Source organism: Rossellomorea aquimaris TF-12, from assembly GCF_001648555.1.
GTDB classification, from domain to species: domain Bacteria; phylum Bacillota; class Bacilli; order Bacillales; family Bacillaceae_B; genus Rossellomorea; species Rossellomorea aquimaris.
In genome coordinates, this window is record NZ_LQXM01000030.1 from 517,483 (window position 1) to 575,153 (window position 57,671).

Annotated in this window: 58 protein-coding genes and 1 riboswitch; of the genes, 21 read left to right on the plus strand and 37 right to left on the minus strand. The window is 37.8% G+C overall.

Translation table 11 applies throughout. The features are described from left to right. Nucleotides 1–201: 201 nt before the first annotated feature. Nucleotides 202–1,254, minus strand: a complete 1,053-nt coding sequence (locus IQI_RS19645) for an ATP synthase beta subunit C-terminal domain-containing protein (RefSeq protein ID WP_064094351.1) — start codon at nucleotides 1,252–1,254, stop codon at nucleotides 202–204. 210 nt (nucleotides 1,255–1,464) lie between these two features. On the opposite strand from IQI_RS19645, the gene IQI_RS19650 reads away from it, so the two are divergent. The 3 genes from IQI_RS19650 to IQI_RS19660 all read left to right on the plus strand — a co-directional run bounded on the left by IQI_RS19650 (nucleotide 1,465) and on the right by IQI_RS19660 (nucleotide 4,034). Beyond that, nucleotides 1,465–2,397 carry a glycerophosphodiester phosphodiesterase gene (locus IQI_RS19650; RefSeq protein ID WP_064094352.1) on the plus strand — a complete coding sequence of 311 codons (933 nt, stop codon included), beginning with the start codon at nucleotides 1,465–1,467 and terminating at the stop codon, nucleotides 2,395–2,397. A gap of 107 nt (nucleotides 2,398–2,504) precedes the next feature. After that, nucleotides 2,505–2,831, plus strand: coding sequence for a cyclic-phosphate processing receiver domain-containing protein (locus IQI_RS19655; RefSeq protein WP_064094353.1), 327 nt, complete (start codon nucleotides 2,505–2,507; stop codon nucleotides 2,829–2,831). Between the two features lie 129 nt (nucleotides 2,832–2,960). Continuing rightward, nucleotides 2,961–4,034, plus strand: coding sequence for an aromatic acid exporter family protein (locus IQI_RS19660; protein WP_064094354.1), 1,074 nt, complete (start codon nucleotides 2,961–2,963; stop codon nucleotides 4,032–4,034). 177 nt (nucleotides 4,035–4,211) lie between these two features. Here the strand turns inward: IQI_RS19660 and IQI_RS19665 are convergent, their stop codons facing one another. Beyond that, nucleotides 4,212–5,378 (minus strand): acyl-CoA dehydrogenase family protein, encoded by a 1,167-nt coding sequence (locus IQI_RS19665; protein ID WP_064094355.1) that lies wholly within the window; start codon nucleotides 5,376–5,378, stop codon nucleotides 4,212–4,214. Between the two features lie 181 nt (nucleotides 5,379–5,559). On the opposite strand from IQI_RS19665, the gene IQI_RS19670 reads away from it, so the two are divergent. Continuing rightward, nucleotides 5,560–6,060, plus strand: a complete 501-nt coding sequence (locus IQI_RS19670; protein WP_064094356.1) for a hypothetical protein — start codon at nucleotides 5,560–5,562, stop codon at nucleotides 6,058–6,060. Nucleotides 6,061–6,073: 13 nt separating this feature from the next. On the opposite strand, the gene IQI_RS19675 is transcribed toward IQI_RS19670, so the two are convergent. Continuing rightward, nucleotides 6,074–7,480, minus strand: coding sequence for an alanine/glycine:cation symporter family protein (locus IQI_RS19675; protein ID WP_408007954.1), 1,407 nt, complete (start codon nucleotides 7,478–7,480; stop codon nucleotides 6,074–6,076). 224 nt (nucleotides 7,481–7,704) lie between these two features. Here IQI_RS19675 and IQI_RS19680 point away from each other — a divergent pair, with 224 nt between their 5' ends. Further along, nucleotides 7,705–7,953 carry an alpha/beta-type small acid-soluble spore protein gene (locus tag IQI_RS19680; protein WP_064094358.1) on the plus strand — a complete coding sequence of 83 codons (249 nt, stop codon included), beginning with the start codon at nucleotides 7,705–7,707 and terminating at the stop codon, nucleotides 7,951–7,953. A 264-nt stretch (nucleotides 7,954–8,217) separates the two neighbouring features. On the opposite strand, the gene IQI_RS19685 is transcribed toward IQI_RS19680, so the two are convergent. Both IQI_RS19685 and IQI_RS19690 read right to left on the minus strand, forming a co-directional pair. Beyond that, nucleotides 8,218–8,727 (minus strand): DUF421 domain-containing protein, encoded by a 510-nt coding sequence (locus IQI_RS19685; RefSeq protein ID WP_082892807.1) that lies wholly within the window; start codon nucleotides 8,725–8,727, stop codon nucleotides 8,218–8,220. 60 nt (nucleotides 8,728–8,787) lie between these two features. Further along, the gene (locus IQI_RS19690) at nucleotides 8,788–9,429 is read right to left on the minus strand and encodes a uracil-DNA glycosylase (RefSeq protein WP_064094360.1); all 642 of its coding nucleotides are present in this window, start codon (nucleotides 9,427–9,429) and stop codon (nucleotides 8,788–8,790) included. A gap of 85 nt (nucleotides 9,430–9,514) precedes the next feature. Here IQI_RS19690 and IQI_RS19695 point away from each other — a divergent pair, with 85 nt between their 5' ends. Continuing rightward, the gene (locus IQI_RS19695) at nucleotides 9,515–9,937 is read left to right on the plus strand and encodes a pyridoxamine 5'-phosphate oxidase family protein (RefSeq protein ID WP_064094361.1); all 423 of its coding nucleotides are present in this window, start codon (nucleotides 9,515–9,517) and stop codon (nucleotides 9,935–9,937) included. A 378-nt stretch (nucleotides 9,938–10,315) separates the two neighbouring features. Here the strand turns inward: IQI_RS19695 and IQI_RS19700 are convergent, their stop codons facing one another. The 12 genes from IQI_RS19700 to IQI_RS19755 all read right to left on the minus strand — a co-directional run bounded on the left by IQI_RS19700 (nucleotide 10,316) and on the right by IQI_RS19755 (nucleotide 23,925). Further along, nucleotides 10,316–12,097 carry an ABC transporter ATP-binding protein gene (locus tag IQI_RS19700; protein WP_064094362.1) on the minus strand — a complete coding sequence of 594 codons (1,782 nt, stop codon included), beginning with the start codon at nucleotides 12,095–12,097 and terminating at the stop codon, nucleotides 10,316–10,318. Beyond that, nucleotides 12,066–13,778, minus strand: coding sequence for an ABC transporter ATP-binding protein (locus IQI_RS19705; protein ID WP_064094475.1), 1,713 nt, complete (start codon nucleotides 13,776–13,778; stop codon nucleotides 12,066–12,068). The genes IQI_RS19700 and IQI_RS19705 overlap by 32 nt, the downstream gene beginning before the upstream one ends. A 192-nt stretch (nucleotides 13,779–13,970) precedes the next feature. Further along, nucleotides 13,971–15,542, minus strand: a complete 1,572-nt coding sequence (locus IQI_RS19710) for a mechanosensitive ion channel (RefSeq protein ID WP_064094363.1) — start codon at nucleotides 15,540–15,542, stop codon at nucleotides 13,971–13,973. Between the two features lie 497 nt (nucleotides 15,543–16,039). Further along, a complete protein-coding gene (locus IQI_RS19715; RefSeq protein ID WP_064094364.1) occupies nucleotides 16,040–18,220 on the minus strand; it encodes a beta-propeller domain-containing protein in 2,181 nt (726 codons plus the stop codon). A 104-nt stretch (nucleotides 18,221–18,324) separates the two neighbouring features. Then, the gene (locus IQI_RS19720; RefSeq protein ID WP_064094476.1) at nucleotides 18,325–18,993 is read right to left on the minus strand and encodes an HAD family hydrolase; all 669 of its coding nucleotides are present in this window, start codon (nucleotides 18,991–18,993) and stop codon (nucleotides 18,325–18,327) included. A gap of 108 nt (nucleotides 18,994–19,101) precedes the next feature. Further along, entirely contained in the window at nucleotides 19,102–19,557 is a 456-nt protein-coding gene (locus IQI_RS19725; protein ID WP_064094365.1) for a threonine/serine exporter family protein, read from the minus strand. A gap of 20 nt (nucleotides 19,558–19,577) precedes the next feature. After that, complete coding sequence (locus tag IQI_RS19730; RefSeq protein ID WP_064094366.1) at nucleotides 19,578–20,339, minus strand: threonine/serine exporter family protein; 762 nt, start codon at nucleotides 20,337–20,339, stop codon at nucleotides 19,578–19,580. A gap of 314 nt (nucleotides 20,340–20,653) precedes the next feature. After that, on the minus strand, nucleotides 20,654–21,250 hold the full coding sequence (gene thiT / locus IQI_RS19735; protein ID WP_064094367.1) for an energy-coupled thiamine transporter ThiT: 597 nt from the start codon (nucleotides 21,248–21,250) through the stop codon (nucleotides 20,654–20,656). Between the two features lie 65 nt (nucleotides 21,251–21,315). After that, a riboswitch (TPP riboswitch) is annotated at nucleotides 21,316–21,420 on the minus strand. Between the two features lie 101 nt (nucleotides 21,421–21,521). Next, nucleotides 21,522–21,821, minus strand: a complete 300-nt coding sequence (locus IQI_RS19740) for a hypothetical protein (protein ID WP_064094368.1) — start codon at nucleotides 21,819–21,821, stop codon at nucleotides 21,522–21,524. 304 nt (nucleotides 21,822–22,125) lie between these two features. After that, nucleotides 22,126–22,452, minus strand: coding sequence for a thioredoxin family protein (locus IQI_RS19745; protein ID WP_064094369.1), 327 nt, complete (start codon nucleotides 22,450–22,452; stop codon nucleotides 22,126–22,128). Between the two features lie 8 nt (nucleotides 22,453–22,460). Continuing rightward, nucleotides 22,461–23,006, minus strand: a complete 546-nt coding sequence (locus IQI_RS19750; RefSeq protein WP_064094370.1) for a histidine phosphatase family protein — start codon at nucleotides 23,004–23,006, stop codon at nucleotides 22,461–22,463. Between the two features lie 109 nt (nucleotides 23,007–23,115). Continuing rightward, complete coding sequence (locus tag IQI_RS19755) at nucleotides 23,116–23,925, minus strand: ZIP family metal transporter (RefSeq protein ID WP_064094371.1); 810 nt, start codon at nucleotides 23,923–23,925, stop codon at nucleotides 23,116–23,118. A gap of 313 nt (nucleotides 23,926–24,238) precedes the next feature. Between IQI_RS19755 and IQI_RS19760 the strand changes: the two genes are divergently transcribed. The 4 genes from IQI_RS19760 to IQI_RS19775 are packed head-to-tail and all read left to right on the plus strand — an operon-like array spanning nucleotide 24,239 to nucleotide 28,034. Next, complete coding sequence (locus IQI_RS19760; protein ID WP_064094372.1) at nucleotides 24,239–24,634, plus strand: GntR family transcriptional regulator; 396 nt, start codon at nucleotides 24,239–24,241, stop codon at nucleotides 24,632–24,634. Next, nucleotides 24,621–25,520, plus strand: a complete 900-nt coding sequence (locus IQI_RS19765; protein WP_064094373.1) for an ABC transporter ATP-binding protein — start codon at nucleotides 24,621–24,623, stop codon at nucleotides 25,518–25,520. Before IQI_RS19760 ends, IQI_RS19765 begins: the two co-directional genes overlap by 14 nt. Continuing rightward, nucleotides 25,495–27,471: a DUF6449 domain-containing protein gene (locus tag IQI_RS19770; protein WP_064094374.1), complete on the plus strand. Its 1,977-nt coding sequence runs from the start codon at nucleotides 25,495–25,497 to the stop codon at nucleotides 27,469–27,471. Before IQI_RS19765 ends, IQI_RS19770 begins: the two co-directional genes overlap by 26 nt. A 20-nt stretch (nucleotides 27,472–27,491) precedes the next feature. Continuing rightward, the gene (locus IQI_RS19775; protein WP_064094375.1) at nucleotides 27,492–28,034 is read left to right on the plus strand and encodes an RNA polymerase sigma factor; all 543 of its coding nucleotides are present in this window, start codon (nucleotides 27,492–27,494) and stop codon (nucleotides 28,032–28,034) included. A gap of 41 nt (nucleotides 28,035–28,075) precedes the next feature. Here IQI_RS19775 and IQI_RS19780 read toward each other — a convergent pair whose 3' ends face one another. From IQI_RS19780 to IQI_RS19790, 3 genes are all read right to left on the minus strand, one after another. Further along, nucleotides 28,076–28,798, minus strand: a complete 723-nt coding sequence (locus tag IQI_RS19780; protein WP_064094376.1) for an amino acid ABC transporter ATP-binding protein — start codon at nucleotides 28,796–28,798, stop codon at nucleotides 28,076–28,078. Then, nucleotides 28,795–29,454, minus strand: a complete 660-nt coding sequence (locus tag IQI_RS19785; protein WP_064094377.1) for an amino acid ABC transporter permease — start codon at nucleotides 29,452–29,454, stop codon at nucleotides 28,795–28,797. Before IQI_RS19785 ends, IQI_RS19780 begins: the two co-directional genes overlap by 4 nt. A 212-nt stretch (nucleotides 29,455–29,666) precedes the next feature. After that, nucleotides 29,667–30,476 (minus strand): basic amino acid ABC transporter substrate-binding protein, encoded by an 810-nt coding sequence (locus IQI_RS19790; RefSeq protein WP_064094378.1) that lies wholly within the window; start codon nucleotides 30,474–30,476, stop codon nucleotides 29,667–29,669. A gap of 250 nt (nucleotides 30,477–30,726) precedes the next feature. Here IQI_RS19790 and IQI_RS19795 point away from each other — a divergent pair, with 250 nt between their 5' ends. Next, the gene (locus IQI_RS19795) at nucleotides 30,727–31,590 is read left to right on the plus strand and encodes an STAS domain-containing protein (protein WP_064094379.1); all 864 of its coding nucleotides are present in this window, start codon (nucleotides 30,727–30,729) and stop codon (nucleotides 31,588–31,590) included. 114 nt (nucleotides 31,591–31,704) lie between these two features. Here IQI_RS19795 and IQI_RS19800 read toward each other — a convergent pair whose 3' ends face one another. Continuing rightward, entirely contained in the window at nucleotides 31,705–32,349 is a 645-nt protein-coding gene (locus IQI_RS19800) for a hypothetical protein (RefSeq protein WP_064094380.1), read from the minus strand. A gap of 527 nt (nucleotides 32,350–32,876) precedes the next feature. On the opposite strand from IQI_RS19800, the gene IQI_RS19805 reads away from it, so the two are divergent. Further along, nucleotides 32,877–35,285 (plus strand): YheC/YheD family protein, encoded by a 2,409-nt coding sequence (locus IQI_RS19805; RefSeq protein WP_064094381.1) that lies wholly within the window; start codon nucleotides 32,877–32,879, stop codon nucleotides 35,283–35,285. 52 nt (nucleotides 35,286–35,337) lie between these two features. Here the strand turns inward: IQI_RS19805 and IQI_RS19810 are convergent, their stop codons facing one another. Further along, nucleotides 35,338–36,120 (minus strand): muramidase family protein, encoded by a 783-nt coding sequence (locus IQI_RS19810; RefSeq protein WP_064094382.1) that lies wholly within the window; start codon nucleotides 36,118–36,120, stop codon nucleotides 35,338–35,340. A gap of 218 nt (nucleotides 36,121–36,338) precedes the next feature. Between IQI_RS19810 and IQI_RS19815 the strand changes: the two genes are divergently transcribed. Continuing rightward, nucleotides 36,339–36,989, plus strand: a complete 651-nt coding sequence (locus IQI_RS19815) for an MtnX-like HAD-IB family phosphatase (protein WP_064094383.1) — start codon at nucleotides 36,339–36,341, stop codon at nucleotides 36,987–36,989. A gap of 291 nt (nucleotides 36,990–37,280) precedes the next feature. Here IQI_RS19815 and IQI_RS19820 read toward each other — a convergent pair whose 3' ends face one another. Together IQI_RS19820 and IQI_RS19825 are read right to left on the minus strand one after the other, a co-directional pair. Continuing rightward, nucleotides 37,281–40,022 carry a GTPase domain-containing protein gene (locus IQI_RS19820; protein WP_064094384.1) on the minus strand — a complete coding sequence of 914 codons (2,742 nt, stop codon included), beginning with the start codon at nucleotides 40,020–40,022 and terminating at the stop codon, nucleotides 37,281–37,283. Between the two features lie 245 nt (nucleotides 40,023–40,267). Beyond that, nucleotides 40,268–41,458, minus strand: coding sequence for an MFS transporter (locus IQI_RS19825; protein WP_064094385.1), 1,191 nt, complete (start codon nucleotides 41,456–41,458; stop codon nucleotides 40,268–40,270). 388 nt (nucleotides 41,459–41,846) lie between these two features. Between IQI_RS19825 and pxpB the strand changes: the two genes are divergently transcribed. From pxpB to IQI_RS19840, 3 genes are read left to right on the plus strand one after another with little or no spacing between them, the layout of a single operon-like run. Further along, the gene (pxpB, locus tag IQI_RS19830) at nucleotides 41,847–42,551 is read left to right on the plus strand and encodes a 5-oxoprolinase subunit PxpB (RefSeq protein WP_064094386.1); all 705 of its coding nucleotides are present in this window, start codon (nucleotides 41,847–41,849) and stop codon (nucleotides 42,549–42,551) included. Next, nucleotides 42,551–43,555, plus strand: coding sequence for a 5-oxoprolinase subunit C family protein (locus IQI_RS19835; RefSeq protein ID WP_064094387.1), 1,005 nt, complete (start codon nucleotides 42,551–42,553; stop codon nucleotides 43,553–43,555). Before pxpB ends, IQI_RS19835 begins: the two co-directional genes overlap by 1 nt. 41 nt (nucleotides 43,556–43,596) lie before the next feature. Further along, on the plus strand, nucleotides 43,597–44,784 hold the full coding sequence (locus IQI_RS19840; protein WP_064094388.1) for an NRAMP family divalent metal transporter: 1,188 nt from the start codon (nucleotides 43,597–43,599) through the stop codon (nucleotides 44,782–44,784). 436 nt (nucleotides 44,785–45,220) lie between these two features. Here the strand turns inward: IQI_RS19840 and IQI_RS19845 are convergent, their stop codons facing one another. The 3 genes from IQI_RS19845 to rlmD are packed head-to-tail and all read right to left on the minus strand — an operon-like array spanning nucleotide 45,221 to nucleotide 47,087. Beyond that, nucleotides 45,221–45,412 (minus strand): YwbE family protein, encoded by a 192-nt coding sequence (locus IQI_RS19845; protein ID WP_064094389.1) that lies wholly within the window; start codon nucleotides 45,410–45,412, stop codon nucleotides 45,221–45,223. 46 nt (nucleotides 45,413–45,458) lie between these two features. After that, nucleotides 45,459–45,689, minus strand: a complete 231-nt coding sequence (locus IQI_RS19850; RefSeq protein WP_064094390.1) for an excisionase family DNA-binding protein — start codon at nucleotides 45,687–45,689, stop codon at nucleotides 45,459–45,461. A gap of 24 nt (nucleotides 45,690–45,713) precedes the next feature. Beyond that, nucleotides 45,714–47,087, minus strand: coding sequence for a 23S rRNA (uracil(1939)-C(5))-methyltransferase RlmD (rlmD, locus tag IQI_RS19855; RefSeq protein WP_064094391.1), 1,374 nt, complete (start codon nucleotides 47,085–47,087; stop codon nucleotides 45,714–45,716). 173 nt (nucleotides 47,088–47,260) lie between these two features. Between rlmD and IQI_RS19860 the strand changes: the two genes are divergently transcribed. Both IQI_RS19860 and IQI_RS19865 read left to right on the plus strand, forming a co-directional pair. Continuing rightward, a complete protein-coding gene (locus tag IQI_RS19860) occupies nucleotides 47,261–47,704 on the plus strand; it encodes a hypothetical protein (protein WP_064094392.1) in 444 nt (147 codons plus the stop codon). Nucleotides 47,705–47,717: 13 nt separating this feature from the next. Continuing rightward, nucleotides 47,718–47,933 (plus strand): CPBP family intramembrane glutamic endopeptidase, encoded by a 216-nt coding sequence (locus tag IQI_RS19865; protein ID WP_064094393.1) that lies wholly within the window; start codon nucleotides 47,718–47,720, stop codon nucleotides 47,931–47,933. Between the two features lie 60 nt (nucleotides 47,934–47,993). Here the strand turns inward: IQI_RS19865 and IQI_RS19870 are convergent, their stop codons facing one another. Together IQI_RS19870 and IQI_RS19875 are read right to left on the minus strand one after the other, a co-directional pair. Continuing rightward, complete coding sequence (locus tag IQI_RS19870) at nucleotides 47,994–48,350, minus strand: hypothetical protein (protein WP_064094394.1); 357 nt, start codon at nucleotides 48,348–48,350, stop codon at nucleotides 47,994–47,996. Further along, a complete protein-coding gene (locus tag IQI_RS19875; protein ID WP_064094477.1) occupies nucleotides 48,350–48,655 on the minus strand; it encodes an antibiotic biosynthesis monooxygenase family protein in 306 nt (101 codons plus the stop codon). Before IQI_RS19875 ends, IQI_RS19870 begins: the two co-directional genes overlap by 1 nt. Before the next feature lie 196 nt (nucleotides 48,656–48,851). On the opposite strand from IQI_RS19875, the gene IQI_RS19880 reads away from it, so the two are divergent. Beyond that, a complete protein-coding gene (locus IQI_RS19880) occupies nucleotides 48,852–49,202 on the plus strand; it encodes a hypothetical protein (protein WP_064094395.1) in 351 nt (116 codons plus the stop codon). 540 nt (nucleotides 49,203–49,742) lie between these two features. On the opposite strand, the gene IQI_RS19885 is transcribed toward IQI_RS19880, so the two are convergent. Beyond that, the gene (locus IQI_RS19885) at nucleotides 49,743–50,657 is read right to left on the minus strand and encodes a diacylglycerol kinase (RefSeq protein ID WP_064094396.1); all 915 of its coding nucleotides are present in this window, start codon (nucleotides 50,655–50,657) and stop codon (nucleotides 49,743–49,745) included. Nucleotides 50,658–50,958: 301 nt separating this feature from the next. Between IQI_RS19885 and IQI_RS19890 the strand changes: the two genes are divergently transcribed. Continuing rightward, nucleotides 50,959–51,414, plus strand: coding sequence for a DUF2269 family protein (locus IQI_RS19890; RefSeq protein ID WP_064094397.1), 456 nt, complete (start codon nucleotides 50,959–50,961; stop codon nucleotides 51,412–51,414). Nucleotides 51,415–51,488: 74 nt separating this feature from the next. Here IQI_RS19890 and IQI_RS19895 read toward each other — a convergent pair whose 3' ends face one another. The 6 genes from IQI_RS19895 to IQI_RS19920 form a co-directional block, all read right to left on the minus strand. After that, entirely contained in the window at nucleotides 51,489–52,286 is a 798-nt protein-coding gene (locus IQI_RS19895; RefSeq protein ID WP_064094398.1) for an arylamine N-acetyltransferase, read from the minus strand. A gap of 13 nt (nucleotides 52,287–52,299) precedes the next feature. After that, nucleotides 52,300–53,079, minus strand: coding sequence for a class I SAM-dependent methyltransferase (locus IQI_RS19900; RefSeq protein WP_064094399.1), 780 nt, complete (start codon nucleotides 53,077–53,079; stop codon nucleotides 52,300–52,302). A 316-nt stretch (nucleotides 53,080–53,395) separates the two neighbouring features. Beyond that, nucleotides 53,396–53,779, minus strand: a complete 384-nt coding sequence (locus IQI_RS19905) for a helix-turn-helix domain-containing protein (protein ID WP_064094400.1) — start codon at nucleotides 53,777–53,779, stop codon at nucleotides 53,396–53,398. A 190-nt stretch (nucleotides 53,780–53,969) separates the two neighbouring features. Next, the gene (locus IQI_RS19910; protein ID WP_064094401.1) at nucleotides 53,970–54,536 is read right to left on the minus strand and encodes a thioredoxin family protein; all 567 of its coding nucleotides are present in this window, start codon (nucleotides 54,534–54,536) and stop codon (nucleotides 53,970–53,972) included. A 417-nt stretch (nucleotides 54,537–54,953) separates the two neighbouring features. Continuing rightward, nucleotides 54,954–55,157: a hypothetical protein gene (locus IQI_RS19915; RefSeq protein ID WP_064094402.1), complete on the minus strand. Its 204-nt coding sequence runs from the start codon at nucleotides 55,155–55,157 to the stop codon at nucleotides 54,954–54,956. After that, nucleotides 55,123–55,551: a DUF4257 domain-containing protein gene (locus tag IQI_RS19920; protein ID WP_064094403.1), complete on the minus strand. Its 429-nt coding sequence runs from the start codon at nucleotides 55,549–55,551 to the stop codon at nucleotides 55,123–55,125. Before IQI_RS19920 ends, IQI_RS19915 begins: the two co-directional genes overlap by 35 nt. A 101-nt stretch (nucleotides 55,552–55,652) precedes the next feature. Between IQI_RS19920 and IQI_RS20760 the strand changes: the two genes are divergently transcribed. Next, nucleotides 55,653–55,808, plus strand: coding sequence for a hypothetical protein (locus tag IQI_RS20760; protein ID WP_156509959.1), 156 nt, complete (start codon nucleotides 55,653–55,655; stop codon nucleotides 55,806–55,808). A gap of 86 nt (nucleotides 55,809–55,894) precedes the next feature. Here the strand turns inward: IQI_RS20760 and IQI_RS19925 are convergent, their stop codons facing one another. After that, nucleotides 55,895–57,565 (minus strand): M4 family metallopeptidase, encoded by a 1,671-nt coding sequence (locus IQI_RS19925; RefSeq protein ID WP_328585757.1) that lies wholly within the window; start codon nucleotides 57,563–57,565, stop codon nucleotides 55,895–55,897. Nucleotides 57,566–57,671: the final 106 nt, after the last annotated feature.

Sequence of the window (57,671 nt, forward strand, 5' to 3'; positions counted from 1 at the left end):
TTAGTCCGTACAAATCCTACTTTTTTCCGCGAATTCTCTCTTTTTATACGTACAAATCGCTTGTTTTCCCGTTTCACTGTGAACAACGAGAATCATTCTAATCTAATCTGAACACTGAACAACAAAGAGGTCCGTCCCTCAGCAACCAACTTGGGCTGAGGGACGGACCTCGGACCTCTACAAATCTCTTCCTAGAATGTTCTATTTGCTCAGTGTTCCTTTATATTTCATGTCTACTGGTTTGAGATGGTTGTAGCTGCCGGAAAGAATTTTTTCGATATCTTGAATGCTGTCTTGGATGGAGACTGTTTCTCCTTTTATTTTGGTGAATTCTTCTGCAACATAGAAAGGTTGACTGAGATAGGCTTCTAGTCTTTCTCCTTTTTCAAATAATTCAAGATCTGCTTCTGGGATTTTTTCTTTTCCAAGGGTGTTCATGAGTACGCGAATTTCTTTGTAGCGTCTGAGTAATTTCTTGGCTTTGCGGTGGATAGCTGTGTGGTTAGATTCTAAGGCGTCCTCTTCAACTAATACGGATGTGGATTGAACTGGGTGAATAGCCGGATAAATTCCTCGTGTAGCCAAATCGATATCAAAGTAGCATAAGCTGTCTAGTGGACCAAAAGGATCGTCTACGTCAACTGCTTCTCCACTTGGGTCAAATAGGATCGTGGTTACGTCTGGGTATCCTTCAGCTTCAAATCGTTCTCTTAATTCATATAACTCTCCTGAAACGATGAATGATCGGTCCACATATAAAATAACGTTCTGCTTTTCTTCAATTAATGCAACTTCTGCAAAGGCATCTTCAATCGAATGACATTTTGTATTTACAAACCCCTCTAGATCGCTTAATCCTGGGAATGTTTGATTGGGTGTTAAAAGGATCGAGGAATAGCCTTTCTCCTTTAGGAGCTGTGTTAACTCAGCTAAAACGACAAATTGACCAATTTGAGATCGTGCAATGAATCCATTTGTCCCTCCCTGTACAATTGGAGCAAATAAATCGAGTGGTTTAATTCCTGTTTCAATCATGTTTAATTTCCCTCCTTGAATAATTAATTCGTCCATCGTGCAATTTGCCAGATTCGCTAATGTCAAAATGGTTTTTACTTCTGCTCTTCCGACTGAGATTTTTCCAGTACATAGATTTGATACTGTTGCGGGCCTTAATCCAACAGACCGTGCAGCAGTTGTTAAATTTGGAACACGTCGACGTAATAATGATACATTCAGCTTTAAGTGGTCATTCATGTATATCACCCTCCTTACTTTATAAGGTAATTCATTTTACTTTTAAAAGCAATACATATTTTCTTTAAAAAGTAATTAATTTCCTCTTTAACGTAATTTATTTGCAATATGTTCACAATTCTCACGTAATAGTTTTTTTGTGTCCTAAAAAGATGAAGTGAAACTTATACTTATTAAATAACAATCTTTTCACTAAAAGGATGAAAGAAAATGAACAAAGTAAAAACGAAACAACCGGTCCAAAATACTTCTCTTTCTATTGGTCTTGCCCTTCTTTTTTTCTTAATTTTCTTCATAATCGTATATTGGGTACCGGTTAAGAAAGTGGAGACTCCTCCTTTTTTAATAAAAGAGAATAATCGTCCCCTGGTGATTGCCCATCAAGGGGGAAAACACCTTGCCCCCGGGAATACAATTCCTGCTTTTCAAAAAGCCGTTGATCTGGGAGTGGATGTTATTGAAACGGATATACATATAACAAAGGATGGTTATTTGGTAACGATTCATGACCCTACCATTGATGCTTCAACGGATGGAAAAGGAAGTGTAGAAGACTACACCTTAAAAGAACTTCAACAAATGGATGCAGCTTTTCATTTTCAAGACTTAAAGGGTGAGTATTCTTATCGTGGAAAAGGAGTTTACATCCCTACTTTAGAAGAGGTATTTCAACGATTTCCACATACAAAAGTAAACATCGAAATCAAAGATGATAACCCTAGTTCAAGAATGGATGAAATTTCTCAAAAGCTTATGTTGCTAATTGAAGAATATGATATGGAAGACAAAGTACTTGTAGCTTCCTTTGATCAAAAGATCATCCGAACGTTCCAGAAATACAGTAAAGGAATTGTAGCTACTCAAGGTGGGAGACAGGAAGCAAAAAAATTTGTCATTCTCCATAAATTGTTTTTGCGTAATCTTTACAAGCCAAATGCTGATGCGTTTCAAATTCCCCTTCAAGAAGGAAGGGTTGATTTAACTCATAAGGATATTATTAATGGAGCACACCGGAGAGGCCTTCATGTCCATTATTGGACAGTTAATGATAAGTCTACAATGAAGAGATTACTAGATGCCGGTGCTGACGGCATTATAACGGACCGTCCTGATTTATTAATCGAGGTGATCGAAGCACGATAAAACCCCATTTACAAATATAATGGTAATTATGGTTCTTTAGAACTATATAAGTTACTACTATTCTCTGTTACGCTTATAGAAAGTCAAATGACGAAAGAAGAATAAAAATGACAGTAAATGTGTTTCTAGATGATTACCGACACTGTCCTCAAGGGTACATTCTCGCTAAGGATATTGATGAATGTATTGACCTGCTTCTGAATTTTTCTATCGCTCATCTTTCATTAGATCATGACTTAGAAAGCAAGACTCGAAATGGGCTAATGCTCGTTCAATTCATGGTGGAAAAACAGCTATTTGCTGAAAGAATTACCATTCACTCTGCAAACGCTGTTGGTGGGAAAGAAATGTATAAGTACTTAAAAGAGGCACAAAACAACTTCAAGATGCCTCGGTCAATTAAAATTACATTGCGTCCTTTACCTCTTAGATAATCTCTTTTTAGAAGAGATTACATATATCGAGAACTGTTCTGAGGAACAGTTCTTTTTTGTTTGTTTTCATTAGGTACCATCTTTCTTTATAATAGAAAGAAGAGCATTTATTAAAAAGAGGGTTAGTTTATGAATTTTCTTAAAAAATTTCAATTTGTCGGGGGTAGGATTGCCAAGACAGGGTTAGCTGTTTTTCTAACAGCACTCGTTTGTGAATTACTGAACTGGCCGGCTACCTTTGCTGTGATCACAGCAATCGTGACCATTGAGCCAACTGCTGCCAACTCGATCAAGAAAGCATTTATTCGTTTTCCAGCATCCGCTATAGGTGCTTTATTCGCCGTCATCATTGCTTCTTTATTTGGAGATCACCCCATTACTTATGCATTTGTGGCTCTCCTAACCATTATCACGTGTCACAGGCTTCATCTAGGAGCCGGTATATTGGTGGCTACACTCACAGGAATCGCAATGATCCCTACCATCCATGACCATTATGTTGCTACGTTCTTCATTCGTCTTGGGACCACAACGATTGGCTTGATTATCTCAACTTTAGTCAATTTATTGATTCTTCCACCAAAATACTCTAATGCTATCACCACGAAAATCCATAACCTATATTTTAAAACAGGTAATCTATTGGAGAAACGAGGTACGGAGGTTCTTCAAAACCAACCTCTTGATCGAGAAACAAAATTAATTTTCAATGATATTTTACGTGAGATTGAATCAACGGATACCTTATGTGAATACCAAAAGGAAGAATGGAAGCTTCATCGCTCAAGTCGACAAGAATTACGTTATTTTCATTATGAATACAAGAAACTCAATCTTCTTAGGCAAATTCTTTTTCATATTGGAAATCTAATTTATCTTCCTGTACAGCATTATTCATTTAGTGAAGAAGAGCAAGAACGCATTCTTAACGCTACACAATCATTAAAAGGAATTATGCACCACCCTTCATTTCTTATTGAGGACCAACATTTCACATTAATGAAGGACTTGTTAGAGGAGTTTTGGGAGGATCACGATGACCTTCATAGTAAACCTTTTCAATCTATTAAACAGCATTTCTCGTGTGAAACTGTCTTATTGTACGAATTGTTATCGATTCACGACTTAGTAGAGGAATTGAGCGAAGTTCATCTATTGGAGGCTCAACATGAAAACGTACTAGAAAAGACATTGCAACCATAAAAAAAGGAATCAGCTTATCTAGGCCGATTCCTTTTTTATTTGGCTGTCCGAGTAAAGTTTTGGGATATTTCACAGAAGTAACAAGAGGGTGGTGAGCCTCCTTCTTGCACATACTTGATGACAGAGTTATTAACCGAATACATGTTAAATAACAACATTTTTTGCGAAAAGAGCCATTTATTTTAAAGCATTCTTAGCCAACATACCAATAACCATATCATCCATAGGAGGGTTATGAAGTCCAGCTCTCACATCACGATAGAAGCGTTGCATAGGATTTGACTTAAATAAACTTCTTGCTCCAACAATTCTCATGGCTGTATCTACTATATGAAAAGCACTATTCGTTACGATATGTTTCACTGCTGATAGTTCAGCTGCCATATCCTTTCTCTTATGAGGTTCCTTCACCCATTTATCGGCGACAGAATAGAGAACCTGTCTTGCTTTGAAGAGTTCTAACTCAATTTCTCCAATTTTCCTCTGTACTTCTGGAACATCCTTAATTGGTCCAGGTAAGCTATTAGGGGAATATTCCTTGGCGAATTCAATTGCATAGTTCCTTGCAGCAATAGCTACGCCTATATAGCAGGCAGGTATATGGAGCAGCCATGCTTTAGGGAGATGATTGGTCCCCCTTGGATTTACACTGTCTCGCTCCACTAATGACGAATGTGACAGCTCTACACCTTCAAGGATGAGATCATCACTTCCAGTCCCCTTCATGGAGATAGAGTCCCATGTTTCTTCTATTCTGACACCGTCTTTTTTATGATCAACTAAAAAGAAACCTTTTTCGTCTGTTTCACCAATTCTTGTCGATACTAAAGAATAGTCCAATGCTTGAGCCATGGAGGTAAAGGTTTTACGGCCATTTAATATCCAGCCGGTTTTTGTTTCTATTGCTTTCGTTTCAGGAAGACCTCCCCTGGTTGGACTACCAGTTGCAGGTTCTGTGGCTGCTCGATTGATCAGCGCTTTATGCTGAACAATTTCTTCACAAAGCCCTTTAAAAACATCTTCTTTCCAAGGCCGATTTTCCGTTAATTCCATTAATCCTCCAAGATGCCACCCAATCGATAATGCAGTTGCCGCATCTCCGGTAGCTAAGCGTTCTTGAACCATCACAAGTTCATATAAACTAATTTCGTCTCCCCCGTACTCTTTTGGCAACGTTAATTTTGTGTAATCTTTCCTCTGCAAATCAGTAAAGTTTTCAAACGGAAAAGCATCTTCCCGATCATAGCTTTCAGCCCGTTTCGAAAACGTATCGCCTAATTCTCCGGCTAATTCAATTAGCTTCCTTTGTCGGTCATTCTGAATAAATGTTTCATATATATCCAATTTTTACGCCTCCTCCTTTTACCTCTTGCTCTTATATTAGTCAATTTATGATGTCAGTTCAAAGATATTGTCTACTAATCCTATCTGAATTAAAAATAATCAATTATCCGTATATTTTCACTCATTTAAACCATTCTAAAGACTAGATATATTCTACTGAAAGCTAATTGGAGGAATAAGGATGAAGAAGAACAAAAGTAAAATCTACATACTAATCATCATGCTTATATCTTGGTTATCTTTATTATTCGTCGGAAAAGAAAACATTAAAAAATATTTACCTGCCTCGATATTCATGTCATCTCTTGTATTTGCTGAAAATATCTTAGCAGAAAAAATAAAGTGGTGGACGATTCCTGTTAAACTGGTTCCTAATGTAAATGGCATCCTTCCATTCGTTTTAGGTTCATTTCTAACAGGCTCCATTTGGATATTGAAATTAACCTATCGGAATTTTTATTTATACTTAATCGTCAATATTGTGGTCGACTCCCTTTTTACCTATCCATTTTATACTTTATTTAGACGCCTTGGTGTTTGGAGGCTGATTCGCTTATCTCAATTTCAATTGTCCCTCCTGTTCTTTTATAAATCCTTGCTTATGTATGCCTTTCAGCGATATATCGTAGAGCCACTGAGAGATCGGGATAATGAAAAAAGACCTGTTACTGACATTCAGTAACAGGTCTTCTTAATTAAGATATGTTTTCTTTATCCGTTATATATTCTTGCTCCCAATACTCTGCATTCTTGATTCCCAGCTTTGTAGAGTTAAACACAGGGTCAAGACCTTGCTTCTTCTGCTCTTCGTAATCTTTAAGAGCCCGTAATGCCGGTTTTGCGAGTATGAGAATGGCAATAAGGTTAAGCCATACCATGATTCCAAGACCAATATCCCCAAGGGCCCATGCTAGTGCCGCTTCTCTTACAGCACCGTAAAATGTAGCTCCAAGAAGAATTACCTTTAATATAATCATAGCTACCTTTGTATTTTTCCCTCGTAATAAATAGGCTACATTCGTTTCAGCCATGTAATAGTAAGCCATAATCGTTGTAAAGGCAAAGAAGAAAAGAGCAACAGCTACAAAGGAAGCACCGAATCCAGGAATAACCGATTCAATCGCTGCTTGTGTGTAGCCAGGACCTGCTTCTATTCCTTCTAAATTATTTGCAAGCATTGTGCCATCTGGCCCTTCCGTATTGAATGATCCTGTAAATAAAATCATAAAGGCCGTAGCCGAACAAACTAAGATAGTATCAATGTATACTGAAAACGCTTGAACAAGCCCTTGCTTTGCTGGGTGGGAAACCTCAGCTGCCGCAGCAGCATGTGGCCCTGTACCTTGACCTGCTTCATTGGAATAGATTCCTCGTTTTACTCCCCATGATACTGCCATACCGATGATTCCACCAAAAGCTGAATCAATTCCGAATGCACTTTTGAAAATAAGAGCAAAAACAGCTGGAATTTCCGTAATATTCATCCCTACAATAACAAGGGATAGAAGGATATAGGCAACGGCCATAAATGGTACTACGTAAGATGCCACTCCAGCAATACGTTTAACCCCACCGAAAATGATGACCCCAATTAATACAACTAGTCCAATTCCTGTTATGGTTGTGTTCAGACCAAATGCATTTTCCAGACCAAGTGCAATAGAGTTCGATTGAATCCCCGGCATTAGGATACTCATAGCCAGTAAGGTAGCGAATGAGAATAGAACGGCATACCATTTCCAGCCAATTCCTTTTTCTATGTAGTAGGCTGGTCCCCCACGGTATTCACCATCCTGCTTTACTTTATAAATCTGAGCAAGAGTTGATTCGATAAATGCACTACTGGCACCAATAAAGGCGATTGTCCACATCCAGAAAACAGCTCCCGGACCTCCAAAGGCAATGGCTGTTGCCGTACCTGCGATGTTCCCTGTTCCAACACGACCAGATAAAGAAAGGGCCAAGGCCTGGAAAGAAGAAACCCCTGCTTCTGAGCTGCCACCCTTAAACATTTGGACAACCATGTCCTTAATAAGACGAACTTGTAAAAACCTTGTTAAAATAGAAAATAATAAGCCCACACCTAAACAAAAATAAATCATGACAGGAGACCACAATATTCCTACTAACCATCCAATAAAATCTTCCACCGCATTTCCCCCTTTTTCGTAAAAAATTATCTAACTATTAAGAATTATATTTTATTTGACACAATTTAGACAATCTTTTTTTACGACTTTTTTCAAAAACAGACAAAAAACGGTGTAGAATCAGTAATTTTATTAAAAAGTTTTTTGGACACCCTAAGAAAAAGGAGGCAATCTATATGTCAAAAAGAAAAATTCTTGTTCCTGAAGCTCGAGATGCTATGGATCAATTAAAAGCAAAGGTTTCAGGTACGTTGGATCCAAAAGAAGCTAAATATGAAGTGGCAAGAGAACAGGGGATTCCTTTAGAAAGGGGCTATAATGGTAAACTAACCTCTCTTCAAGCCGGAAAAGTCGGTGGAAAACTAGGAGGAAATATGGTGAAGGAATTAGTCAGAATGGCACAGGAAAATCTAAATAAACAATAGTGCATAAAAAAATCCCTGAAGCCGAATTGGCCACATGGGATTTTGTTGGTATGGTGGTTATGTTCACAATTTGGCACAATTATGACTCAAAGTGGCACAATTATGGACGTTTCTGGCCCAATTCCAATTGAAAGTGGCCCAATTGTGCGAGTTCTTGCGCAATCCATATCATTTTATAAATAAATGTGTGAAAATGCACCGAGAATGTGCGAAACCAAGCTATAAATGTGCGAAATTGTGAAACGCTCACCCATTTTCACCCAACTAATAACCCGTTACATGCTTCATCACTTCTTCATCATCTTCCTTTTCTTTTCCAATAACAGACATGCCTCCATCCGCTTCAAGAATGACCATATTCACGTCCTTCAAGGAGCCGTATCCTGCGTCGCGTACTGCTTGAAGTACTTCCATTTCAGCAATTCTTTCTTTTTTCATCATCTCTCGAATATAGTCGTCTCGATAAAACAGCAGAGTTGGTGAAGATTTCACTAACCGATCAATCAGATGTGAACGAACAGACAGCCAGGCTACGACATACTGCATCACAATTAAAACCAGATAGGCTGTAATACCTTCCAACAAGGGAACTTTTTTATTTAAGAGAATAATCCCCAGTACAGATCCTATTCCCACAGTCACCACTAAATCGAAGGCATTCATCTTTGAAAGGGTCCGCTTTCCTGATATGCGTAAAAGGACTACAAGAGAAAGATAGGCCAACACCCCCACTACTATGATTCGGTAAATTCCATACCATGTTCCAAAAAACATCATTTATCACCTTTCACTCATTTTTTTCATGTGATTCCCCTTCTATATACACCTAAAACGTTATTTTTCAGCTAAAATCTTTTTTAATATATCAAGATCACTGTACATTTTCTTTAAAAGTGTTCGGTTATAAAATATTGACGCAGGATGAAAGGTTGGAAAAATGGCGTATTCTTCCTTTGAGGTGACCCATTCATTGGTATCAAGACTCATTAATCTTCTTATAGGAGAGTGAAGAAGTTGTCCATGAACCTTGGATATAGTGTATTTTTTACCTAATAATCTTTGTAATCCTATATTTCCTAATGTCACAAGTTGCTTTGGCTTAATATGCTCCATCTCATAATCCAATATAGGTGCATGAGCAATCTGCTCTTTCATTGTAGGAGCTCTATTTTTATGTCCAACCTTTTTATATGGTCTACTTCTTACTGAGGAGGTAAAATAGACGTCCTCTCTTGATACACCGAGATACTCAAGGCATTCATTTAATACCTTCCCGGCTCTTCCGCTAAAGGGAATTCCATTGTGAATCTCCGTTTCTCCAGGGGCTTCACCTACAACCATAAGTGTTGGATTCACAGGACCCCTTCCATAGACAAACCCTTCACACGGATAGGGTTCCATTCTTTTTTTACATAACTCAACTAATTCATCAGGTATCACATTCTTCCTCCTTCCTGTTATCTTCGTTATACCCATAGATGAAGTGTTTGAACACATTCCTATGTTTATTCCAGGGCTGCAGAAGGAATAGTATGGATACATAAAAAAGGAGATGATTTGATTGTCAACAGCAGAAATAAAACAACAGATTCTTGGTGTTCTTGAAGAGAGTAAAGTCGGAACGTTAGCCACTGTAAAAAATAATAAACCTCACTCACGTTACATGACGTATTATCATGACGATCTCACTCTTTACACACCAACTAGTAAAGATACTCATAAAACAGATGAAATAGACGATAATCCTAATGTCCACATACTTCTTGGATATGAAGGAAGGGGATACGGTGATACATTTGTTGAAATTGAAGGAAAGGCATCCATTGAAGACTCTTCAGAATATAAGGAAAAGCTATGGAACGAGCATTTAAAGAAATGGTTCGAGGGACCAAATGACCCGAATTATATCGTTTTAAAGATTGAACCTACTCTCATTCGCTTAATGAATGATGATGAAGGCTCACCACATACATTAGAATTATAAGTTGACAATACTTTATTAACATGGTATATTTTTTTATTGTAAACTTGTAACATACATTAAAACGATGAATTAGATAAATTGTAATTCTAATACGTTTTGATTTAACAACTTATTCACACTGGATCGGCTTCGGAGCCGTTAGGATGTAAGAGAGGTAGGGCTTACGTCGTTTAGGTATATCAAACGACTCAAGGAATTGCCCGCGGCTGTTTATTATCTACAAACATTAAGATATAAATATATTTACTTGTGATGTTGCAAGTTACAGTAAATGCCTTATTCCGATTAAGGCAAATAACTAGAGGGATTACTAACGGGATGATTAGCCCTCTACTGATAGAAAACACCTCAAAAGGGTTACCCTTTTGAGGTGTTTTTTTAACTGCTTGCCTTTAATTGACTCTGATACAGCCCATGATAAAATCCTTGTTTTTCTAATAGCTGTTCATGGGTTCCACTTTCAATGATTTCTCCCCCATCAAGAACTAAAATTTGATCGGCCTGAAGAATGGTATTCAAACGATGGGCCACTACAATACTTGTTCTACCTTCCATTAACCGCTTAAGAGCTTCTTGAATCTTCAATTCTGTAATGGTGTCAATGCTACTGGTCGCTTCGTCTAAAATAAGAATAGATGGATTGGATAGAATCGCTCGAGCAATGGATAGAAGTTGCTTTTGTCCTTGGCTAATCCCGCTTCCATCCTGCCTTAAAAGCGTAGCGTAACCCTCTGGCATTTTTTCAATAAAGGAATGGGCATTTGCCAATTTTGCTGCTTCTATTACTTCTTCATCACTAGCATCTAATCGACCATAGCGAATATTTTCCAAAATCGTTTCTTGAAATAGGAAGCTGTCCTGAAGAACAAAGCCCATCTGCTGGCGAAGACTATTTCTTTTTATCGATCGAATATCCTGATGATCGATGAGAACCATCCCTTTATCATGTTCATAGAATCGAGTAAGCAGATTCGTGATAGTGGTTTTACCTGCTCCTGTTGGACCTACCAAGGCAACGGTTTCACCTGGTGTAATGGAAAACGAGACATCCACCAACGTTTGAGCTTCTTTTCCGTAAGAAAAGGAAACGTTTTGAAAATCAACTTCTCCACGAATCTCATCAATCTCAACAGCATGTTTCTCGTCCTTCGCTTCTTCCTCTTCATCTAAAATTTGAAACACGCGCTCTGCACCAGCAATAGCTGACAACATTGTATTGTACTGATTGGCTAGTTCATTTAACGGTCTAGTAAATTGACGGGAGTATTCAGCAAAAATGACAATGACCCCAATCGTGATCATATCATTTAATACAAAAATCCCACCTACTCCTGCTATAATGGCAAAGCTTAGATTATTCAACACATTCATCAGCTTTGGAATAAACCCGGAATACGTATCTGCCCAATAAGCCGATGTTCTCAGCCTGCGATTTTTACCATCAAAATCCTTCATAGCTGTTTCTTCTCTAGAGAATGTTTTGATGATGCTATGTCCTGAAATGGTTTCCTCAATATAGCCGTTTAATTCACCTATATTTTGTTGATATTCCTTAAATAAGCGTCCTGTTCGTTTCGTAATCCACTTCATTCCAAGAACCATTAAAGGAACAATGGTTAATGTAATAAGCGTTAGAAGTGGGCTCAGCCACAGCATAATGGAGACGGTTCCTACTAATGTGAGTATGCTTGCAATGATTTGAATAAAGGAGCTATTCAACGTATTGCTTACATTATCAATATCATTCGTGACGCGGCTCATGAGCTCTCCATGCTTCCTTTTATCAAAAAAGGGAATTGACAATAAGTGCAATTGGTGAAAAAGATCCCGTCTCAAACGGTAAACGGTATCTTGAGCTACGCCAATCATCCAAAAGTTTTGAAACCAGACGGAAAGAGAATGAAAAATGTACACGACTATTAAAGCAATAATCAATTCCAACAATCCGGATGTATTCTTCGTTACAATATATTCATCAATGGCTTTCCCAACTAAAAACGGACCAAGAAGAGCAGCTCCCGAGCTGATAATCACCATTAAAATAACGAGATATAAAATACCTTTTCGATTCGAAAGGTAATCCCATAACCTGCGGAGTGTCCCTTTGACATCTTTCGCCTTATCCTTTTCACCTAATTTCTTTCGAATGTGCCTGGACATAATGTATTTCCTCCTCTCCAAATTGAGAATGAAAAATACGACGGTACAAGGAAGATTCTTTTATAAGAGATTCATGTGACCCATTGCCAATAAGAACGCCATCTTCAAGAAGTAAAATACAATCAGATTCCATGGCGGTACTAATTTTCTGCGTAATAATGAGAGTAGTGCAATTGTAATTCTTTAATGCCTTAAGAAGCTTCCCTTCTGTTTTCAAATCCAAAGCACTTGTACTGTCATCTAATAAAAGAATTTTCGGCTTACGAATGAGTGCTCTCGCAATGGATAATCGTTGTTTTTGGCCACCGGACAGGTTGATTCCTTTTTGACCAAGTACCGTGTCGAAGCCTTCTTGTAAATTCTCAATCGTTTCATAAATTTGAGCGTCTTTTACTGCCTGAATCATGTCTTCTTCTGTCGCTTCTTCTTTTCCCCATAAAAGATTCTCTTTTACAGACCCTGAGAACAGGATTGCTTCTTGAGGAACATATCCGATACTCTTTCGCAGATTCTTAAGAAGCATGGATCCAATCGGTAAGCCATCTATCTGTATTTCTCCTTCAGAAGCATCATAGAGTCTTGGAATAAGTTGAAAGAGGGAGGATTTCCCTGATCCCGTTGCTCCAAGAATCGAAACGGTTTGTCCTGGTTCAATTTTAAAAGAGAGATTGTGAAGGACCTTCTCTTTTGTATTCGGGTACTGAAAAGAGACAGAATGAAACGAGATTTCTCCTTTTTCGATGCTATTTTCAGCCTTAACATCATCTCCATCCTTTAAATCAACCTCTGTATGTAACACCTCATCCACTCTTTGGGCAGATGCTCTTGCTCTAGAAAAACTAGTAATAATAAATGAGAAGATGGAAAAAACAGAAGATATCCGTGTCACATAGGTAACAATCGCTACTACCTCTCCTACTTTCGCTCCCCCGGTTGTCACCTCCACACTTCCAAACCACAATACAAACAGAATTGCCATGTTCATCATCAGCATTAAGAGTGGCATGATAATTTCCATGAATCGAAGGGCACTCATCGTTCGCTCTTTCAAGTCTTCACTCGCTGTGTGAAATCGATTTTCTTCAAATTTCCCGCGAGTATAAGCTTTGATTAACCTCATGCCCCCGAGATTTTCTTTCATTACTTCATTTACTCGGTCTAAACGTCCTTGAACCCGTTCAAAGAGCTTCCATCCACGTTTTAATACCCACAGTAAAAACAACCACACAACTGGAATAACGAACAATAAGATGATGGCTAGACGAGCATTAACGATCAATGCCATGATCGTCGACCCGATAACAAGCAGTGGTGCTCTCAGCATAATACGTAAACTCATAAATATCGTATTTTGAAGCTGCCTCACGTCGTTTGTCAATCTTGTAATTAACGACGAAGTTGGTAGCTTATTGAAGCTCTCAAAGGAAAAAGACTGAATTTTTTGGTATAAGCTTCCCCGAACATCGTATCCAAATCCTTGACTCGTATGGGCAGCAAAGAAGGAATTTGTTATACCGGAAATAAAAGCAAGAATGGACATTCCAACCATTATGCCACCCCAAGTCAAGACAAGGTCCATATCCTCTTTTAATACTCCGTCATCGATAATTTTCGCCATAAACAACGGATTCAAAAGCTCGACAGCGAGCTCCACAAGCATTAAACTCCATGCTACTCCCATCGCCCATCGATAGGGCTTTAGATAGCTTATTACCCTCAAAAGAAACACCCCTTCAAAATTCCTCACCCAATGAATATATGTATTATCATATCGTTTTTTTATGTTGGTTGGTAGGTACTAGTATGCATTATGAAATTCTACATGCTAAAACGACCTATTCCATTTGGAACAGGCCGTTTAGCGAATAATTTTTTATTGATTATGCGGTGGAGTGAAATCATTCCCTCCGTTATTTGGCTTTCTTTTCTCTTCTTCAATTTTCCGATCAAGCTTAGATAAATATTTTTGAGCAAACTCTTTTCCACCCAATCCAAAGGCTAGTCCAAAGGCAAGTGCTAACCCGCCAAGAATAAGCATGAAGGCGATATTCACAATTGAATCTGCTACCTTTAACTGATCTAACGCCATAAAGAAACTTAAGGCGATAATGGCATATTTAGTGATGGTTCCCAGTACTTGAAAGTGATCACTTAATACATTCGACATGATGGTCTTCACTAAGTTACCTAGATATAATCCCGCTCCGATAATAATAATAGCGGCTAGAACGTGTGGCAAATATGCAAGAATACCCGTCGCCAGGACAACAAGAAAATCTAAATGAACGATTTCAAGCGCTTCAACAGTAAATAAGAAGACAATGATAATTTGAACGATTTTCCCCACAAGGCCGGAAAGATTCATATACGTTTTTCTTGTTGGATCATAAGGATGTTCCGTTGTGGTCAATCGTCCAATTCCCATATTTCGTAGGAGTGAATTAAATCCAACTCGATTAAGCAAACGGGATACCATGGCTCCGACCCACTTACCGACCCAGATACCTACCAGGATCAACAGGATGGCAATGGCGATGTTCGGTAACATAATAAGAACTTGATTCAGCATATTGATGGCTGGCTCTGAAATACCTCTAATATCTAATTGATCCAGTGCAGAAATCGTAACTGGAATCATGATTAATACAAAGACAATTGTTCCAATCACTGATGAAACAGTAGTCCCTTGAAATAGCTTACTAATACCAAATCGCTCTGCTACTCTTTCCGTTCCAATGGCAGATAAGAAATTGGTTACAATATCTCGAACAATTTTCGCTACAAACCATCCAACAAGTAAAATGATAGCAGCAGCAAATAGTTTTGGAATAAAGACTAAGAAGCTTTGCAGCATTTCTGTGAAAGGACCAGAAACACCTGTAATATTCAGAGCTGCCAGAACACCTGGCAAGAATATGAGAAGGACTAAATAAAAGACAATTCGTGCTGCTGTATACACATAGCGATGGACATCATTCTCATCCTTCGCTACGTTCGATTTCATCAGCATATTCTTTATTGGTGCTCTCATACCTAATTTCTCAATCAACACCTTTAGCAGAGAAGCTACAATCCATGCAAATAATAAGATAAGTGCTGCTTTTAATACATTAGGAATCGCCGCCGCCATCGTACTTAGCATTCCAACTAGTGGAGAAGCAATAAATGTTAGGTCGAGCATATTGAAAAAGGCAATAAACACAAATACTAATAGAATAAAATAAACAATCTTACTAATCACCTTTTCAGAAGTCCACTTTCGTTCTCCTACTCTACTTCCAAAATAGAGCTTATCATCAATTTTCACTCGCTTTAAAATGCCGTACACTGCTTTCTCAATCGCTTTTGCTATGATCCAACCAATCAATAAAACCAGTAAAGCTAGTAAAAGATCCGGAAGCTTACCTAAATATGAATACCATTCTTGTGTAATTCCATTGTTCATTCGACGTTCTCCCTTCATTATCTCAATTATGTAAAGCTAATACTTATCTACCCATTGGACCGTTTTCAAAACCTTGTGACAATTAAAAAAACACCCCCAAAAACCGTGATGGTCTTGAGGGTTGTTTTTAATCTATGCTGTTTTCTAAAAGAATGTTGCTATTTCAGAAAAGAGAGTAATAGTTGATGTCCGCTTCAGGATGCTCGCTTTCCGCAGGATGGGCGGTGAGTCTCCTCGGCTGCGCCTGTGGGGTCTCAATTGTCTAGCTCCGGCGACTAGCCACTCGAAAGGTCAAAAGCGCCTTCTTAGGCCCATTTAGCTTATGCTTGTCTGGATTCTGTTTTGTATCAATTGTTTTGTCACTATTTAACTCTGTCACTCACCATCTTGCACATACTGGTTGACAGATATATTAGTAGAACTCATGTTAGAAAACACCAATCTTTGCTCTACGAAAGACTCTTTTCACAATAAAGCAACATTCTTCAAGAAAGAACCTAATTAATTATAATAGAACTTTCTTTTGTGAAGTTATCTAATGAGTAAGCATTTATTCTACTATTAGAAAGGGTATACAGGTGATTTTCAATATAGAGAAGTCGTTGAATCTGGTGTTCCCATAGCTCATAGGGTTCAAAACTGTCTTCCGGGAGATCTTTTAGTTTTGCTTTTAAGACAATCCCCTTTTCTGGTGTGATTTCATATACTAAGGCTCCCTGGTAATCAAAGATTTGTTCGAATTGACTTCCTTCTTTGTTTTGATAAACGGAGATTGGAAAGCCGTATAGGTTTCTTGAAGGTTCATGAAACAAAGCCTTATGATCGTCTAAAAGGTAGGAGTGTGTGCCCGATCCCCCAATGATTTCCGTGTGAGATTCCTGTGGATTTTGAAAATCAGTAATATCAAATAAAGAGATTTTCATCCCATTTCTTATGATACGAGGCTCTTGATTAAATTCTTTATTATCATCCATAATCTTTGTATCGAATCCAAAACCAATTAAATGATTCTCATCGATAGGATGAAGGTATGTGCTAAAACCAGGGATTTTCAACTCCCCTAACACTTGAGGCTTCGCCGGGTCCGATGTATCAATTACGAAAAGAGGGTCTACTTGCTTAAAGGTCACCATGTATGCTTTGTCCCCCATAAATCTAGCAGAATATATCCTCTCTCCCTTAGCCAAATCCGTCACTTCGCCAACATGCTTCATGTTTTTATCTAAAATGTATAGGGCATTGGAAGAAGGTGTGTCATCATTCCATACTTCGCCTTTCGTTGTTACAATCCTGAAATACCCTTCATGTTCATCCATGGAAAATTGATTCAATGCCCTGCCTTCTACTTCACCGGAAGCTCTGAATGTAATGGACGAATCGTTCACAGCAAACTTATAAATTTCAGTATTCGCTGTGTTCCAGTCCGTTCTATCATCTTCTTCATACTTTTCAACAGCTACATAAAGATTTTCCTTCGACATATAAATCTGATGGCCACTTCCTAAATACGATTGGACATTCAATGAGGCTTGGGGATTCTCCATATTCAAATTAGAAATCAACGTATAATTAGGCTGTAAAGATTGAGGGAAATACTTTATATTCTCTACAGGAATCGGAGTATACTTTTCATTTTTAAGGCTATCGGATACACGAGGCCTTAAATCAACATCCTTCTGATCTTCAGCCATCCAATAGTTTGGATAGAAATTAGAAATGAAATAGACAGTAGAATCAATTTTTCTAGCCGTAACATATTGACCTTCAAGCTCTACTTTTCTAAGGAGAGCAGGTTTCTCTTTGTCTGAAATATTGTACAAAAGGGCAACCGTCGTTCCTTCCACCAGCATACTGGAGGAGGCCATATTCTCTTTATATTGAGGAGGGGACCAGCTATTTCCGATCACTAAAATCCTGTCTCCCTGTATAAAAAGGTGTTGGGGCTGCACATTTCCTTTAAAGGAAACGGTACTGACGACCTTCATTTCTTTTGCTGGATTGGCTTTTGTAATCAATAGCTGTTGATTGGCTACCTGGTAAATATAGTTTCCATCGGTTTTCACCATATCCCCCTCGTCAACACCCTGGACTTGGTTGTTTGTTTCAGAGTGATTAGAGCTGGACTTCTCCGATTCTCCAGAGGCTGTATCGTTCGATGATTCCTCTTCCATGCCCTTTGAAAAACCAAAAAGGGGATGTTTTTGATTTTCTTTTTGCTTTTTCATAATCTTTTTGAAGTACTGTGTAAGTTCTTCTTTAGATTGAATACTTGGTAATTGTGAGGTTACCGTATACGTAATTTCCGTATCTCCTTTATAAGAGAAACCCCACTTCGTCTTTACGTTGGGAGAAATATGAAGTGTATAATATTGAGGTTCAGTAGAGTATCCATTGGGAGGTGCTTGAATTTGAATAGACCTTTGATCATCACTTACCTTTAAGGTGACATCCACTTTCTTTCCATTCGAATCTTTAACATAAATATTGTCTGAGTTGACGGTATCCTCTTGAATTGAATTGGAAAATTGAAGATTCCATGTTTTGTTTTCCATCACAAGAATATTTTCTTCCAGCATTCCTTCTGCCTTTACCACTGGCCTTTGTTGATAGAGCACAAATGCGAGAGCAAAGAACAAAACAATGCCTGCAATACTGAGTAAATATGATTTTTTACTCATGTTTCATCCTCCTAAAAACGTTATTTGTAAATTAGACGTACGGATAGGAGAAAAGTTACAAAAACCGTTTGCCAAGTAGCAAACGGTTTAGGGAATTTTAAATTTTAGTCCAGCACATGGGCTTTTTGTACGGATTCGAGGACCTCAATTAATCCCTTCTCTTTCATAGTAGCCAGTCGACCGTGATACCCTTCAAAGGGTAGATGGCTCGTAACGGGATTCGGTACGATGACACAAAAAAGTCCAGCTTCAATAGCAGCTTTTGAACCATTCAATGAATCTTCAAATGCCACTACTTCTTGAGGCATTAACCCTAATTCTTTTACCGCTTCTCGATACAGGGCCGGATCAGGTTTTACCTTTTCCACATCCTCTTTCCCTTTTATGACTTCAAAATACCCTTTCACATTACATTTCTCAAGATAAGATAATACCCATTTTCTAGATGAGCTGGAGGCTAGACCAATTTTAAGACCTTGTTTCTTTGCAGCTTCTAAATAGTCCATAACCCCTTCTCGCAGTTGGGGGTCACTCATTCTCTCATGGTATCTCTTCTCAACCATTTCTGTAATGAGTTCTGAATCTATTTCTTCTCCTACCAGCTCAGTGTAATAAGAAAACAGAGGAGCATCATCGGTTCCAATACAGCTGGAATATCGCTCTAACTCAATCTCAACATCGTGTAGCTCATTTAACGTGTCTCGAAAAGCATCAAACCATACACTCTCGGTATCGATCATTAATCCATCAAAATCAAATACAATTCCTTTAATCATGAAAAATCTCCTAATGGGCTATGTCTTCTTTTGTAGAATTCTATATAAAAATTCCATTTCCTTCCTTTAAGATGAAAAAACAGACCTCCTTGAAGGTCCGTCCCTCTAACGCATTCTTCTGGCACTTGTGTTTAGGCGGGCGTTTCGGATGACTTGGTTGATGACTTCGGAGAAGATGAGTCCAATAGCGATGGAACCCGAGATCATAAAGGCTTTTGCAGCAAGGTTGATAGCTGCATTGTAATCGTTCTGTACGAAGTTTCTCATGGCATCGTATGCCATCCCTCCTGGTACAAGGGGAATGATGCCTGCAACACTAAAGATGATAACAGGGGTTTTGTACATTTTTGCAAAAACCTGACTAATAACCGCGACAACGAATGAAGCGAGCAACGTTGCAAGAACAACATCAAATTCGTTGAGAATCATCAATATGTAAATAGTCCATCCCAGCATTCCAACTATCCCACATTTGAATAGAGATTGCTTCGGGGCGTTAAAAATAATTCCAAACGCAGCTGCTGCAATAAAGCTGGTTATTAGATGTTCAACAATAAGCATCCCATTCTCACTCCATTCTTTTAAATCAAGGTAAATACAACGGCAATTCCTGTTCCAATGGCAAAAGCCGTTAAGAAAGCTTCTGCTCCCTTAGACAATCCAGAAATAAGATGACCTGCCATTAGATCACGAACAGCATTGGTGATAAGTAATCCTGGTACAAGAGGCATGACAGAGCCAATAATAATTTTATCCAACTCATTCCCGAGTCCCAACTGAACAAACCCAAAGGAGACCATCCCTATAATAAATGATGCAAGAAATTCAGCAAAAAACTTGATCGGTACAAGTCGGTGCAAATAGATAAGACTAATATAGCCTACCCCACCAGAAATGAGAGACGGTAGAAAGTCGTCCCACATCCCTTGAAACATAATCAAAAAACATCCACTTGCAATGGACGCTGCTAAAACCTGAATAAGGAAGGAATAAGACAGATCTGACTCATCAAGCTTTTCAAGGGCAGTGAATGCTTCTTCTAGGTTTAAATGTCCTTTACTGATTTGCCTTGAGATGCTATTAACCAAGGTGACCTTCTCTAAATCCGTTGAACGCTCGTTTATCCGGATCAGTTTGGTTTTGGTCGGTTCCGATGTTTCAATAGAGAAGATAATTCCCGTAGGAGTTACATAGCTATGAGAATCTCTAATGCCATAAGAAGCGGCAATTCTCATCATTGTATCTTCTACTCGATACGTTTCTGCACCACTTTCCAGCATAATTTTCCCTGCCAGCAAGCAAACCTCCATAATGTCATATCTTCTGATCATTTTTGCTTCCATTGTATCTCTCCAAACAAACTAACGTTTTTGAATAGGTTAAGTTTATAGGAAAGAGTGAATGTTCGCAATGAAGAGAGGTGAATTGGGGTGGGATTTCTGGACTGATTTGGTTATGGGGTTGGGGGTGAGGTGATTTATGTGCCAATATTTTAATTTACATGCCATTTTTACGATTTACGTGCCAAAATTTCGATTTATATGCCATTTTTTCATTTTATCTGCCATTCTTCAAATCTCGACATTTTTCACACAACCTCACAAACCCCTACCCCAAATAAAAAAAACCGACCCCCACTGGGATCGGCCTCTATATATTATGACGCTTTTCGATCAATACCCCGATCCACCATTTTTAATTGAATGAGCCTCGGAGTTGTTATTATGATCAACACAAGCACAATTGAACATAAAATCGCTGAACCAAGCATGGTGCTTCCATTCGCGATAAGAGAGAATAACACAGGCGACATCCCCTTCGGTGCATATTCAGCAAAGAATATAAAGCCTGCGATGAAGTGCCAAACATAACGGGCGAGACTTCCTACAAAGGTAGCAATAATCACCCAAATGACGGCATTAGATGTTCTGTTATCCCGCAAGGAGCCTTGAATCCTCTTAGCAAAAAGACCTGCGAATCCAATAAATGCAAAGGCAATAAAATATTCTATAACCATCTGGACTGGAGTTGCAATCCAAGCATCACCTAATGCAATTTGCAGAATCCCCCAAACAAACCCAGCCAGTAAACTCGCCTTAAAACCTCTCCTGAAAGCTAAAATAAATATCGGTACCATAGAAATGGAAATCGAGATGCTAGGTGATAGTTTAATAGATGGAAGCAGATCAAGAATAACCGCAAACGCAGCCATTAATGATGCTTCAATTAACACAATAAGACTTAATTTTCCCATAAAAAAAGCTCCCCTTTAATCATTAAACGAAACCATAAGGGAGAACACACGAAAAATAAACAGACTTAGCCTGTCTTCCACATTCCTACGCTAGTACTAACTAACAGGTTCTAAGGGTCAGAACAGATCAATCTGTTCACTCTCAGCATTTCGCTCCCCTTGTGGTAACGTTTATGTAATTGTCATTTCAATTGTAGTATACACATTGATCATTAGGAATATCAAGTCTTTTATCATTGAAGTTAGAGTGTGAAGAAGAATCATAGACCTACTAATAAGCGCTATCACTTAGTGGATCGTGAAGGATGATGACAGGCATCTTTTTAGGAGTAACCATAAACCCATATATCTTCCCGTCTTTATCTTTATATGATACGGAATAGTCTCCAAATTGAGGGGAATATTCTACGTTCTGGTATTTTAAATCTAAATGACTATACTTCCAGCCAACATACAACTTCGTCGCCATACGCGCAGTTAGTTGCTGAACACTACTAATCTGATTAGCTGCTATTATTAAAAAAAGTATGACTAAAAGCATCATGACTTTTATGGGCCTCGATAACCTCACCGTCCATCACCCTCCCTTTTCTATTATTATATACCTATTCATCAGCACATGACAAAAGAGCCACCTTTTCAGCAGCTCTTTACTTTGCCCATTATTGAATTGGATTAAAGCTTACACTCCAATATCCGTCTTCATCTTTTATCATACGGAAACCTGCAATTCCTTCTCCACCATTGTTATATTTGATATAGCCACTTATTCATCTTCTTGATAGCCACATAATATTCGAGTAGTGAATTAAACAACTGTTTAAGTAGATAAACCGAGTCATCACAACGATTATTCATGTTAAACAAACGTTTGTTTAATTTTCCATCATGGTAACGAGACGTTGAATTTGACCCTTCAACTCTTCAATTGGTACGAATCTGGCCTTTCTGAACATTTCTTTCCCTTCTACAAACACAATGACAACGGGAACTGTGAAGATAGAAAACTCACCGGCTATTTCAGGAATCTCATCAGCATCTGCATGTATAGACACCATACTTGGATACTCTTTTAGGACCTGTTCCACCTGAGGAAGTAGCGCATGGCATACAGAGCAATTCGGTCTTGAAATATAGAGTAAAACGAGCTTTTCCTGTTGGATCAGGTTACTGATGGAATGTAATGTATGAATTGCTTTCATATTGTATATCACCCTTTCTTTACTTGTTCATAAACAAAGAGCTTACCATTTTCCGGCTGCCTAAATCCCGGTCCCTGAAACCCTCTTCGCAACAATTCTTTTCTCATATACAGCATGATTCCCCCATGACTTACGATTAGAACATCTTCACCTTCCTGAACAACTTCATCTACAAAATTTTTTATCTTTTTTAAAACTTCAGATTTACTTTCAGACTGTGATTTATGATTCAGCCACCATGCCATACGGATAAAAATGAGATGAACAAAGACTGGGAGCTTTAAGAACGTTGGAAATACCGGTGAAAGTTTAATCTCCCTAAGCTCTTTTACTAAATATACTTCCCCATCAAATACACTATTAGCAGTTACGACCGCTCTTCTTAAATCACTTGAGTAGCATTTCTTCCAATCAATATTATGTAAGTCGATATCTTTTACTAATACGTCGGAAGCATCATATTCTTCTTCCCATTTCATTAACTCACGTGTTGCTACGAATATTTTTGGGTATCCCCTTTCCACTTCCAAATGTCTAAGCAATCCAATTTTCACGTTCCCCCCCCCTTTACCCCCTTACACTCATCATACTAAAAACGGTATAAACTATGTTAAAGGTACATTTTTGTACAACAAAAAAACACAGGTCAACACCTGTGTTTTTTTATCCTAAAGAAACATCCAAAATCATCATAACGACAAATCCCACCATTAATCCTAAAGTAGCTAAATCTGTACTTCCGGAAGACTGAGATTCCGGAATCAGCTCTTCTACTACAACGAAAATCATAGCACCTGCTGCAAATGCCAATGCGTAAGGAAGAATTGGTTGTACTAATAATACCGCTGCGGCACCAATTACAGCTGCAATGGGTTCCACAATGGCCGATACTTGCCCGTAGTTAAAGGCTTTCCAGCGTGACATCCCTTCTCCACGGAGAGGAACAGAAAGGGCTGCTCCTTCTGGCATGTTCTGAATACCAATCCCAATCGCAAGTCCAATTGCGCCTACCAGTGTTGCATCTCCAAGCCCTAATGAGGCTGCTCCAAAGGCAACTCCGATGGCCAACCCTTCAGGTATATTATGAAGGGTAATTGCCAGGAACAGGAGAGTCGATTTTTTCAATTGTGTTGGAGGACCTTCCGCTTTCTCTTCTGATAAATGTAAGTGAGGAACAACAAAATCCAATAGTCTAATAAATAGACCCCCGAGTAGAAAACCAATGGCAGGAGCCAGCCATGGAATTTGTCCGTTTTTCTCACTAAACTCAATGGAAGGTGCCAATAGTGACCAAAACGAGGCAGCAATCATAACACCTGCTGCAAATCCTAGCATCATATTTAATGTATGCTTCTCAATGCGTGTAAAGAAAAAAACTGTTGCCGCTCCCAGTGCTGTTAGCCCCCAGGTTAACAGTCCGCCAAACAGGGCTTGAACAGTTGGATTAAAACCACTTAACCAGTCTAAAAACATACTAATCCTCCTTTGATAGGATAATGAATACTACCATTTTGTATGAAGTAAACTTTCTTTGTCAAAGGAAGTGTTTTTTTATCACTTCATACTTGTTCGAAACTTAAATTTATAGCAAGAACTTCCATTGTTATTCTTCCAAACCTTAGCTGATCTATTCTCTAAAGCCTATTAGGCTAATGATTTCTTTTTAAAGATGATAAAAATATTTCCAAAAAAATTCATTTTCCCCCTTCCCAAATTGGTAGAACTTGTTATATAATCTAACTGTATTAAGAGACATAGTACACTGTATACAGTTGGGAGGGTGAATATGTTTGAACTCGATTTAAGAAGTCGCATGCCCATATACGAACAGTTAGTAGAAAAGCTGAAAGAGCTGATGATTAATGAGGTGTTAAAGCCTGATGAACAGTTGCCTTCTGTTCGTTCGTTGGCCCAGCAGCTGACCATAAATCCAAACACGATTCAAAAAGCTTATAGGGAGCTTGAAAACCAAGGATATATTTATTCAGTGAAAGGACGGGGTAGCTTTGTTAATCCTTCAAGTCACATTCAAAACACGGAGAAACTCATGAAAGTAAAAGAGGAATTATCGAAACTTTTATCTGAAGCTCTTTATCTTGGAATGACAGCTGATGATTTAAAACAGATGATCGCTGATATTGAGGCGTCAGTTGGGAGGGAACATACTGATGATAGAAATTAAACATGTAAGTAAAGCCTTTGACCATACTGAAATTATCCATAACGTTTCCTTTTCCGTTCAAAAGGGGTCTATCTATGGATTGCTCGGATCCAATGGAGCAGGAAAAACGACTCTTCTTAAATCCATCGCGGGAGTGTTAAAGCCTGAAAGCGGAGATATTCTTTTAAGGAATACACAGATCTATGAAAATATTGCTACGAAGGAAACCTTATTTTTCATACCTGATCAGCCATTCTTCTTTTCTCACTACACTTTGGATCAAATGGCTCAATTTTATCAAAACACATACAGCCGATGGGATGATGGTCAGTACAAAGCTTTAACAACTTTATTTTCCATAGATCCTCAGAAGAAGCTTCAAAAGTTCTCGAAGGGGGTTCAACGTCAAGCAGCATTTATTTTGGCTTTAGCCACTCAGCCAGATGTGTTGATTTTAGATGAGCCCATGGATGGACTTGATCCTGTTGTACGAAAAAAAGTAAAAAGTGTACTTATTTCAGAAGTTGCCAACCGTGAGATGACGATTCTTATTTCTTCTCATAATCTTAGGGAAGTGGAAGATCTATGTGATCACATCGGCATTCTCCATCAAGGTAGGTTTTTATTGGAAAAAGAGCTTGATGATCTAAAGTCCGGCATCCATAAGGTGCAGCTAGCCTTTAAAGACGAAGTTCCACAGCAACTCTTCAGAGAGCTAAGTATACTTCATCAAGAAACGCGCGGTAGTGTTACTCTATCCATCGTTCGGGGAGATGAACAAGAGGTTCGAAACATTATTCAGCCCTATCATCCCGTGATTTTTGATATGTTGCCATTAACACTTGAAGAAATTTTTATTTTTGAAATGGAGGACGTGGGATATGCCATCCAAAACATCATGGATTAATAAAGAATTAATGATTCAAAACCTCCGAAATGTTGGGTGGGTAGGCATCGTCTATTTTATTGGACTTCTTTTTTCTTTACCCATCGATATTATCGGAAAATTATCAAATGATGACCCATTTTACGCAATTTATGACAATCTATTTAAAATGCAGTACCCCATCCAAATTTGGCTAATGCTGATTATTCCAGTCATTCTTTCTCTATTTTTATTTAGATTTTTACATGTGAAACAAGCGACAGATTTCATCCATAGTCTTCCCATCAAACGAAGCAAATTGTTTTTACACTTTACCATAATGGGATTCGGGATTCTTATCATTCCCATTCTATTAAATACAGTTATTTTATTATCACTTTATGCCTTCACAGATTTCCAACAATTTGTACAGGTTCAAGACATATTCATCTGGTGCGGAATTACCATCCTGATGAACACACTCTTTTTCACAACCGCAACCTTCATAGCCATGGTAACAGGCTTAACTGCTGTCCAAGGTGCGCTAACCTACATTCTTCTCTTATTTCCAGCTGGAATGTTTATGTTGGTTTGCTTTAGCTTAAAAGACCTTTTATTCGGTTTTCCAGAGGATTATTTTTTCAATATCCAGATTGAAAAATATTCTCCAATCATTAAGGCTTCCTATCTTGAAAATGAAATCTTTTCCTGGTGGGACGCATGTTTATTCTTGTTCATTTCAATCATTTTCTATGTGTTGTCCTTTTTTCTCTATAAAACTAGAAAAGTGGAAGTGGCTTCACAATCCATCGTCTTTCCTGTACTAAGACCTATTTTCAAATTTGGTGTAGCATTTTGTACCATGCTCGTTGGCGGTTTGTATTTTAATGAGATTCAGCAACAGCAAGGGTGGATATGGTTCGGCTATTTTGTGGGCTCCTTATTTGGCTATTACCTGGCTGAAATGGTTTTACAAAAGCATTGGAGAGTGTTTAAACAATGGAAGGGCTATGCTGGATTTCTCGTGGTGATCGGACTTATCGGTCTTCTCATTCACTTTGATTTATTTCAATATGAAAAGAAGGTTCCTGACTTAGACGATGTGGAAGCAGTGCATATAAGTTCTGGATATTATCATTTAATGAACAATAATCAAGAAGTCTATATTAAAGACCCGTTTATCAAAGAATCCAATAGCATCGAAGCCGTTCTAAGCCTCCATGAATCCATCGTAGAGAAGCAAGAGAAAAGTGAAAGAAATATGGAAGAATATGAACGCATTTTTCTTTATTACAAGTTAAAAGATGGCAGTAAGCTAGTAAGAGATTACTCTATTAAATTAGAAAACTACAAGTCATACTACGCTTCCATCTATGAATCCAAGAATTTCAAAGAAACAACTGAGCAAATCTTCCAAGTCGATACTTCTAAGGTTGATAAGCTAACCATTTATCCTGATATGGGCGGTAATAAGCGCGTGGCCATCGTTGATCCAGAAGAAATTCAAGAAGCCATCAACATCCTTAAAGATGAAGTGTATAACACCTCGTTTGAGGATCGTGGCAAAGTCCACCTTTATAATGTTGAATTACTCCTTTCAACAGAAAAGTGGATGCATGTAGGGGTGAAAAATAACTACAAACAATTTGAGGATTGGTTACGTGAGAAAGGCTATTTAGAAGAGATACAAGTAACTTCAGATGATATTGAATGGATGTACGTAATAAATCAGCGAGAATATGGTGATCGCATCTTCAATTCAATGGATCAAGAACAAGCTGTTATGGAATTAATGAAAGAAAACAAAGGAATAGAGATAAATGATTCACCGGATATTCAAAAATTAATGAATCATCTCAATTATGGCAATATGAAAAATCAGTATCTTGTAGCTGTTAAATATAAAGCACATAAAGGCTATATCGAAATCAGAGGATTAACTGAACAAGATACCCCTGCCTTTATCAAGGACTATATTAACGAGAATGAATAGAAAGCCGAGGTGAAAGCAAGATGAATTCGCTTCAAACAAAACCATCTCCTCTACCTTTTGAGGAGATGTATCATCAATTTCACAATCTCATTTACCACATTGCTTTTAAAATAACGCGTGATGCGTACTTATCAGAGGATATAGTTCAAGAAACCTTTCTTAAAGCCTATAAAAAGATGGACACCTTGCTAGACCCAGGGAAAATAAAGTCCTGGCTCACTTCTATCGCGAACAGTACGGCGATTGATTTTATTCGTAAAGAGTCTAAACGAAACGAAATGTATATAGACCAAGAGAAAAATCTTAATGACATCCAATGCCTTCATGGGGGTAATCATATAGAATCAGAAATTGATGCTCTGTTTCTCAAAAAAGCCATACAAGAGAACATCGCCTTACTTCCTCCTACTCAGCAAGAGGTTATGTCCTTGAAGGTGACTTACGATTTAAGTGACTCTGAAATTGCTTTAAAATTAAACTTATCTCCATCCACAGTCAAAACTCGCTATCACCGTGGAAGAAAACAATTGTATTCCATGGTTTGCATGAAGCAATCAGCATAATAAAAAGGAGCCTCATAAGGGAGGCTCCTTTTCCATGTTCCTTATAATATTTTACCTAAAAAGGCTTGGGTTCTTTCGTGCTGAGGATTCCCAAATAACTCAGAAGGTTCGTTCTCTTCTACAATGTATCCACCATCCATAAAGATTACACGGTCCCCCACTTCTCTTGCAAAGCCCATCTCGTGAGTCACCACAACCATGGTCATACCTTCTTTCGCTAACTGCTTCATAACCTCAAGCACCTCTCCTACCATCTCAGGATCCAGTGCTGAAGTTGGTTCATCAAACAGCATGATTTCCGGTTCCATAGCGAGAGCTCTTGCAATGGCAACACGCTGTTTCTGTCCACCGGATAAGGAATCAGGGTAAACATACGCCTTTTCTTCCAACCCAACTTTTTCTAAAAGCTCTAACGCTTTCTGTTCTGCCTTGTCCTTTGTCCAGTTTCTTACTTTCATTGGTGAAAGCATAATATTTTGAATAACGGTTTTATGAGGAAAGAGGTTGAATTGCTGAAACACCATTCCAACATCTGTTCTCACCTTATTTATATTCGTTTCTTTTGCGGTAATATCACGGTCTTTAATATAGACATGACCATCAGTGATGGATTCCAAAAGGTTCAAACACCTTAAAAATGTCGATTTTCCTGAACCGGATGGTCCGATTACTACTACCACTTCCTGTGGTTTAATTTCTACATTTATATCTTTTAATACTTCAAGTGCCCCAAAGGACTTTTTAAGATTCACTGCTTTAATCATTCTGTTGCCATCCTCCGCTCAATATAGTTTAGTAGATACGTAAGTGATAGAGTAAGGATTAAATAGATAATAGCTACGGCTAAGTACGGTTCCCATACACGATAATATTGCCCCTGCATGGCTCGTCCCCAATACATTAACTCTGGAGCAGCAATAACGGCTGCCAGGGATGAATCCTTCAGTAACACAATAAACTCATTACCAAGCGGTGGGATCATACGCTTAAATGCTTGAGGAATAATGATATATCTCATTGCTTGTATATTCGTCATTCCTAAGGATCTTGCGGCTTCCATTTGACCTCGGTCAATGGATTGAATTCCTCCACGGAATATTTCAGCAATATAAGCTGTAGCATTCAGAGACAAAGCGACTAATGCTGAAACGGCAGGATTTATCTCTGTCATAATGATTGGCATGACACCAAAGTGGATAAGTAAGATTTGAACAAATAGTGGAGTACCTCTAAAAAAGTTTATGTACCAAATAAATGGGGTTCGAACTAAAAGATATGGAGAAATTCGGAGTATCCCCATGAGCAATCCAAAGACTAAGCCTAAAAGGATCCCTCCAATTGACAAACCAATCGTTAATAGTGCTCCCTTTAGGAAAAAGGGCAAATACTCAGCAATAATGTCCCATCTGAAATCAAACATATAATAACTCCTTTTGTCATAGAAAGCATTTTGCCACTTTCTATCATTTGTCATAGATTGTTAGATAGAATTTCAAGGAGAATAGTCCTCCTTTTATAAAAACGTTCATATAAAAGGGGCGGGTAAAGAAGGTACATGACCCTCCTCTTAAAGTAGAAACCTTTCACAAAGAAGATCTATGTATTCTCCTTACCCAAGCCCCTAAGTGTTTCTTATTCTCCCTGCTCTAATAATGCGTCAGTGTTCGGCTCAGTACCAAACCATTCTTTATAAATTTTTGCATATGTTCCATTTTCAATGACTTCTTTTACAGCTTTATCGAAATCAGCCTTTAGCTCACTGTCTTTAGGGAACATTAAACCGTAATATTCTGATTCGAAGTTTTCCGGATCTTCTACTGTTTTGAAATTATCGTCTGGATTGTTCTTCACATATTCATTTACAACGGTATTATCCGTTACTACTGCATCTACTTGTCCTTGCTTTAACGCTGTAATTGCTACAACATTGTTCTCATACTTCGAAATATCAGAGCTGTTTTCACCTAAAATTTTCTCAGCTGCTGCTTGTCCTGTCGTTCCGTTTTGAACCCCTACTTTTAATCCTTTTAGATCATTAGCATTTTTGATGTCTACTCCTTCACCAAACATGATCATATGAGTTGATTCAAAGTATGGATGAGAGAAGTCAAATGTTTGCTTTCGTTTATCATTAATCGTAATTCCTGAGATCCCCATATCAACTTCTTTCCCACCTTGAACAGCAGCAAATAGTGGATCCCAACCGATATTCTTCACATCATATTCGTATCCTGCTTCTTCCATAACGGCTTCCAAGAAATCGATATCAAACCCAACGATTGTCCCTTTATCCATGTATTCAAATGGAGCAAAGGCAGCATCTGTTCCAACAACCAGCTTTTCCTTCTTATCTCCACTTGCTCCTTCTGACCCACATGCGGTCAAAATAGCTAACATACCAATCATACATACAATAAATAATCCTCTGACTTTTTTCTTCATATTGTCCCCCTAGTATTTTTATATTTTTCTAATAATTATAATTATACATATTATTCATACAAATTCCAACAATTTTTAGAAAATTAGTAGTTTTTAAAATATTAATATAGCATTGTGTTTTTATTTTTGTATATTTTCCTGTATAAAATTGAAATCTATCTACCTATTTCTTCTTTTACCGTAGAATATTGACAGTTGTTATGAAAACGTTGAAAATAGTAGATAATGACAATTCGAAAAGGGAGATTTTATGGATACACATTCCAACGAATTATATAACTATTTAATGAATCACGCCGATGAGTTTACAGAAGATTGGTTGAAATACCAGCAGATTAAGACGGGTTCAGAATATTCTCTAGACGCTCCCTTTGACGTTCTCCAGAAGATTAAAGCTCAGAATAAAAACTACTTGAAAATATTAGGTGAAAGCTTATTTTTGACAGAAGAGGAAACAAAAGAAGTCATTTCGAATTGGACACAAAAAACCGCTTCCGAGCGAAGTAAATCCCAAACAACCCTGGATGAGGTTATTCGAAATGGCGGGAATTTCAGAAGAGTTCTATGGACATATATAGAAAGATTTGTTGAAGAAACGAATTTGAATATTGCAGGAAAAGATATTTTTCATTGGGAGCGCAAACTAAATTTTGCATTGGATTATGTATTAGAGACGTTTACGTGCACTTTCTTAGGAATCCTGATGAATCGTCTAAAGGCACAGTCAAATTTAATTCAAGAGTTAAGCACACCTGTCATTTCCATAACATCAGAGGTAGGCTTACTCCCTATTATTGGTGACATTGATACCACTAGAGCCCGGTCCATTCTAGAGTCTACCCTTCAACAAAGCGCCGACGCCAACCTATCCATGCTTGTCATCGATTTATCTGGAGTAGTGTTAATTGACACTATGGTGGCGCAACAAATCTTCCATCTAATAAATGCCTTGAATCTCATAGGAATAAAAACAATCCTTACAGGTATTCGACCTGAGGTAGCTCAAACCGCCATTCATTTAGGAATTGATTTCTCCACCATACATACAGAGAATTCCCTTGAGAGAATTATTGAAGGGGTCATTACGGAGAATAGTCAGTTTTTGAAATTTTAATTAGCTTTAGCTTTTAAACCCAATCTATTTAAATATATCGAGTTCGGTTTCCTAGTATAAAAGTGAAAAGGCATTGTTAAATAACAATGCCTTTTCACTTTTATTTTTTATTTTTCAATCAATATTTCTAGCTTCACCTGCTCCAAACAATTTGTCTGCAATTAGATTCCCTTCCTTATCAAGGGCTCTTATTGTCCATGTTGCTTCAGAATACTCATCAAGCACAAAGAATGCATAATCAGCAACTAACTCTTCAACATGGTATCTTTCGGGATATTTTTCAACCGTTTCCATATTAAAGTTGTATGGGTCTGATGGTGTTGAATTTTCCAGGTGATCACCAACCACAATATACTTAATATTTGGATTGCTAGTTTTCACCCCAACCATAAAACCTTTATCATTTCCAAAGCCAGCAGCTTGGAAGGGTTCATTTCCTTCAACCATATAGTCGAAAGTGCCACCTGAGTAATGATATAAAAACCCAAGGCTACGATTAATTTTCGCTAAGCCAAATGCATGATCGGTTCCATCCTCATATAATATTGCTTTACCGTAATTTGTATCAACACTTTCTATCACATTGGAACCGAAAGGTAAGGCACTTGATGCAGTAAAGCGGAAGCCAATTAGTAATAATACGGCTATGATTATGATCAAAATTACTAAAATGAATTTCCAGTACTTCTTTTTTGTAATAGTTAAATATAGTATTATTCCAATCAAAGCTATCACTAAGAAAATCAGTACATTAAACATAAAATTTGACCCCCTTTTAAACAGTTATGGCACTCCGAAAGATTTTATGTACCTTACCAGAAGAACACAGGTTATCATTTTCTTAAATAAATTATATTTAACTATTGGCTCTTTTCGCACAGATTTTTTGTTTTATCATTTTTGCCGATGGCTCTGTCAACCAGTATGTGATTGATGTTGATTGGAGCGGAAGGTGCTCGAACTCCTGCGGAAAACGGAAAGCGAGCATCTAGAGAGGAAATCAACCACCACTCACTTTTTCAAAGGCAACAAAGTTTACGAAGAGGGGCATAAAAGGTTCAAATCATATGCGATTTGAACCTTTTATTTTATATCTAATGTAGTTTCTGCACTTCAAAACCGAACCCATTCTTTTAAACAAACTGTAGGTTTTTCAATACGCCGAAAAATTCCACTCCTAATATTCCCTCATAAACTATTTACTAGAAAGTAGGAATTTCAACCACACACTTATAGTAACTAAGCATAAATTACTATATATTATAGTTCTTTATGGAGGGAAACATATGAAACCACTTGTTTTGGACATCCCCACTATAGCCATTACCGGAAGTACGGGGAAAACGACTACAAGAGAATTTATTGTGTCGATTGTAGAATCAAAATGGAAAATTCTAAAATCGATTGGAAATAAAAACCTGCCTTATAACACAAGAAATATTGCCAATAGATACGATTCTTCTTGTGAAGCCATGGTACTTGAAATGGGAATGGGAAAGCCTGACGCCGCAAAGAGACACTGCAGATACTTACAACCAAACATTTCTGTTATAACCAATATCGGTACCGCTCATTATGGAAGCTTAGGAAACAGCTATGAATCCACCGCTAAAAACAAATCAGGTTTAATAAAAAGAATGAAACAAGATGGAAAATTATTTCTTAACGGAGATGATAAAAACTCTGAACTTCTCGATACTCACTCTTTTAAGGGGAGGATCACTAAAATTGGAATCCATTCGAAAGCAGACTATCAAGCAATCGATATTCACTATACAGAGGAAGGTATGGAGTTCACGGTTCTAGCTAAGGACCATAAGGAGCCGTATTTCATCCCTACCTTTGGTCTTCATAATGTATACAACGCCTTATTTGCTATTGCCATTTGTCATGAACTGCATTTCACTGCCTCTGATATTAGAAAAGGTTTAAAAAACTTTACGATTCCTATCAAACGATTAAATCGGTTTCCGTTAAGAAACAACTCCTTATTAATTGATGATACGGCAAATGCCAATCCACAATCGGTCAAGGCAGGAATTGATGTTCTCCACAATATAAATAAAGGTAAAAAGAAGATTTTAGTTTTAGGAGATATGTTAGAATTGGGAAACTATTCAAAAGAAGGACATTTAGAAGTAGGAGAGTATGCAGTCAAAAGAAATATCGATTACATTTACACTTTTGGACAAGACTCTAAATGGGTAATTGATGCTGCCATAAAAAAAGGATTTCCATCATTGAAAGCACAGCATTTCACATCTCGTGATGAGCTTCACAGCCAATTAAAGCAGCTATTAACGAAAAACGATGTGATTCTCGTTAAAGGATCCAGCGCCATGAAGATGTACGAAACGGTCAAGATGATGAAACACCGTTATATGTTTACTATTAAACTGGATGATAGCATGAGCAAGAATCAATTGATGCTTAGTAGAGAAACATATAACCTTATAGGAATCAAATCTAACCGAATATCCTTTCATTTTGGAGCCTACACTCGAAATTTCAAAATAAAACTGAACGATCAACTTGCCCATGGGGAGATTCGTCTATCTCCTGAATTAGAAAACAACTTAACCATTCCTCCCGTCACATATGAAGTGATTATTGAGGATGGACAGCTTTTCTTAGGTCCCGTCATTGGAATTAATGTTTATGACAGATATATGAAAGATCCTCCCCAGCAGCTACTTCGTTTAGCTCACTACGAAAAAATTGGAGGGCTGATCTTTCTTTTTAATCCTACTACTACTGATTTCCAACAACAAACCATGTCAGGTTTTTACTTTGATCAAAAATCAAATTCTTTTAAACCTGGGATATTTCCTTACCCCTCTTCCTTTTTAAATCGCGTTCCATTAAGAGAGAAAAGATATCAATATTTCAAAGAAATATTAGGAGATACCATATTTAATTATCCTTATGGAAATACAAACAAATTAGATTTTTGGACGCTCATGTCACGAAAATCAAGTACTAAAGATGCCTTGCCCCTCACAAAAGAATATAAAGGCATTAATAGCGTCCTTCATTTTCTAAAGACAAACCATTCAGCTTATATAAAACCCTCTACTTTAGCTGGTGGAAACGGTATACTCCATATTAAAAAGGTGGACAATCATTTTGTTGTTACTGACCGAGACGGAGTAAAAGAGAAGGCTACCTCTAGAAATGAATTAAATAACTGCCTAAAAAAGAAATTAGTAGAGAACAAAGAGTATATCATTCAACAGGAAATCCTTTCGGTGAATCCTAATGGAGAGAAAGTTGATTTCCGAATGTATATTCAAAAGGATGGTACACAGAAATGGAAATATTCTGGACTAGAAACAAAGGTAGCGAATAAAGGAAGCATCATTTCAAACTCAAACAACCGAAATCGTGTCGTACCGGGATTAGTAGCCCTGCAAGAATTTTATGGTTTATCTCAACTCAAGGCTGAGGAAAAAATCATAGATATATCAAATCTATGCATCACAGTATTAAAAACATTAGAGAAGCGCTCCATGCATCTTGGCGATGTAGCCATTGATTTTGTGATTGATGCAAACCTGCATGTCTATTTACTAGAGGTTCAAGTCAATTACGCAGCTGAAATTAAAGCATTTAGAGAAGATGATGAAAGAGCCGTTCTTCCGAATATCCTACCAACTCCTTTGGAATATGCAAAATCACTGACTAAATTTAATTAAAAAGGAGAGGCATTTGCCTCTCCTTTTTAATTCTTTTGTATTAGAAAAGTGGTTAGGATGCTGAAATCACAGCCCCATTTTTGTGAATCACTCTTACGTATTGACCCGACATTTCCTGATAGGCGGAAGCTGTTCCGTATGGTACTTTTAAAACAAGTAATTTACCTTCATCATTAAATTCAACAGTGAAACTATCTGCAGCACCCACTATTTCTACTTCCGAAACTGACGCGGTTCCCGGAATAAACAATTGCTGTCCAATGATCACCATTTCCATATGAAGGTCATTTTCTTTCGCAAGCTCTTGAGGATCAATCCCATAACGATTGGCTATTCCCCATAATGTATCACCAGGAAGAACTGTGTACATTTCTCCAACCTCCTGATTGAATGCTACCTGAGGTATAAGGATTGTTTGACCAATATTAATTTGATTAGATTGAAGAAAATTGATCTCTTTCAATTCTTTTACTGTCGAACCGTACATTTTTGAAAGGGAATAGAGTGTATCTCCTCTTTGAACCGAATACATGATAGGTTTAACTAGATCTGGCACGAGAAGCTGCTGGCCCACCAGGATTTTTTCAGACGTTAAAGAGTTCGCCTCCATTAATTGATCCACAGTAATGTCATATTTTTTCGATAAGCTATATAAAGTATCATTTGGTTTGACTAAATACTCGGTGCTACAAGCTCCAGCCTTACCATTCATTAGTATGAGTGCTGTAATCGTCCCTGCAACCGTTGCTGCTGCAATTCTTTTATTCCGGGCTTTTATCCGTTTTTTTTGTGTAATGGCTATTCGTTCTTTTCGTTTCATCGTAATCGTATTCAAGTGTTTGTCCCCCAAAACCTTCTATATGTATTTTCTATGCATGAACCTCCTATATACCTTTCGTCTAAGGTAATGATTTTTTTGGGTATAAGTTAAAATAATTCCTTCACATCCATATTTATCTATTTTAATATGTGCAGTTGATATCCTTCACTATTTCCTTCATTATGATGATATCCGCTTATATTGTAAAAACAAAGAAAAATGGAGGGTTTCTGATGGATAAAACATGGGCATTTGTTTCTGATTTTGACGGCACCATATCTAAACAAGATTTCTATAGATTGGTGATGGATCAATACTTTCCAGAAGGGGAAATCCTTTTTAAAAAGTGGAAAAATGAAGAGATTCTTGATATCGATTTCTTAACTACTGTGTTTACATCCATTAATCAGAATGAAGAGCAAATCATTCATGACATTTTAAATATCCCTATTGACGAATTCGTCCCGTCCTTTATTCAAGATGTTCAGCATGAAGGTGCAGATTTCTATATTTTGAGTGCCGGTACCGACTATTATATTTATCATATTTTAAAGAATCACGGTATCAAAAACGTTGAGGTATTCTCAAACGAAGGGTATTTTAAAGATAAAAATATACACATGAATATTGATGAAAATCATGTTCATTTCTCAAAACGGTATGGCATTGATAAATCAAAAGTGATTCAGAATCTAAAAGAAAAGTACGATGTGATTTACTTTGCCGGAGACAGTGAACCAGACTCACATCCAGCACAATACGCAGATGTAACGTATGCTAAAGCTGATTTACAAAGGATATTGAAAGAAAAAGAAATCCCGTTTGTAGCCGTTGATTCTTTTAAAGAAATAGCGACAGATTTAAAAAACAGAGGCGTGCTGTAAAATAACAAAAAGACTAATTTGAAGGGTTAGACTCCTTACAAATTAGTCTTTTTTTCACGATTTTCATTAAACATAGTGGCTATTATCAAGGAGAGTAATGGTTGATTTACACTCCAGGATGCTCGCTTTCCGCAGGGCGGGCGGTGAGCATCCTCATGCTTCGCCTTCCGGGGTCTCACTGTCTAGCTCCAGGGCTTAGGCGCTCGAGGTCGTTCCCCTCAATATCTGTTACATACTAGTTGACAGAGCCATTAGCAGAACTCATGTGATAAAACAGAAATCCCTACGATATTAATAGTATTGTGACGTTTTATAGCTGGATTTAACCATATACTCATATTGAAGGAGTTTCACCTCGAATAGAGTGATAGGATCAAAGTATCGTTCTGGATTTGCTTTTAATAATTTTAACGTTTCTTCGCTTGATGCGATTTCTTCTTTTGTATCCTGAATGGTAATGTCCAATTGCTTAAATGGTTCAATGAAGAAGGAATGTACATCCTGTTCTAGTGATTTTTCAAACAAATCAAATTGAAGGAAAAATTTATCCACAATAGAAGCTGTAATATCACTATAATCTTCATTTTCTAAATATCGTTTGTATTGGTTATATAGTAATGACTTGTTTTGAGGTAATACACCTAATAGTTTTCCAGCACTCTTTAATAAAAACTGAGCCGGGTTAAAGCGTAACAAAATATTTTCTTTTTCAATTTGTGCTCTAGTCCCCATTCGGCTTACATCACGACGCCAGTCATCAAGAACTTGGAAATCACATTGTAATACCACTCGATCCTTACCAAATAATTCGTTAAAGGTCTCACTCATTTCATTTAAATAATTCTGACTATCCTGAAGTTCCTGTCTAGAAAAGGCAAGCCATTCTTCTAGAGAAACAACATAGCGAAGCATTAGATCTTCCTGTATATACTTTTGAATGCGAGTATTCATGACCTCATTCAATTCAATGTGAATTTGTTTAAAATCACTTTCTTCCGTAATCAACTCAGAGCAACCGCTGAGTATCTTCGGAATTTGTGCAGAGATTTCTTTTTTTATGGCCTCTTTCTTTTGATGGAACGTATCTTTAATCACTGAGACCTTTTCACTTTGCATATCACCTAGATAATGGTGGAATCCATTTAGTCGGACCAGTATATCTTTATTCTTTTCTATGGAATCCTTAAGGTCATTTTCCCGGTCTTTTCGTTTTAAAAATAAGTCCTTGAGCGTTTTTCTTACAAGGTAAAATAGTTTTGCTCCTCGTTCAGCTTTTAAGGTGCTGTGATTAGATACATACTGATCCCTTAAAAATACTTGAACATCTTTTTGTTGAAGATGAACGGCTTCCATTGAAGAGTATGGTAATACTTCCGCATCAGGAAACCACTCTCTTGCTTTATTTTTCATGGATGTTATCAACTGTTCCGAATGCTCGGCATTCACTACTTTATCCATCTTATTCAATAAGAAATGAACGGTAACTGGCTGATCTAACTCTGTTAACTTTCTCAACGTTTGGCGGTCTTCTGCATTAAATGGTGCATCTGCATTCAAGACATACAGCAATCCATCGGCAACTGGGTAAAAAGAGGTTAAATCCTCAAGCTTCCTGCTGCCATTTTGTACGTCTATCAACGTACTGCCCGTTTTCTTAAGAAAGTCAGAAGGCAGTTTATATTCAACAAAGGCTTCCCGCTGCATCAATTCCTCGAAGTCTGCAATACTTTCCACCTTATTGCATCCATGGTCATGTATTTCCTGTACTTCCACCTGCTGATCATGGTAGCGATAAATAACCGTTGATCCTTCCGCTTCTCCTACACTTTCTCCAATGACTGATTCAACAAAGGAGGACTTTCCGCTTGCTTCACTTCCAGCAACAATCAAATGGCGTTCACTTAAGTCAAGTAACTGTTCAGCAATCCAGTTTGTTTTGTAACTAACTGGTGCCTCATTACGCTCGGACCAATCGATAATCTTGTTAAGGAAAAGAATGATATCTTCAAACCGTGTTTGATTATATTCTTCTTTTAAAATGAATGACTCTGCTTCTTCAACAACCATAGGTTCTATGGAATAAGAAAAAACATCATTCCAAGCCAAGACAGCTGCTGCCGGGAATAAAGAGCTGTGAGCCTTACTGATTTTCAGCCAATTCGTCAACATATTTGGCATAAATCCTTCCAGTTCTTTAACAAGGAAGTTCCCTTCTAGAAATTGAACATATGATTGTTGAAATTGAGATAAAATATCTTCCCATGATTCATTTGTGTTCACTTCTACATATTCAAAAATCGTATTAACAGTAGACATCCACTCGATATGAGTTTGAGAAGTCCCTTGATATCCTGTCCATAAAGATAACACTAAATCCTTAAACTGATTCCGGTCATTTTCATAAACAGTAATCAATACATCATAAAAATAAGTCGGGGTGAATGAGGTTGTATACCCTTGATCTGAATATTCACGAAGGGTCGCAAACCATATGGCTCTTTGAGTCCGGATCGATTCTTTCACAGCTAATTCAACTGCATGATTCCAGTCTTCCTGTTCCTCATAAAAAGCACGTGCCAATTCTGATACATTAGGATAATCCGAATCGATATTTAATGCTTTTTCGATGATGCGATAAGCTGATTTCACCTTGTTCCGCTCGATATAAAGAGAAAACAACTGAAGTGAAACTTCCATGGTCAGCATCGTACTTTCCGTTCCAATACTCGTATAAACGTCTTCTGCTGCCGTCAACATGCCTAATTCATAATAGGAATCCGCAATGTTCTTTTTTGCCCAAGGCTCCAGCTCATTTTGAATGCTCTCCCATTTAAAAATCGCTGCCTCGTAGTCCTTACTGTGAAAATAAACTTCACCTTGAGCATAACGAATCAATGTTAAATCATATGGCTCATTCTGTTGTTCAACAACAAAAGCTTCTCCAAGGATTTCAATGGGGTGAAGATTAAGTTCATTTTCTATTAAAAAAGTTTGATAATACGACTTTTCCATTAATAATTTTTCTTCTGTCATAATGTCCTCCGTTATATGTGAAATTTCCTAACTAGAAACCCACAGACTTGTCTATTGATATCATTCTAACAGAATATTTCCTTGATAAAATTTCAATTCCTTTTCAAATAAGGATTGATACTTTCTACCGTGATCCAAAAGTAATGTTTTCCTTACAGCAAAAAGGACTATCTATAACAAAAGGCTTCCCGAAGCTTTGAAATAGATAGTCCTTATTACATTACCACCTTTAAATGGCTATTAAACTATGATGACGTCTGCTCAACAAATTTTTTCTGTTTACGTCCTTCAAGAAGAGCTACTACAAGAGCAATCAGTAAAAACATACTGGAAATTTGGAATAAAACACCCGTTTCAACAAATTGTGCTAACACTCCAAACACTAAGCCACTTAATCCAATTCCTAAGTCAATAGAAGAAAAGAACATTCCATTTGCTACTCCTCTTCTATTATCAGGTGTTAAAGATAACGTCCATGACTGTAAGGTCGGAATTAGCGAACCGAACCCAACTCCAAATAGAATTCCTGAAACGATGATAAGAGAATCAGAGTGTGCATAAGACAATACCCACATGCCAATAAATGTGAGAACAATACAGAATAGCACTAACCCTTTTGGTCCTCGCTCATCAAACCACTTTCCTGCAATCGGCCTTGAAATTGACGCCATAATGGCATTACACAAATAAAATAAAAAGATATGAGAAATCCCACGTTCTTCACCAAAAATAACGATAAACGTAACAATAGAGCCGTATCCAAACGTGACCATAATTGTGATAAAAGCTGGAAACCAGCTTGATTTCTCAATTAATGATCCAAGGTATGAAAAACGCAGATCCTCTTTCTTCGTTTCTTGTACAATTTGAGGAGTACGATAATTCACAGTACCTAATAGAATGATAGCGATAACTCCTAGAATACTTGATGTAATAATTAGGTTTGTAAAAGTGGTGACTTGAAATAAATAGATTCCGAGGCTAGGGGCAATGATCATCCCTATGGTAATAGACAAGCCGTAATATCCCATCCCTTCTCCAAGTCTGGATTTAGGTACCACATCAACAGCTGCAGTTCCATTAACCGTTGTCGACCATCCCCAGGCTAATCCATGAACAAATCTAAATAGTAAAAAGATAACGACCACACTTGATAAGGGATAAATCACCGTGATCAATAACAAAGAGATGACTCCTATTAATACAAGAGGTTTACGATCCTTATATTCCAGCATATAGCCAATAAACGGACGACTTAGTACTGCTCCAATGGAGAACAGGGTCGTAACTAATCCAATTTCCAATCCTGACGCACCAATTGACTTAATGTACGGTGGCAAGGTTGGGATTAACATTTGGAAGGACATAAATACAAACAAGTTCCCTACCATCAACATGATAAATGAGCTTGTCCATAAAGGTTGTTTAGCTTTCATTCTATGGACCTTCTTTCGATAACGTTTTTTCTATACAAGAGCCATTATTACGGCTCACATTATTTATTTCGGATTACTAAATAATAGCACATTAAGGTTAAAAGATATATGATTTCATCCTCAAGATAATTACTATTTTTTTACAGTTGTATTCCCCTTTATTATTTAAGGAGAAGCAACTTCTTTAATTCGAATACATCCTTCCCTATTGCTGTTTTTCACCCTCCAAATCCTTGAACGGTCTGAAACTTTCATTGAAAAGATTATGATTTATACTATAATGAACAGCATGGCTAAACTTTCTGAAAAGTATAAGTAAACACCTACATACATATTTAAAGATTATTCCTTATCATGATTCTACAATTTCAAAAGAGGAGGACGCCCATTGAATTATACTCTAAGACCATTGGGTGACCATGCAGTTGTCATTCAACTAGGTGAATCTATCGAGCAAAATACTCATGAAAAAGTAAAACAAGTAACGGCTTATTTTGAAAATAGTTCAATCGAATGGCTCGTTGAACTCGTTCCAGCGTTCACGACCGTAACGCTATTTTACGATCCTATCAAAGCGATAGGATCCCCTCAAAGCAAACTTCCTTATGAAATTGTTTGTGAAGATATTAAAGGGTTCCTTGCTGAGGTAAAGGATGGACAAAAAACCGAATCAAGAATCGTTGAAATACCTGTCTGCTATGGCGGAGAGTTTGGTCCTGATCTTCAGAAAGTGGCTGAATACCACCACATTTCCGAAAATGAGGTGATAGAAAAGCATACAAGCGGAAACTATTTGGTCTATATGATTGGGTTTGCTCCCGGCTTTCCATATATAGGTGGAATGTCTCCTGATATCGCCACGCCTCGTAAAGAATCACCAAGACTTAAAATCCCGGCCGGATCAGTAGGAATAGCAGGTGAACAAACAGGAGTCTATCCCATTGAAACTCCTGGTGGATGGCAGCTGATTGGTCGAACACCATTGAAATTGTTCCAACCAGAAAAGGAATCTCCAAGTTTATTAGAGGCTGGGAATCGAATACGTTTTAAAGCAATTACACTAAAAGAATACAAAGAACTGGAGGAGGAATAATGATAAATGTAGTAAAGTCCGGCCTCCTTTCTAGCATTCAGGATTCAGGAAGGTACGGTTTTCAGAGATATGGGGTTATTGTAAGCGGGAGTATGGACCCCCTTGCTCATAAAATTGCAAATTTATTAGTGGGCAATCAAGAAGATGAGGCAACAATTGAAATAACCCTGGTAGGACCCGTCCTTACCTTTCAAAAAACGAGTCTTATTTCCATCTGCGGGGGAGATCTATCTCCTTCAATCAATGGTGAACCTGTGCCATTATGGCGTTCATTGCTTATAAAAGCAGGAAGTGAGCTCAGGTTTGGCCCATCTAAAAATGGGTGCAGATCCTACCTTTCTGTGGCAGGGGGTGTTGAATTAACCCCTGTCATGAAAAGCAAATCCACATACTTACGTGCTGGAATTGGCGGATTCGAAGGTAGACCCTTAAAAGCGAACGATGAATTAAAAATAGGTCCATTAAGTAAAAGCTCTGCAGATATCGTTGATTATCTTACTCCCTTTTTAAAAGAAAGATCGTTTACAGAAATTGATTGGTCTATTTCGTCTGAATTCATCTCTACCCATCAACCGGATCAACCTATACGAGTGATTGAAGGACCGGAGTACAAGCACTTCACAAAAGAGAGTCAACAGCATTTCTTTCAACAGCCCTTTAAGGTCTCCCCTCAATCAGATCGTATGGGTTACCGTTTAAGTGGATCACCTTTAAAATTAGAGAAAGACTTCGACATGATTTCTGAAGCCGTTACCTTTGGAACCATTCAAGTTCCGGCAGATGGGAATCCCATCATTCTATTAGCTGATCGGCAAACGACGGGAGGGTACCCAAGAATCGGTCATGTGGCTTCAATCGACCTTCCGATCATCGCCCAAACGAAACCAGGTGAAAAGCTTTCGTTTACTTCTATTACCCATGAAGAAGCCCAACAGCTCTATTTGGACCGTGAAAAGCAGATTCGTCACCTAAAGCAAGGAATTTCCTTAAAGTTCAATAGATAACCATCTCAACAAATGATGATATACAACAAAGGAGACTGCATATGAAAAAATCAAATATGAGTCTATTATTAGGGGCAGCTTTTTTAATGGCTACCTCTGCTATTGGACCAGGTTTTTTAACACAAACAACCGTCTTTACAGAAACCTTAGCTGCAAGCTTTGGATTTGTCATTCTCGTTTCCATTATCATTGATATTGGTGCACAGTTAAACATTTGGCGAATCATTGCCATTGCAGAAAAGAGAGCCCAGGATATCGCCAATGATGTTCTACCCGGGTTAGGCTATTTCCTTGCCATACTTATTGTCGCTGGAGGCTTAGCTTTCAATATCGGAAATATTGCCGGAGCTGGTTTAGGGACCAACGTTTTATTTGGGATCTCTCCTGAAATGGGTGCCTTGTTCAGTGGAATTGTGGCAGTCGGCATATTTCTTGTGAAAGAAGCAGGCAAGCTTATGGATAAGTTTGCACAGATTCTCGGATTTCTTATGATCATTCTTACAGTGTTCGTTATGTTCACTGCTGATCCTCCTGTTGGAGAAGCCGTAACCAAAACATTTATGCCTGACACAATTGATTTCTTAGCCATTATTACACTTGTCGGTGGAACCGTTGGTGGCTATATCACCTTTGCAGGTGGTCACCGCCTACTTGAAGCAGGAATTACAGGTAAACAAGCCCTCCCTGAAATCACGAAGAGCTCGGTTTCAGCCATTGGGATTGCATCGATTATGCGAATCTTCTTATTCTTAGCTGCACTTGGCGTCGTGGCTCAAGGGTTACAATTAGATCCTTCTAACCCTCCTGCCTCCGTGTTTAAACTGGCAGCAGGTAATATCGGCTATAAAATGTTCGGAATCGTTATGTGGTCTGCAGCCGTCACTTCAGTTGTAGGAGCAGCCTATACCTCCGTATCGTTTATTAGAACATTTAGTCCTATCCTTGAAAAATATCAAAAATGGTTAATCGTTGGATTTATCACCGTTTCAACTCTTGTATTTGTAGTAGTGGGTAAACCTGTTGCCATTTTAATTTTGGTTGGTTCTTTAAATGGATTAATCTTACCTATCGCTCTCGGTGTTATGCTAATCGCTGCTCACAAAACAAAAATTGTGGGGGACTACAAACACCCAATCTGGATGACTATTTTTGGTGCTTTAATCGTCATTGCCATGTCTTACATGGGTGTCTATGCACTAATTAATGGACTTCCTCAATTATTCAAATAAAAGGGCACGTTACACCAAATCCGAATCGAAAAAGCCTCGCTAATAGCGAGGCTTTTTTACATTACGAGGTGTGACAGTCATGTGCATAGTGCTTGCAACCATTCACCTGGTCATAGCACTTGAGCAGCTGGAATGACCGACAAGCTCTAGAATATTTTTTTAAATAGGCATGAAATCACAGTTTTCTACATCACTTCATGATCTCCATTAGCTTATTGATTTTGATTAATATAAAATTGAGCCATCCAAATCTCTTCCTTATGTTTTGAAAATCTATTAAAGATAGTTTCAATTGATGTTCTTCCTTTTTATTTCCACATGAAACACTTTTATCTCCACTACCCTCTTTTCAAAAGCAACAAAGTTTACGAAAAGAGCCGAGTGAATACAGAAAAAATAAAAAGAGAGACCCTACATAGGACCTCTCTTTCCATACTTAAAGTATATTTTTCACACGACCGACTTGTCCATCTTCTAACCTGACCTTAATTCCATGTGGATGATTAGGGGAGTTGGTTAAAATGTCTTTCACAATGCCACGAGTAGTTTGTCCTGATCTCTGATCTTTTTTCAAAACAATATCTACTTCAAGTCCTGGTTTAATATTTGACCTCTGTTGTCCGTTCATGAGAATTCTCCATTCTTAGTGGCTTCTTTGAAACACACTTTATTTGCTAGTCCTCATCCTTCACATCCGGATCTTCAGGAATCGGTTCATTCAAGTATTCAGCCAATTGTCTTTTCATTTTTTCCATTTGCTCTAAATGCTGATTAAACTGCTCACGATAAAGTAAATATTGCTCTCCATCATGAACGGCTCTTATTTTCTTTTGTTGAACCAGTGTCTCAATGTAGGACTCTGGCAAAGATAAATATTCTGCTGTTTCTTTAATTGTGAGATACATTATCGATATCCCTCACTTTATTTATTATACTAGCTCAATTTTTGCAACTGCTTCACAGTGCATCGTTTGCGGGAACATATCAACTGGTTGAACCTCCGTTGTTTTATAGCCCCCATCTTCCAGTATCCTCAGATCTCGAGCTAATGTTGCCGGATTACAAGAAACGTAAACGACCTTCTTTGGCTTCATTTCTAAGATCGTATTGAGCAACGCTTCGTCACAGCCCTTACGTGGAGGATCGACCACTAGAACATCCGCGTGAATACCTTCTTTATACCAATCTGGAATCACCACTTCTGCTGGACCAGCTTTAAACTCAACGTTATCCATTCCATTTAGAATAGCGTTTTTCTTTGCATCTTCAATGGCTTGAGGAACAATTTCAACACCGTAAACCTTCTTCGCTTTTTGTGCTAGGAATAAAGAGATTGTCCCTATTCCACAATAGGCATCAATCACCGTTTCTTCCCCATGTAAGTCTGCATATTCTAGTGCTTTGTCATAGAGGACCTTCGTTTGCTCCGGGTTCACCTGATAGAAGGATCTAGCTGATATGGCAAACTTTACGTCACCAATAAAATCATGGATCACTTCTTCTCCCCATAACACGTGAGTCGAGTCTCCCATAATGATGTTTGTTCTCTTAGAATTCACATTATGGATAATTGATTTCAAACCTTCTATTCGTTGAACAAGCTCTTCAACAATCTTACTTTTATGAGGCAGCTCAGGTGTTCTTGTCACCAACACCACCATCACCTCACCTGTCGTATACGCAGTACGAGTCATAATATGGCGAAGAACCCCTTTGTGTTTTGTCTCATCATAGGGACGGACCTCTAATTTCTCACAAATATCCTTTACATGCTGTATGACTTCATCATTTTTCTCATATTGAATGATGCATTTATCCATATCGATGATTTCATGACTGCGTTTTTGATAAAAGCCGGCAACAAAACGGCCATTTTTCTCGCCTACTGGAACCTGCGCCTTGTTTCGGTATCTCCAAGGGTCATCCATTCCGAGAACCCGGTGGACTTGAAGGTCATGGAGCTTCCCGATCCGCTGCATCACGTCTCGAACGTTCTTCTCCTTCGCCTCCAACTGCCCTTCATAGCTCATGTGCTGAATCTGACAGCCTCCACACTCATGATAAATAGGACATGGAGGCTCTTGACGAAAAGAACTTTCCTTTGTTCGTTCAACGAGCCGGCCAAAGCCATAGCCTTTGCTTGTTTTTACGACCTTAACTTTTCCTACTTCACCTGGAAGAGCATTCGGAACAAACAGAGGGTAGCCGTCTACCTTCGTAACCCCATTTCCATCATGCGTTAAATCTACAAATGCCGCGTCATCTATATAATCATTTTTTTGAACCGGTGCTTTTTTCGTCATATCGATCTTCCTTTACTACTTCCGTTTTAAGACTCTATTGATTGTACCATAAAGAGACATAGGGGATAAAATCAGTGAATGTCGAATTAAAAATAATAATTTTCTTTATTTTCAAAATATAATATTGGATAATTATAGGTGAATTTTCATATTTTTAGAAGGAGGTGAGGAAAATGTTTGAACATTTAGGGTTATCCTTTATATGGCTATTAATTGCATACTCTGTTGTAACATTCGTCGCTATTATCCATATGTATATCTTCCATCATTTTTACGGAGTTCCCAATGCAAAACAAGCAGGAACAAGCTATTTGAAGTCTCCAGCTTACCTAAAGACCTTACCTTATCAAGCTATTTACAATGTAGTTTTATTTCCCATTTTTTTATGGTTGTATGTAAGAGGAATAGAAACGAATAATCTCCAAGAGCTCATGTTCAACACGGTTATTCAATGGACAGTCATTTCTATCATTCTTGATTATGTAGCATGGGTCTTGATTCCACACCCGTTCAGGTTTACACACAAGGAATTTTATATTGACTATCAACCTTGGATTACATTAATCTATCTTTCAATTTTTGTTAGCCATTACATTTTAGGTTTTTTTATTGGTTAGGAGATTGATACATTTGGCTATTATTCTTACCTCAATATTATTTTCTATTATGTATATCTCAACAGGTTCTCCTGCCATTGTTTTCATCGATTTATCTACTATTTTTATCGATAGTTTACTATTTGGGGTTATTTTCTATAAAACAAATAATCTATACGTTTCATGGATAGCTCATGCATTAGGGAATCTGAACGGCTGCCTAATGCATGATTTATTTAGTATAAAATGAAAAAGGATGAGCACATTTATGCTCATCCTTTTTTTGTAACAGAAGTTAGTTTGAAAGCTTCTATTTACGGTCTTCTTCCTCAATGGAAAGGATCGCCGCCTTTAAATAAACCTGAAAGTTCTCTCCTTTTTCCAGGGAGCTTTCGTTTAATGCTTCTATAATACATTTAAAATTATCAATCAGATGGTCTGATTTCATCCCTCTGCTTACAAGGACACTGTTCAACCATAAAGCATAATCTGTAAATACCTTTTTCTCACTAACAGTAGATGCTGATTCCAGGTAATTAAAGTGATGCACATTGTCTTCGTAACATTTCTTTCTTCCCGCTTCCCCAAATTTGGTATCCAATTCCGGGTACTGTATATATAACTTCTCCACGGCGGAGTCGATGACATTCTTGTACTGGTTATCCATTAATATGCGACCACCTTATATTTATCAATAGAAGGAATGATTGAGGCTAATTCCTGATCTGGATATTTCTTTTCAAGTTCATGGATTCGCTTGTAATCTTCACCTTGAACCCACGTCATGAAGTGCTCCTTTGAATCCCATTCCATATGAACCGTAATCTCTCCTGGTTTTTTCTCATTTTGTAATAAGAGAAAACGCTGGAATCCGTCTGCCTTATCCACTAAACCTGAACGTTTATGATAGATTGCAATAACCTCATCGGCTTTTTCGTCAGGTACTACAAACGTTGAATGTACAATATACATACTCTCCACCCTTTTACCAGCCACTTTGAAGCGACTACTTTTCTTCACTTTAACATAGTGAGACCCCAATCGGGAAAGAAAATAATGACACCCTTCCCCTTTCTGAAACTCTTGTAAAAACTTACCTTGTTTTATCTTTTTCATAACGGGAATAAAGGTAGGTGCAATAAGTCTAGAAAAAAGTAGGTTGATAATCATGGAGCCAGACTTCTTAGTAAACCTTATTCTGGTAGGTAATGTTTTTCTTGGGGTGCTTTTCATCCTCAAATCACGTCGCTGGTGGCTACCTTATATTTTGATGACCATCACATTTTTAACGTTAACCATTGGATTCGGGATTTCTTTAGTCCTTAATAAAGAGTCAATCCTTGCTTATTTATTTGTTTTTGTCGTAGGACAGCTGATCTGGGCATTTGTTTTTGTGATTATTGCTCATGTTCTATCCGTCATTGTTAGAAAAATCCCTTTTCGTCATAAGCAACAAATCGGCTGGGGGTTTCTCGTAGTGTTTCCACTCTCATTTTTAGTGTTTTTATTTGTACATTGAGGATTAGTTATCTTAAATAAATTGATTATCGCAAAGGTTGTTGTTTCATCTGCTAATGTCTCTGTCAACGAGTATGTGCTAGTTGTTGAGGGGAACTGCTATTCTCGCAGCTAGCGTTCGGTCGAGCCTTTTCAGGAGTCTACGCCGTTCCCCTCAACATCCAAAAAAATGCGCGATAGAATTTAATAGTGACAATAAACAATTATCACAATGTACAAAAGCTAAAATATACCCCCACTTTCTCTAATTGGGAGTTTTCTAAACATGGATTTATGAAAAGAAAGTTGATTGGAGCGGAAGATGCTCGACTCCTGCAGGTGAAGTGGGACAGTCCGAAAAGCGGAGGGGCTTTGCCCAGGGGCTAGACAGGTGAGACCCCGCAGACGCAGCCGAGGGGGGCTCACCGCCCGCCCCGCGGAAAGCGAGCATCCTGGAGGAGAAATCAAACACTCCAGTCTTTTGGGAAAATGCAACATCGTTTTGAGAGATACAATAATGAAAAAAGGGAATGTCGCTTTGAGGCGACATTCCCTTTTTTCATTATTCAGCTTTATCTTCAGGGCGTATCTTATCAAGTGGAACAAAAACCTGAAGATGACGATATAAGTTTTCAAATTCTGCCGGCAGAACTCCACCAAGTTCTCCATCTACATTTAATTGAACCTTTTCTTTGGCATGAATTTTAATTCTATTGGCTTGTGTATAAATAACGTTAGGGTCATTTACATGCTCTCCACGAACAGCTAAGCTGGCAATTCGTATAAATTCAGCAAGGTTTGTTTTCTTTAAAATAAGGAGAGAAAACAGTCCATCGTTAATGGATGCATCTGGTGCCAATCGCTCGAAACCCCCAACAGAATTGGTTAATCCAATTAGAAATAACATGGCCTCTCCTTCAAAAAGTTTCCCATCATACTCAATGGACACATCTGTCGGTTTAATAGATGGAAGCATCTCGATTCCTTTTAAGTAATAAGCTAGTTGACCCATCATAGTCTTAAGCTTGCTCGGTACTTCATAGGTTAGTTCAGTAATTCTTCCACCACCAGCGATATTAATAAAGTAGCGCTCATTCATACGGCCAATATCCACAGGAATACAATCACCTTTAGTTATTACATCAATGGCTGCTCCAATATCTCTTGGAATATGGAGGGCACGAGCGAAGTCATTGGTCGTACCCATAGGAACGATCCCAAGCTTTGGACGATAATCCTGCTCAGCCAGTCCATTTACTACTTCATTTAACGTACCGTCTCCTCCAGCTGCAACAACGACATCATATTTGCGTTCTACGGCTATTCTAGCTGCTTCTGTGGCATCTCCTTCACAAATCGTAGCATGTACAGAAGTTTCATAACCTGCCTGTTCTAATTTAATCAATACCTCAGCAAGATGCTTTTTAAATAGCTCTCGGCCTGAAGTTGGATTATATATAATTCTAGCTCTTTTCATACCCCATCATCCTAATCTTAAAAATTACAAAAGACTTTTTATACCATCATTTAACATCATATATAAATCAATCCACACTTGCAATCATGTTCATAACAATTGCTTTTCACTTGCCATCTAAGTAACGCTCAATATCATAACTCTTTTCTAAGAAAAAATCTAATAAAATAAGAGGAATTCTTAGAAGGTTTTTCATATTACTTTACTAAATATTAACATTTTTGTGTTAAATGATTTGTTTTTAACATAAAATCTTTTTTTCATCGTAATTATTTAAGATTAAGACAATGGAGGGAACAGGATGAAACTTTTACTATTGCTTCATGTTCTGTCTGCCATCATTGGGATTGGGCCAACTTTTTTCATTCACGTCTTAATACGACCAAATAAAACCATAGAAGAATTACAGGTATCCATGAAACTTATGAAAGGATTGGAGCTGTTTCCGAAAATAGGAGGGAGCATTGCGGTTTTATCAGGATTTGTACTCTTTTGGATAGGGGATTATGGCTCATTTATACAAATTTGGTTAGTAGGATCTCTTCTGCTCTATATCATCATTCAATTCCTAGTGATTGGTCTTATCACACCCCGAACAAAGAGGATCAATGAATGGCTTATCTTACCTGAAAACGAAATATTAACGGGTGCTCCACCGGTTGAAATTCAACACCATTTAGTCATGATACATCGATACTTTTATTTTGCTTCTACATTAGGGATTTTATTGTTTATTTTTATGATTTTAAAACCATAAATAGAGTAGTTCCATTGTAGGGGATTTCCCACAACCCAAAAACGTCTAGAATATCATCAAGATACTCTAGACGTTTAACTAAATAGTTTAACCTGACGGTGCTCGAGAAACTCAATGGACTCTTGCAAGGAATTCGCATCAAAATGATATACTTCTTGAACAATGTCTTTCCATTTATCCATATCTCTCATTTGATATTCCCGTATATTTCGATAGGTCATAACCTTAAGGGTTTGGTTGCGCAGAAAATAACATTGGTTTCCTTGAAATCGAACGGCTGTAATTCTTCTCATTGTAATATTATCATCCGAGTCTAAATACGAGGCTTCAATATCTTTTACTAATTGTTCTTCTGAAAGAGGAATCCATTCAATTACTTTTTTTACAAAGGATTTCCCATTGGAACGTCGATCCACCTCAAATTCATGAATATCCCTTTGGGTAAAAATGATATCCTCACCAAAGCCGTGAAGAATATGTTTGTGCCGGGATTCTAGTTCAACTGGCTTCATAATAGGAGAACCATATCCCACATCAACATACAGCTTTCGATTATCAATGGTAATCATTAATCCGAGGTGTCCCGGGTTAACCCTAACAAATTGACAATCAAAGCCTAGCTCTTGTAATAGCCGCCCAAAATTAATATTCAATGTAAAACACGTTCCACCCCAACCTTTTGCGTGAAGGTTTTCAGCAAATGTGGATAACGAAGGGACATAGGACTTTCCTTCAGAGAAGTAATAAAATTTACTAAAGGTTTCATATGGGATTCGAATAAGATGCTGTTGAATTAACCTCTGGAGATAATTGATTGTAGGAGGTTCCACCTCCATATTCAAATAGTTTACGTATTTCTTTACTGCTTCCATCCTATCACTCTTTCTACTTTTTCATCAGACAGACTGTAAACTGGTGCTTTAGAGTGAACTCATACCGGGAGTCGTACCTTTGGGAAAGATATGTAAATAATGAGTTCATTACTTCTTCCTTCACTCTTGAATCCAACTGAAGAATCCAAGGTAATTCCCCTACCCGTTCACACCAGGATTGTAAGGAGTAATCAACTTCATAATAAAATTTATAAAAATCCTTCACATCAAAGCCGGCTTCCTGCCATTCTAACAGCCATTCTAACGGAAATCCATTCACCTGTTTAACGGTATTCTCTTTAGAATCAGTCATTTTATTATCCAGGTGAGCATTAAGAAATTCAGTTGTATTTTGTACAATTTCGTGGTGAGGAATGAATTTTGAATCACATACAATAAGAGACCCTTTATCCTTTAAAATCCGCTGCATTTCTACTGTGGCTTTAGGGCGGTCAAACAATTGCCAGCTATTATGTACAATGGCAATGTCATAATCATGGTCTGGTAAATTCGTTAATTCGGCAGTACCGACCAGGTAAGGGATTTCTAAATACTGCTTACTCTCCGTCGCTTTGGCAGTGTCTATAAAAACCGAATCAGGTTCAACTCCAATCACGTCAGCTCCACGCTTATGAAGCTTTCTAGTTAAAGCACCTATTCCAGAGCCAATATCCGCTACCTTTCGTTCCTTCCAAACGACCCCACGTGCCTTAATGCTATCGAAAAACTGGTGCGGTATATCCTCACTAGACGTAGACAAACAACAAGAAACATGATCAACATTTACACCCATATATACCCTTCCCCTATCATAAATGAATTTCCCATAAACCCACCTTACAATTCCATGTCAACTCCATAACAAAACCACTTCATAACCATTTCTGTATCCACCACCAAAACTCCTGCTGAGGGACGCACCTCTGCAGAAGTTTTAAAGTTTCGTTGATAAATACAGACTTTCTATTCCCATAGCCTAATGAAGGAGTTTCTAAACCTTTTAGAGGTGTTAGTGGAAGATTTTTTATAAGGTAGTAGGAGTAGATAATATGATTAAAGGTCCGTCCCTATAAAAAAATGACCATGAGTCATGGTCATTTTGTAGGTGCTTAGTTTGATTTTTCTCCAGTTGCAATGCGCTTAACGTTTTGTTCTGCTGCTTTGGTCAGGTCTGGAGTGAATCCATTTTTCATTCGTTCGTTTTCTTTATTGAAGTAATCTTGTACTTCTTGATCGAATTCGATTTCGATTAAGTCACGAATGTCTGTAATGCGTAAGGCAATCATAATGGAAACAAGATGAGCAACCGTAAGGGATTTCTTCTTGAAATTTACCAGCTCATTAATTGTAGCCACTCTTAAACCAGTTAGACGATGTAAATCGCCTTGTGTCAATCCTCTTTCACGCAGTATTTGTCCCAATTTAATGTGAATTTTATGGGGAAATTTATTCAGCGATTCAATAACGATTGAATTTGTCTTTTGGTGAATCATGATGCTTCAACTCCTCATCCTATACCATATTAACGCGAATTCCGTCATTCGTGAACCGGGAAAAAGTACCATCCTAACGGGAACTTAATACCATTTCTTTTTTAGTGATTTCAGTTAAATTATGCCACTTGATTTAAAGGCACAAAAAAAGAAGACATAGGAATAACCCAGTCTTCTAATCAATTTTATCTTACATTAATACGTCCTGCACCAAGCTCGTTTTCAAGCTTTCATATACTTCCTGCCATATATCCTTGTTTTCGATATATTGAGAGGTTAATCGCTGAATCATTTCCTTTTGCTTTTCTGGAAAAAGCTCATGATCTCTAGGTGGAATCTTTGCTCTTTCATCGTCAACGATTTTCTTCACCATTGGTGCTCTTGGGCCCCATACTGTTTTCTCTTCGCCGTTTTCATCTATGAAAATAAAAATGGGTATCGCCCTTGAAGTTCCATTTGTTAAATATTGATCCATTAGTTCAAGATTTTCGTCTCTTAAAATCATTCGTACATCCATATTGGAGTTCTCTGCGATCTTTAATAAAATAGGAATGTTCAACATCGCATCTCCACACCAGTCTTCGGTAATGGCTAAAACACGTAAATTCTTGTTACCTAAAGCATTTAAGACGTCCATATCTTCAGGAGGGACCGTGAATTGTTCCAATATTAATTGTGTGTTTTCTTTATGAACATTCATATATTCTAAGTATTCCTTTGAAGTCATTCCTTTTTCAAACCATTTTTGTAAATTCATTTCCTTCCTCCTCTAGTGATTCCCATGATAGAAACCACATTTGCCAAAAAAAAATTCTCTCTATATCATATTCATGTTTATCTGATTCCACAAGTAATATCCATTTCGCCCTTCGACTTCTCCAAAAAAAGACAATTGTATGATTATGCCTAGAGGAATATAATAAAAGAAAAGCTATAATTGACAGATTCCTTCATATCATAAAAGCTCTGTTGAATAAGGTAGAAATTCCCACTTTCTTCTCTACAATAGCAACAATCTTTAAAAAAGAGCATAAAAAAGGAATAGCATCAGCTATTCCTAAAAATATTTCCAGAGAGGGGACAAGCATAGCCGTTTAGAGTAATATTTTCGATACTTCTTTTGATTTCATAAAAAAAGCTGACTCAAAGGTCAGTTCCATCCTTTTCTAGAGGATCATGCATTAGATGAAGGATTTCTTCTGATTGAATCATCTTCAATATCTTGAGAATTCTCTATTATTTTTGCCACTTTCTTATAGTAGTAGTTCAGCTCGATTATACTATCTGCCTCCTTCAGTTTTTTTATATAATGGTGTGCTTTTTCATATTCGTCTGGTGGCAGTTCAACCTTGATTCTTTTTTTCTTCCACTTCGCCAACAGGTTTCACCTCATTATGATTTGAAGATCCTCCCTTAGAGGTCAGTTCGAGCTGATAATGAGATAGCTCTTGGATATAAGATGCTTTTGTGCTTGCTAGGTTTTGTTCAATTTTTCTTGTAATAACGGAACTTCCCCCAATTCCTGATAATAAACTAATATAGATCACATACCAGATGGGGACGGTTTCAACAACTGGCAATACTGATAGATACCCTGCTAGAATGCCTATGATAATATCCTTTGTTGAGCCAAAAAGATAATGTTTTTCACCTTGATCATCAATAAATTTTCTCGGGAAAGTAAAGTGACCGTTTTTAAAAACTAGAATATGTCCTAATCCTCCAATACCTCCCATCAACATCGGCAACAGAATCACTTCAATTAAGGACATTCTATCCACCCTCTGGAATCATTTACTATTATTATATATTATTAACAGAAAATTCAGAATAGATAATTGGACACAATTTTGTCCACTAAAGGAGAGCCAAAATGAGGAAAATTGTGATGAAAGTCTCGTCAGTCGACAAACTTCGATTTCAGAACTATATGATGGGGATTAAAAGAGCCGAATCTAAAGCTGAAGCTGATATGTATTTTAGGCTTGCAAAAAAGATTCTTGAAAAGGGGCAGCGTAAAGAACAATAAGGTTATTGGTGTGAGGTCGTAAAAAAACTTTATTAAATTGAAAAGAAGAAGAGCTCATGATAAGCCCTTCCTCTTGAATCCCTTAATTAATTTACGCCAACAGCATTATACGCTGCTTTCACACTTGCCACTTCAGAGCTACTTGCCCCGTATAAGTCAGTTGCTGCTTGTACCGCTGCAGAACGAAGCTGACTAAATGTTGATGACGGTGTTAAATACTGTGTTAAAGCACGGTAATAGATTGCACCTGTTTTTGCATTACCTATTCCAGAAACACTCACACCATAGTGACTACCACCTTGACTTAGTAGATATGCCGCTTTGTTTCCAATTCCACTATTAATATGAACACCACCGTTATCACTTGTACCTGTATATCTTACAGAATAGTGATCAGGGTCACCATATTTAGCCGGATCAGACATGGAACGAAGAGCGTCTCCTGATTTATTTGGAGTGTAAATATCTTCCCCAATCTCCCAATCTGGGTTATTACCAGTATGATACTCTACTAACGTTCCGAAAATATCAGACATAGACTCGTTGATTGCCCCAGATTCATTTTGATAAATAAGATCCGCTGTCGTATCAGTAACAGCATGAGTCAATTCGTGAGCAACTACATCTACTCCACCGGATAATTCAACAAAGGTAGTACCGTCTCCATCTCCATATACCATTTGCTGTCCATTCCAGAAGGCATTATTGTAGTTTCTACCATAGTGAACAGTTGACTTTAGAGGTGCTCCATTGCCATCGTAGCTATTACGATTATGAATATCAGAATAATAATCATATGTTTGTCCAGCATAGTAGTGTGCGTCTACTGCCGCTCCGTCATAGCTTGCGTTGAAAACATTATCAGCATCTGCCCATAAAGAACCTGGTAGTTGCTGACGGTTACTCGCATCATAAGTGAATACTCCTCCACCTCTAGTTCGATCTTGTAAATAATAAGTAGAAGAATATAGATACGTATTTAATGATTTAGAATTTCCAAGGACACCAATACCTGTTCCGACTACGTCTGTTCCGCCGCTACCAGGATCTCCTCCGCCAGGCTTGCCAGCGTTACCTTTTGCTTCATGGATTTCATTTACTTTCCCAAGAATATCACCTGTTACTGCATCCACAAAATAGTTCCAGTTCCCTGGTTCTGGTGCCAAGAAATTATAGTTTACTAGATAAGCATAATTTGCTTCTCCATTTTGTACAAAGATCACGGATTCAGATTTTGGACTATATTCATAGCTTGGCTCAGAACCAATTTGTCCTACTAAGTCTTTTTCACCTACTGCAACAGCTTCTTTTTTTGTTAGCTTTTTCGTTGCTTTAAGGGCTTGTTTTTCATCCAGGTTTGGCATTGCCGTACCGGACAATGCAGTAAGGACACCATCTTTATTCACATGGGCTGTTAATACAGCTCCATAGACAGGCGTTCCTTTGTATACCTGTTGAACCCTTAAGTATGTAAACCCTAAATCATCTTTCTCCGTTTTGATTACTTTGAAGGATAGCTTTGAATCCCCTGTGAACTTAAATGCTTTTTGTTTAGCATTTAAATAGTCAAACACAATTTTTTCTGGTGCATTTGACGACGGGCTTGTTAATTTCCCTGAAATAAACTGAGGAGTTCCTACCTTTTCGTTAAAATTGATCTTCTCACTTAAATCTGGAGCCCCCAATGCCTCTGGAGCAAATACAGGACTCATCATTAATCCTGCTGTTAAACTTAATGCAACGACTTTCTTTTTCAATTACAACACCTCTTTGTTTGAATTTTCTTAACTTTAAGAATATATATAAATATAGTACAAGTACCCTGAAACGAAATGAGCCTAAAGACTCATAAAACAACTTTTT

Excerpts from the sequence above, each read along its gene's own strand:
- IQI_RS19685 (WP_082892807.1), bottom strand. The coding sequence starts at position 8,727 with ATGTTTTTTGGAACATGGTATGGAATTTACCGAATCATAGTAGTGGGG.
- IQI_RS19895 (WP_064094398.1), bottom strand. The coding sequence starts at position 52,286 with ATGGAAGCAGTAAAGAAATACGTAAACTATTTGAATATGGAGGTGGAA.
- IQI_RS19885 (WP_064094396.1), bottom strand. The coding sequence starts at position 50,657 with ATGAAAAGAGCTAGAATTATATATAATCCAACTTCAGGCCGAGAGCTA.
- IQI_RS19780 (WP_064094376.1), bottom strand. The coding sequence starts at position 28,798 with ATGATTAAAGCAGTGAATCTTAAAAAGTCCTTTGGGGCACTTGAAGTA.
- IQI_RS19785 (WP_064094377.1), bottom strand. The coding sequence starts at position 29,454 with ATGTTTGATTTCAGATGGGACATTATTGCTGAGTATTTGCCCTTTTTC.
- IQI_RS19725 (WP_064094365.1), bottom strand. The coding sequence starts at position 19,557 with ATGCTTATTGTTGAACATCTAATAACCAGCTTTATTGCAGCAGCTGCG.
- IQI_RS19770 (WP_064094374.1), top strand. The coding sequence starts at position 25,495 with ATGCCATCCAAAACATCATGGATTAATAAAGAATTAATGATTCAAAAC.
- IQI_RS19845 (WP_064094389.1), bottom strand. The coding sequence starts at position 45,412 with ATGAACGGACAACAGAGGTCAAATATTAAACCAGGACTTGAAGTAGAT.
- IQI_RS19675 (WP_408007954.1), bottom strand. The coding sequence starts at position 7,480 with ATGATTTATTTTTGTTTAGGTGTGGGCTTATTATTTTCTATTTTAACA.
- IQI_RS19655 (WP_064094353.1), top strand. The coding sequence starts at position 2,505 with ATGACAGTAAATGTGTTTCTAGATGATTACCGACACTGTCCTCAAGGG.
- rlmD (WP_064094391.1), bottom strand. The coding sequence starts at position 47,087 with ATGACGAAAAAAGCACCGGTTCAAAAAAATGATTATATAGATGACGCG.
- IQI_RS19755 (WP_064094371.1), bottom strand. The coding sequence starts at position 23,925 with ATGTTTTTAGACTGGTTAAGTGGTTTTAATCCAACTGTTCAAGCCCTG.
- IQI_RS19650 (WP_064094352.1), top strand. The coding sequence starts at position 1,465 with ATGAACAAAGTAAAAACGAAACAACCGGTCCAAAATACTTCTCTTTCT.
- IQI_RS19815 (WP_064094383.1), top strand. The coding sequence starts at position 36,339 with ATGGATAAAACATGGGCATTTGTTTCTGATTTTGACGGCACCATATCT.
- IQI_RS19875 (WP_064094477.1), bottom strand. The coding sequence starts at position 48,655 with ATGTATATTGTACATTCAACGTTTGTAGTACCTGACGAAAAAGCCGAT.
- IQI_RS19730 (WP_064094366.1), bottom strand. The coding sequence starts at position 20,339 with ATGGAAGCAAAAATGATCAGAAGATATGACATTATGGAGGTTTGCTTG.
- IQI_RS19905 (WP_064094400.1), bottom strand. The coding sequence starts at position 53,779 with ATGATTCACCAAAAGACAAATTCAATCGTTATTGAATCGCTGAATAAA.
- IQI_RS19670 (WP_064094356.1), top strand. The coding sequence starts at position 5,560 with ATGAAGAAGAACAAAAGTAAAATCTACATACTAATCATCATGCTTATA.
- IQI_RS19900 (WP_064094399.1), bottom strand. The coding sequence starts at position 53,079 with ATGGGTGTAAATGTTGATCATGTTTCTTGTTGTTTGTCTACGTCTAGT.
- IQI_RS19705 (WP_064094475.1), bottom strand. The coding sequence starts at position 13,778 with ATGGGAGTAGCATGGAGTTTAATGCTTGTGGAGCTCGCTGTCGAGCTT.
- IQI_RS19745 (WP_064094369.1), bottom strand. The coding sequence starts at position 22,452 with ATGAAAGCAATTCATACATTACATTCCATCAGTAACCTGATCCAACAG.
- thiT (WP_064094367.1), bottom strand. The coding sequence starts at position 21,250 with ATGGGAAAATTAAGTCTTATTGTGTTAATTGAAGCATCATTAATGGCT.
- IQI_RS19805 (WP_064094381.1), top strand. The coding sequence starts at position 32,877 with ATGAAACCACTTGTTTTGGACATCCCCACTATAGCCATTACCGGAAGT.
- IQI_RS19880 (WP_064094395.1), top strand. The coding sequence starts at position 48,852 with ATGGAGCCAGACTTCTTAGTAAACCTTATTCTGGTAGGTAATGTTTTT.
- IQI_RS20760 (WP_156509959.1), top strand. The coding sequence starts at position 55,653 with ATGAGGAAAATTGTGATGAAAGTCTCGTCAGTCGACAAACTTCGATTT.
- IQI_RS19715 (WP_064094364.1), bottom strand. The coding sequence starts at position 18,220 with ATGAGTAAAAAATCATATTTACTCAGTATTGCAGGCATTGTTTTGTTC.
- IQI_RS19660 (WP_064094354.1), top strand. The coding sequence starts at position 2,961 with ATGAATTTTCTTAAAAAATTTCAATTTGTCGGGGGTAGGATTGCCAAG.
- IQI_RS19850 (WP_064094390.1), bottom strand. The coding sequence starts at position 45,689 with ATGTATCTCACAATTAAAGAAACAGCAGAATATTTATCTTTGCCAGAG.
- IQI_RS19910 (WP_064094401.1), bottom strand. The coding sequence starts at position 54,536 with ATGAATTTACAAAAATGGTTTGAAAAAGGAATGACTTCAAAGGAATAC.
- IQI_RS19860 (WP_064094392.1), top strand. The coding sequence starts at position 47,261 with ATGTTTGAACATTTAGGGTTATCCTTTATATGGCTATTAATTGCATAC.
- IQI_RS19800 (WP_064094380.1), bottom strand. The coding sequence starts at position 32,349 with ATGTTTAATGTACTGATTTTCTTAGTGATAGCTTTGATTGGAATAATA.
- IQI_RS19775 (WP_064094375.1), top strand. The coding sequence starts at position 27,492 with ATGAATTCGCTTCAAACAAAACCATCTCCTCTACCTTTTGAGGAGATG.
- IQI_RS19790 (WP_064094378.1), bottom strand. The coding sequence starts at position 30,476 with ATGAAGAAAAAAGTCAGAGGATTATTTATTGTATGTATGATTGGTATG.
- IQI_RS19645 (WP_064094351.1), bottom strand. The coding sequence starts at position 1,254 with ATGAATGACCACTTAAAGCTGAATGTATCATTATTACGTCGACGTGTT.
- IQI_RS19820 (WP_064094384.1), bottom strand. The coding sequence starts at position 40,022 with ATGACAGAAGAAAAATTATTAATGGAAAAGTCGTATTATCAAACTTTT.
- IQI_RS19870 (WP_064094394.1), bottom strand. The coding sequence starts at position 48,350 with ATGGATAACCAGTACAAGAATGTCATCGACTCCGCCGTGGAGAAGTTA.
- IQI_RS19710 (WP_064094363.1), bottom strand. The coding sequence starts at position 15,542 with ATGAACAATGGAATTACACAAGAATGGTATTCATATTTAGGTAAGCTT.
- IQI_RS19760 (WP_064094372.1), top strand. The coding sequence starts at position 24,239 with ATGTTTGAACTCGATTTAAGAAGTCGCATGCCCATATACGAACAGTTA.
- IQI_RS19835 (WP_064094387.1), top strand. The coding sequence starts at position 42,551 with ATGATAAATGTAGTAAAGTCCGGCCTCCTTTCTAGCATTCAGGATTCA.
- IQI_RS19840 (WP_064094388.1), top strand. The coding sequence starts at position 43,597 with ATGAAAAAATCAAATATGAGTCTATTATTAGGGGCAGCTTTTTTAATG.
- IQI_RS19690 (WP_064094360.1), bottom strand. The coding sequence starts at position 9,429 with ATGGGTATAACGAAGATAACAGGAAGGAGGAAGAATGTGATACCTGAT.
- IQI_RS19700 (WP_064094362.1), bottom strand. The coding sequence starts at position 12,097 with ATGTCCAGGCACATTCGAAAGAAATTAGGTGAAAAGGATAAGGCGAAA.
- IQI_RS19765 (WP_064094373.1), top strand. The coding sequence starts at position 24,621 with ATGATAGAAATTAAACATGTAAGTAAAGCCTTTGACCATACTGAAATT.
- IQI_RS19680 (WP_064094358.1), top strand. The coding sequence starts at position 7,705 with ATGTCAAAAAGAAAAATTCTTGTTCCTGAAGCTCGAGATGCTATGGAT.
- IQI_RS19825 (WP_064094385.1), bottom strand. The coding sequence starts at position 41,458 with ATGAAAGCTAAACAACCTTTATGGACAAGCTCATTTATCATGTTGATG.
- IQI_RS19890 (WP_064094397.1), top strand. The coding sequence starts at position 50,959 with ATGAAACTTTTACTATTGCTTCATGTTCTGTCTGCCATCATTGGGATT.
- IQI_RS19795 (WP_064094379.1), top strand. The coding sequence starts at position 30,727 with ATGGATACACATTCCAACGAATTATATAACTATTTAATGAATCACGCC.
- IQI_RS19920 (WP_064094403.1), bottom strand. The coding sequence starts at position 55,551 with ATGTCCTTAATTGAAGTGATTCTGTTGCCGATGTTGATGGGAGGTATT.